The sequence below is a fragment of the Serratia silvae genome, assembly GCF_023282985.1.
Taxonomy (GTDB): Bacteria; Pseudomonadota; Gammaproteobacteria; order Enterobacterales; family Enterobacteriaceae; genus Chania; species Chania silvae.
In genome coordinates, this window is the sequence record NZ_JAGQDC010000014.1 from 1 (window position 1) to 57,671 (window position 57,671).

At 53.2% G+C, this 57,671-nt stretch carries 48 protein-coding genes and 6 pseudogenes (1 of these 54 running past the window's edge); 19 read left to right on the plus strand and 35 right to left on the minus strand.

Going from position 1 to position 57,671, the window contains the following annotated elements; genetic code table 11:
- Nucleotides 1-88: 88 nt before the first annotated feature.
- Nucleotides 89-976, minus strand: a complete 888-nt coding sequence (gene blaFONA / locus KAJ71_RS16250; protein ID WP_248946690.1) for an FONA family class A beta-lactamase — start codon at nt 974-976, stop codon at nt 89-91.
- A gap of 132 nt (nt 977-1,108) precedes the next feature.
- Between blaFONA and KAJ71_RS16255 the strand changes: the two genes are divergently transcribed.
- The gene (locus tag KAJ71_RS16255; RefSeq protein WP_248946691.1) at nt 1,109-1,987 is read left to right on the plus strand and encodes a LysR family transcriptional regulator; all 879 of its coding nucleotides are present in this window, start codon (nt 1,109-1,111) and stop codon (nt 1,985-1,987) included.
- A gap of 46 nt (nt 1,988-2,033) precedes the next feature.
- Here the strand turns inward: KAJ71_RS16255 and KAJ71_RS16260 are convergent, their stop codons facing one another.
- Nucleotides 2,034-3,650: an FGGY-family carbohydrate kinase gene (locus KAJ71_RS16260; RefSeq protein ID WP_248946791.1), complete on the minus strand. Its 1,617-nt coding sequence runs from the start codon at nt 3,648-3,650 to the stop codon at nt 2,034-2,036.
- 12 nt (nt 3,651-3,662) lie between these two features.
- Nucleotides 3,663-3,851, minus strand: a pseudogene (locus tag KAJ71_RS16265) (glucose dehydrogenase); the annotation flags it as partial.
- A 111-nt stretch (nt 3,852-3,962) separates the two neighbouring features.
- On the opposite strand from KAJ71_RS16265, the gene KAJ71_RS16270 reads away from it, so the two are divergent.
- Nucleotides 3,963-4,979, plus strand: coding sequence for a LacI family DNA-binding transcriptional regulator (locus tag KAJ71_RS16270; RefSeq protein WP_248946692.1), 1,017 nt, complete (start codon nt 3,963-3,965; stop codon nt 4,977-4,979).
- A gap of 2 nt (nt 4,980-4,981) precedes the next feature.
- Here KAJ71_RS16270 and KAJ71_RS16275 read toward each other — a convergent pair whose 3' ends face one another.
- Nucleotides 4,982-5,953 (minus strand): GGDEF domain-containing protein, encoded by a 972-nt coding sequence (locus KAJ71_RS16275; RefSeq protein WP_248946693.1) that lies wholly within the window; start codon nt 5,951-5,953, stop codon nt 4,982-4,984.
- Between the two features lie 234 nt (nt 5,954-6,187).
- On the opposite strand from KAJ71_RS16275, the gene KAJ71_RS16280 reads away from it, so the two are divergent.
- From KAJ71_RS16280 to KAJ71_RS16290, 3 genes are read left to right on the plus strand one after another with little or no spacing between them, the layout of a single operon-like run.
- Entirely contained in the window at nt 6,188-7,378 is a 1,191-nt protein-coding gene (locus KAJ71_RS16280; protein WP_248946694.1) for an SrfA family protein, read from the plus strand.
- Nucleotides 7,378-10,308: a virulence factor SrfB gene (locus KAJ71_RS16285; RefSeq protein ID WP_248946695.1), complete on the plus strand. Its 2,931-nt coding sequence runs from the start codon at nt 7,378-7,380 to the stop codon at nt 10,306-10,308. Before KAJ71_RS16280 ends, KAJ71_RS16285 begins: the two co-directional genes overlap by 1 nt.
- Nucleotides 10,305-12,545 carry a virulence factor SrfC family protein gene (locus KAJ71_RS16290; protein ID WP_248946696.1) on the plus strand — a complete coding sequence of 747 codons (2,241 nt, stop codon included), beginning with the start codon at nt 10,305-10,307 and terminating at the stop codon, nt 12,543-12,545. Before KAJ71_RS16285 ends, KAJ71_RS16290 begins: the two co-directional genes overlap by 4 nt.
- Nucleotides 12,546-12,598: 53 nt before the next feature.
- Here the strand turns inward: KAJ71_RS16290 and KAJ71_RS16295 are convergent, their stop codons facing one another.
- The 20 genes from KAJ71_RS16295 to acpS form a co-directional block, all read right to left on the minus strand.
- On the minus strand, nt 12,599-13,204 hold the full coding sequence (locus tag KAJ71_RS16295; RefSeq protein ID WP_248946697.1) for a nitroreductase family protein: 606 nt from the start codon (nt 13,202-13,204) through the stop codon (nt 12,599-12,601).
- A 287-nt stretch (nt 13,205-13,491) separates the two neighbouring features.
- Nucleotides 13,492-13,893: a DUF1240 domain-containing protein gene (locus KAJ71_RS16300; protein WP_248946698.1), complete on the minus strand. Its 402-nt coding sequence runs from the start codon at nt 13,891-13,893 to the stop codon at nt 13,492-13,494.
- Nucleotides 13,886-14,743, minus strand: a complete 858-nt coding sequence (locus KAJ71_RS16305; RefSeq protein WP_248946699.1) for a hypothetical protein — start codon at nt 14,741-14,743, stop codon at nt 13,886-13,888. The genes KAJ71_RS16300 and KAJ71_RS16305 overlap by 8 nt, the downstream gene beginning before the upstream one ends.
- Nucleotides 14,744-15,117: 374 nt before the next feature.
- Nucleotides 15,118-16,161: a YcdU family protein gene (locus KAJ71_RS16310; protein WP_248946700.1), complete on the minus strand. Its 1,044-nt coding sequence runs from the start codon at nt 16,159-16,161 to the stop codon at nt 15,118-15,120.
- A gap of 7 nt (nt 16,162-16,168) precedes the next feature.
- A complete protein-coding gene (locus tag KAJ71_RS16315) occupies nt 16,169-17,152 on the minus strand; it encodes an ACP S-malonyltransferase (RefSeq protein ID WP_248946701.1) in 984 nt (327 codons plus the stop codon).
- Nucleotides 17,127-18,527 (minus strand): hypothetical protein, encoded by a 1,401-nt coding sequence (locus KAJ71_RS16320; RefSeq protein ID WP_248946702.1) that lies wholly within the window; start codon nt 18,525-18,527, stop codon nt 17,127-17,129. Before KAJ71_RS16320 ends, KAJ71_RS16315 begins: the two co-directional genes overlap by 26 nt.
- Entirely contained in the window at nt 18,524-19,354 is an 831-nt protein-coding gene (locus tag KAJ71_RS16325; protein ID WP_248946703.1) for an outer membrane lipoprotein-sorting protein, read from the minus strand. The genes KAJ71_RS16320 and KAJ71_RS16325 overlap by 4 nt, the downstream gene beginning before the upstream one ends.
- A gap of 22 nt (nt 19,355-19,376) precedes the next feature.
- Complete coding sequence (locus KAJ71_RS16330; protein ID WP_248946704.1) at nt 19,377-20,129, minus strand: SDR family oxidoreductase; 753 nt, start codon at nt 20,127-20,129, stop codon at nt 19,377-19,379.
- 19 nt (nt 20,130-20,148) lie between these two features.
- Nucleotides 20,149-21,474 carry an ABC transporter permease gene (locus KAJ71_RS16335; RefSeq protein ID WP_248946705.1) on the minus strand — a complete coding sequence of 442 codons (1,326 nt, stop codon included), beginning with the start codon at nt 21,472-21,474 and terminating at the stop codon, nt 20,149-20,151.
- Nucleotides 21,471-22,151, minus strand: a complete 681-nt coding sequence (locus KAJ71_RS16340; RefSeq protein WP_248946706.1) for a hypothetical protein — start codon at nt 22,149-22,151, stop codon at nt 21,471-21,473. The genes KAJ71_RS16335 and KAJ71_RS16340 overlap by 4 nt, the downstream gene beginning before the upstream one ends.
- Nucleotides 22,132-22,842 (minus strand): ABC transporter ATP-binding protein, encoded by a 711-nt coding sequence (locus KAJ71_RS16345; protein ID WP_248946707.1) that lies wholly within the window; start codon nt 22,840-22,842, stop codon nt 22,132-22,134. Before KAJ71_RS16345 ends, KAJ71_RS16340 begins: the two co-directional genes overlap by 20 nt.
- Nucleotides 22,839-23,579, minus strand: coding sequence for a hypothetical protein (locus KAJ71_RS16350; protein ID WP_248946708.1), 741 nt, complete (start codon nt 23,577-23,579; stop codon nt 22,839-22,841). The genes KAJ71_RS16345 and KAJ71_RS16350 overlap by 4 nt, the downstream gene beginning before the upstream one ends.
- Nucleotides 23,576-24,628: a hypothetical protein gene (locus KAJ71_RS16355; protein ID WP_248946709.1), complete on the minus strand. Its 1,053-nt coding sequence runs from the start codon at nt 24,626-24,628 to the stop codon at nt 23,576-23,578. Before KAJ71_RS16355 ends, KAJ71_RS16350 begins: the two co-directional genes overlap by 4 nt.
- Complete coding sequence (locus KAJ71_RS16360; protein ID WP_248946710.1) at nt 24,615-25,850, minus strand: beta-ketoacyl synthase N-terminal-like domain-containing protein; 1,236 nt, start codon at nt 25,848-25,850, stop codon at nt 24,615-24,617. Before KAJ71_RS16360 ends, KAJ71_RS16355 begins: the two co-directional genes overlap by 14 nt.
- Entirely contained in the window at nt 25,847-28,405 is a 2,559-nt protein-coding gene (locus KAJ71_RS16365) for a beta-ketoacyl-[acyl-carrier-protein] synthase family protein (protein ID WP_248946711.1), read from the minus strand. The genes KAJ71_RS16360 and KAJ71_RS16365 overlap by 4 nt, the downstream gene beginning before the upstream one ends.
- A gap of 69 nt (nt 28,406-28,474) precedes the next feature.
- A complete protein-coding gene (locus tag KAJ71_RS16370) occupies nt 28,475-29,722 on the minus strand; it encodes an aminomethyl transferase family protein (protein ID WP_248946712.1) in 1,248 nt (415 codons plus the stop codon).
- Complete coding sequence (locus KAJ71_RS16375) at nt 29,719-30,045, minus strand: acyl carrier protein (RefSeq protein ID WP_248946713.1); 327 nt, start codon at nt 30,043-30,045, stop codon at nt 29,719-29,721. The genes KAJ71_RS16370 and KAJ71_RS16375 overlap by 4 nt, the downstream gene beginning before the upstream one ends.
- Before the next feature lie 17 nt (nt 30,046-30,062).
- Nucleotides 30,063-30,653, minus strand: coding sequence for a 3-hydroxyacyl-ACP dehydratase FabZ family protein (locus KAJ71_RS16380; protein ID WP_248946714.1), 591 nt, complete (start codon nt 30,651-30,653; stop codon nt 30,063-30,065).
- A gap of 16 nt (nt 30,654-30,669) precedes the next feature.
- Entirely contained in the window at nt 30,670-31,425 is a 756-nt protein-coding gene (locus KAJ71_RS16385) for an SDR family oxidoreductase (protein WP_248946715.1), read from the minus strand.
- A 21-nt stretch (nt 31,426-31,446) separates the two neighbouring features.
- Complete coding sequence (acpS, locus tag KAJ71_RS16390) at nt 31,447-31,815, minus strand: holo-ACP synthase (RefSeq protein ID WP_248946716.1); 369 nt, start codon at nt 31,813-31,815, stop codon at nt 31,447-31,449.
- An 804-nt stretch (nt 31,816-32,619) separates the two neighbouring features.
- Between acpS and KAJ71_RS16395 the strand changes: the two genes are divergently transcribed.
- Nucleotides 32,620-33,741, plus strand: a complete 1,122-nt coding sequence (locus KAJ71_RS16395; RefSeq protein ID WP_248946717.1) for an OmpA family protein — start codon at nt 32,620-32,622, stop codon at nt 33,739-33,741.
- Between the two features lie 72 nt (nt 33,742-33,813).
- Here KAJ71_RS16395 and KAJ71_RS16400 read toward each other — a convergent pair.
- Nucleotides 33,814-33,987, minus strand: a pseudogene (locus KAJ71_RS16400) (NAD(P)-dependent alcohol dehydrogenase); the annotation flags it as partial.
- A 74-nt stretch (nt 33,988-34,061) separates the two neighbouring features.
- Nucleotides 34,062-34,211: pseudogene (locus KAJ71_RS16405) on the minus strand (NAD(P)-dependent alcohol dehydrogenase); the annotation flags it as partial.
- Here KAJ71_RS16405 and KAJ71_RS23540 point away from each other — a divergent pair.
- Complete coding sequence (locus KAJ71_RS23540; RefSeq protein WP_248946797.1) at nt 34,140-34,526, plus strand: type 2 periplasmic-binding domain-containing protein; 387 nt, start codon at nt 34,140-34,142, stop codon at nt 34,524-34,526. The pseudogene KAJ71_RS16405 and the gene KAJ71_RS23540 sit on opposite strands and share 72 nt — an antisense overlap.
- 57 nt (nt 34,527-34,583) lie before the next feature.
- Here the strand turns inward: KAJ71_RS23540 and KAJ71_RS16415 are convergent, their stop codons facing one another.
- The 3 genes from KAJ71_RS16415 to KAJ71_RS16425 form a co-directional block, all read right to left on the minus strand.
- Nucleotides 34,584-36,302, minus strand: a complete 1,719-nt coding sequence (locus KAJ71_RS16415) for a penicillin-binding transpeptidase domain-containing protein (protein ID WP_248946718.1) — start codon at nt 36,300-36,302, stop codon at nt 34,584-34,586.
- Between the two features lie 127 nt (nt 36,303-36,429).
- The gene (locus KAJ71_RS16420; protein ID WP_248946719.1) at nt 36,430-36,873 is read right to left on the minus strand and encodes a VOC family protein; all 444 of its coding nucleotides are present in this window, start codon (nt 36,871-36,873) and stop codon (nt 36,430-36,432) included.
- A 23-nt stretch (nt 36,874-36,896) separates the two neighbouring features.
- Nucleotides 36,897-37,766 (minus strand): helix-turn-helix domain-containing protein, encoded by an 870-nt coding sequence (locus KAJ71_RS16425; protein WP_248946720.1) that lies wholly within the window; start codon nt 37,764-37,766, stop codon nt 36,897-36,899.
- Nucleotides 37,767-37,944: 178 nt separating this feature from the next.
- Here KAJ71_RS16425 and KAJ71_RS16430 point away from each other — a divergent pair, with 178 nt between their 5' ends.
- The 3 genes and pseudogenes from KAJ71_RS16430 (at nt 37,945) to KAJ71_RS16440 (ending at nt 40,743) form a co-directional block, all read left to right on the plus strand.
- Entirely contained in the window at nt 37,945-38,847 is a 903-nt protein-coding gene (locus KAJ71_RS16430; protein WP_248946721.1) for a DMT family transporter, read from the plus strand.
- Nucleotides 38,848-38,952: 105 nt separating this feature from the next.
- A pseudogene (locus tag KAJ71_RS16435) lies at nt 38,953-39,611 on the plus strand (LysR substrate-binding domain-containing protein); the annotation flags it as partial.
- Nucleotides 39,612-39,903: 292 nt separating this feature from the next.
- Nucleotides 39,904-40,743, plus strand: coding sequence for a PfkB family carbohydrate kinase (locus KAJ71_RS16440; RefSeq protein WP_248946722.1), 840 nt, complete (start codon nt 39,904-39,906; stop codon nt 40,741-40,743).
- Between the two features lie 32 nt (nt 40,744-40,775).
- On the opposite strand, the gene KAJ71_RS16445 is transcribed toward KAJ71_RS16440, so the two are convergent.
- From KAJ71_RS16445 to KAJ71_RS16460, 4 genes are all read right to left on the minus strand, one after another.
- Nucleotides 40,776-41,486: a flagellar brake protein gene (locus tag KAJ71_RS16445; RefSeq protein ID WP_248946723.1), complete on the minus strand. Its 711-nt coding sequence runs from the start codon at nt 41,484-41,486 to the stop codon at nt 40,776-40,778.
- 72 nt (nt 41,487-41,558) lie between these two features.
- Nucleotides 41,559-42,341, minus strand: a complete 783-nt coding sequence (locus KAJ71_RS16450; protein WP_248946724.1) for an N-formylglutamate amidohydrolase — start codon at nt 42,339-42,341, stop codon at nt 41,559-41,561.
- 175 nt (nt 42,342-42,516) lie between these two features.
- A complete protein-coding gene (gene olsF / locus KAJ71_RS16455) occupies nt 42,517-44,217 on the minus strand; it encodes a bifunctional ornithine lipid synthase OlsF (protein ID WP_248946725.1) in 1,701 nt (566 codons plus the stop codon).
- A gap of 136 nt (nt 44,218-44,353) precedes the next feature.
- A complete protein-coding gene (locus tag KAJ71_RS16460) occupies nt 44,354-44,626 on the minus strand; it encodes a hypothetical protein (protein WP_248946726.1) in 273 nt (90 codons plus the stop codon).
- Between the two features lie 348 nt (nt 44,627-44,974).
- Here KAJ71_RS16460 and KAJ71_RS16465 point away from each other — a divergent pair.
- From KAJ71_RS16465 to ogt, 5 genes and pseudogenes are all read left to right on the plus strand, one after another.
- Nucleotides 44,975-45,127: pseudogene (locus KAJ71_RS16465) on the plus strand (transcriptional repressor AgaR); the annotation flags it as partial.
- 77 nt (nt 45,128-45,204) lie between these two features.
- A complete protein-coding gene (locus tag KAJ71_RS16470; protein ID WP_248946727.1) occupies nt 45,205-46,368 on the plus strand; it encodes an SIS domain-containing protein in 1,164 nt (387 codons plus the stop codon).
- Nucleotides 46,369-46,377: 9 nt separating this feature from the next.
- Nucleotides 46,378-47,232 carry a tagatose bisphosphate family class II aldolase gene (locus KAJ71_RS16475; RefSeq protein WP_248946728.1) on the plus strand — a complete coding sequence of 285 codons (855 nt, stop codon included), beginning with the start codon at nt 46,378-46,380 and terminating at the stop codon, nt 47,230-47,232.
- 337 nt (nt 47,233-47,569) lie between these two features.
- The gene (locus KAJ71_RS16480) at nt 47,570-47,881 is read left to right on the plus strand and encodes a hypothetical protein (RefSeq protein ID WP_248946729.1); all 312 of its coding nucleotides are present in this window, start codon (nt 47,570-47,572) and stop codon (nt 47,879-47,881) included.
- 215 nt (nt 47,882-48,096) lie between these two features.
- Nucleotides 48,097-48,621 carry a methylated-DNA--[protein]-cysteine S-methyltransferase gene (ogt, locus tag KAJ71_RS16485; RefSeq protein ID WP_248946730.1) on the plus strand — a complete coding sequence of 175 codons (525 nt, stop codon included), beginning with the start codon at nt 48,097-48,099 and terminating at the stop codon, nt 48,619-48,621.
- On the opposite strand, the pseudogene KAJ71_RS16490 reads toward ogt, so the two are convergent.
- Nucleotides 48,618-49,361, minus strand: a pseudogene (locus KAJ71_RS16490) (sugar-binding transcriptional regulator); the annotation flags it as partial. The gene ogt and the pseudogene KAJ71_RS16490 overlap by 4 nt on opposite strands.
- 1 nt (nt 49,362) lies before the next feature.
- On the opposite strand from KAJ71_RS16490, the gene KAJ71_RS16495 reads away from it, so the two are divergent.
- The 3 genes from KAJ71_RS16495 to uspE all read left to right on the plus strand — a co-directional run bounded on the left by KAJ71_RS16495 (nt 49,363) and on the right by uspE (nt 51,758).
- The gene (locus tag KAJ71_RS16495; protein ID WP_248946798.1) at nt 49,363-49,518 is read left to right on the plus strand and encodes a hypothetical protein; all 156 of its coding nucleotides are present in this window, start codon (nt 49,363-49,365) and stop codon (nt 49,516-49,518) included.
- Nucleotides 49,519-49,904: 386 nt separating this feature from the next.
- The gene (fnr, locus tag KAJ71_RS16500; protein WP_248946731.1) at nt 49,905-50,669 is read left to right on the plus strand and encodes a fumarate/nitrate reduction transcriptional regulator Fnr; all 765 of its coding nucleotides are present in this window, start codon (nt 49,905-49,907) and stop codon (nt 50,667-50,669) included.
- A 126-nt stretch (nt 50,670-50,795) separates the two neighbouring features.
- Nucleotides 50,796-51,758, plus strand: coding sequence for a universal stress protein UspE (uspE, locus tag KAJ71_RS16505; RefSeq protein ID WP_248946732.1), 963 nt, complete (start codon nt 50,796-50,798; stop codon nt 51,756-51,758).
- A gap of 63 nt (nt 51,759-51,821) precedes the next feature.
- Here uspE and fabV read toward each other — a convergent pair whose 3' ends face one another.
- Nucleotides 51,822-53,015: an enoyl-ACP reductase FabV gene (gene fabV / locus KAJ71_RS16510; RefSeq protein ID WP_248946733.1), complete on the minus strand. Its 1,194-nt coding sequence runs from the start codon at nt 53,013-53,015 to the stop codon at nt 51,822-51,824.
- A gap of 757 nt (nt 53,016-53,772) precedes the next feature.
- Between fabV and KAJ71_RS16515 the strand changes: the two genes are divergently transcribed.
- Nucleotides 53,773-57,671: the start of a non-ribosomal peptide synthetase gene (locus tag KAJ71_RS16515; protein WP_283106801.1), read on the plus strand. 7,927 nt of this gene lie beyond the right edge of the window; the window shows 3,899 of its 11,826 coding nt (coding positions 1-3,899); its start codon is at nt 53,773-53,775; the stop codon falls past the right edge of the window.

The following is a 57,671-nucleotide window of genomic DNA, read 5'->3' on the forward strand; positions in this document are numbered from 1 at the left end:
ACCCTACGGGTTCGAGCTTAGTACGCCCCTCTGGGGCGCCAAAGCAATGCCGCCTTCTATGAAGGCGGATTTTTACTCTGTGGGGAAATTACAGGCCTTCGGTGACAATCTTGGCGGCCGCAGCCAACACGTCTTTGCGGGCTTCGGCATTCTGCTGTGGCTGCGTGAAATAGGTTACTAATACCAACGGTGCGTGGTTCGTTGGCCAAATCACGGCGATATCGTTAGTGGTACCGTAATCACCGCTGCCGGTTTTATCACCGACCACCCACGTGGTTGGCAGACCTGCGCGAATGCTGGCTCCGCCGGTAGTATTCCCCTTCATCCATTCAACCAGTTGAGCACGCTGTGGTTCACCCAGCGCCTTGCCCAAGGTCAGGTTTTGCAGGCTTTTTGCCATCGCCAGCGGCGAACTCGTGTCACGTTCATCACCCGGAATGGCGGTATTCAAGGTGGGCTCGGTACGATCAAGACGGAAGGTTTTATCGCCGATGGTACGGGCAAATTCTGTTACTTTTGCCGGGCCGCCAAGATGATCAAGGATCTTGTTCATCGCCGTGTTGTCACTGTACTGGATGGTGGCGGCACTGAACTCGGCCAGGGTCATCCCGGTATCCAGGTGTTTTTCGGCGATCGGGTTGTAGTTGACCAGATCGGATTGCTTGATCTCCATCCGCTTAGCCAAAAGATTTTTATCCGTCTCGCTCTGTTTTAACAACGCCGACACCGCCATCACCTTGCTGGTGCTGCACATGGCAAAACGTTCATCCGCGCGATACAGGATCTGCGAATTATCGGCGGTATCGATCAGCGCCACACCCAGGCGGCCACCGGAACTTTTCTCCAGTTCAGACAGTTGCTGCTGAATATTCGCCTTGGCATTAGCGGGTTGCGCCCATAACGGTGCGCTACCGAACAGCAACGGCATAACCGTAGCGACCATCAGGGTGGTTTGACGTAGTGTATGTTTAACCATGTTTTGCCTCACATAAAATGGATTAACGCAGCGGAGTTCTCTTCAGATGGCGGGAAATATCCTCTGTTGGGCCGTTATTGACAAGCGACAAGAATTTTCTCTAGCATAAAGAAAATCTTTTGGATAATACCTATGCGCTCTAATCTTCCTCTTAACGCGCTGCGCGCTTTTGAAGCCTCTGCCAGACATTTGAGTTTCACACGGGCAGCGCTGGAACTCTACGTTACCCAGGCCGCCGTTAGCCAACAGGTTCGGCTACTTGAAGAGCGCCTGGGTATGGTGCTGTTTAAACGCTTACCCCGTGGTTTAGAAATGACAGAGGAATCGCGGGCGCTATTTGCCGTGCTAACCGACGCCTTTGGCCATATTGAGAAAGCCTTCCGGCAGTTTGAAGGAGGGCAGTTCCAGGAGGTGCTCACCGTCGCCGCCGTTGGCACCTTTGCCGTGGGTTGGCTGTTGCCGCGTCTTGATCGGTTCAGGCAAGAGCATCCCTTTATCGAACTGCGGCTGCGTACCAACAATAACGTTGTCAATCTGGCCGCCGAAGGGCTGGATTTCGCCATCCGTTTTGGCACGGGTTTGTGGCCATCCACCCATAACGAAATGCTGTTTGATGCTCCATTGACCGTATTGTGTACGCCCGCTACGGCTAAGCGGCTCGTTACCCCTACCGATCTGCTGCATGAGGATCTGCTGCGTTCTTATCGTGCTGAAGAGTGGGAAAACTGGTTTGCTGCCGCCGGCCTGCAGGCGGTGAGAGTGAATGGCGCCATCTTTGATTCATCCCGTCTGATGATCGAGAGCGCCATCCATTCCGGTGGTGTGGCTTTAGCCCCGCCGAGCATGTTTGCCCGAGAGCTCGCCGCCGCGCATCTGGTGCGCCCGTTTGCTACCGAAATCAACATGGGAAGCTACTGGTTAACCCATTTAAAATCGAAGACAATGACCCCGGCGATGGAAATATTTAGCCAATGGCTGCTGAAGGAAGCGGGAACAGAAGATATTACGTAGGGGCGCTGTATGCGCCCGTTTAACGCTTGTTGCTTTGGCAGTGCCTTTAATACAGCTCTTCGCGGATCCGTTTAGCCGCGCTTTGCAGCAACTTATAGGCCTCATAGCGATTGGCGTGCAGCTGGCTGAAATCCGCATTCGGATGGTATTGGCTATCCAACTCGGAAAACTGCGCCATCGCCTGCTCCACTGAAACCGCAACCTTGCCAGCCACGGCCCCCAGGATCGCCGAACCCAGCAATACCGGCTCCTCCGCCTTGGTTGTCAGCACGGCACAGCCACAGCTATCCGCCAGCAACTGCCGCACCAAGGGATGGCGGCCCGCCCCGCCGCTGATCACGATCTGTTCAACGGTGACGCCCATCTGGGACTGGGCATCAAGGATTTGCCTGAGCCCATAGCCAATCCCGCAAATACCGGCAATATACAGGGCCACCAAGTTATCGAGGTTGCTCTCCATACCCAACCCGGCAACCACGGCACGGGAATGGGGATCGGCAAAGGGGGCGCGGTTGCCAAGGAACTCGGGAACCACATGCAGGCCATTGGCGAGTTTTGCCGCTTCCGACGCAGATATCATTTTGGCCAGCGCCAAATCGGCCAGCAAGGCTGGCAGTGAAATACCCAATACCTTAGCCTGCTCCGCAGCCTCTGGTGCCGCGGGGTGGAACGAGACCAGCTGCTTGATCGCCGCCCCCGCCGCGCTCTGCCCACCTTCATTAAGCCAGAACCCAGGCACCATCGCAGAGTAATATGGCCCCCAAACGCCTGGAACAAAGGCTGGGTTTTGCGTGGTGGTCATCGTGCAGGACGACGTGCCAAACACGTAAGCCAGGTTATTGGTGACGCCACCGCCAACACCGACAGTACCAATACCGCCAGCATGGGCATCAATCAAGCCCACGGCGACAGGCGTGCCCGCTACTAATCCCATTTCTTTGGCCGCTTCTGCCGTCAGGCCGTTGCCACAAGGCGTACCAGGTTCTTTGATATGTTCCCCAATGCGGCGGAACGCTTCGTCTGCCAACTCTTCAAGGCCGATGGTGCGGAAATAGTCCGGATCCCAACGTTTCTCATGTGCCAGATAGGTCCATTTACAGGTCACGGTACAGACGGAACGTGCCAGATCCCCGGTGGCCCGCCAGGTCAGGAAATCGGCCAGATCGAAGAACTGCCAGGCACTATCGTAGATCACACGCCGGTTCTCCTTCAGCCAAAGCAGCTTGGGCGTTTCCATTTCTGGGGAGATCTTTCCGCCAACATAGTTAAGTACCGGATGCCCGGTGGCGTTGATCCGCTCGGCCTGCTCCGTTGCCCGATGATCCATCCACACAATAATGTTGCGGTCTGGATCTTCGGATGGCCCTACCGCCAGGGGGTTGCCGTCTGCATCAAGTACCACCAGGGAGCAAGTGGCATCAAAGCCGATGCCTGCCACATTACTTGGGGAAATGCCGGATGCGGCAACCGCCTGTTTGATACTGGCGCACACCGCTTGCCATATCTCACGGCTGGATTGTTCAACATAATTTTCCGGGCCGCGGAACAAGGTGATCTCTTGGCTGGCATGCGCCAACATGGTACCGGAGAGATCAAACACCCCTGCCCGTGCGCTGCCTGAACCCACATCGACACCGATAACGACCTGCTGTTGATTGTTCATCATTTTCACCTATCAAAGATCGACACTGTTTGGCAGGATTACCAGGTCACGCACGGTGACATGCTTCGAGCGCGTTACCATAAATAACACCGCTTCGGCCACTTCCCTTGGCTGCATCAGGCTGCCGTTGGCCAGAGCCTCTTCCATCTTGGCTTTTGGCCAATCGTCCAGCAGCGCGGTAACCACCGCACCTGCCAACAGCTGCGTACCAACGCCTTCCCACACCCTTTGCTCACAGCGCTCAATCGATTGAGCATAATTGCTACTTTTTATTTTTACTGTCAAGATATAGAAAATTGGGGAGCGAAATTTGTGACTGGGTTCAAAGCAAAAAAAACGACGATTTATGATTTGGCCGAACTGGCCGGAGCCTCCTCAAGCGCGGTAAGCGCCGTGCTCAATGGCAGTTGGAAAAAGCGCCGCATCGGCGCTCAGCTGGCAGAGAAAATCCTGCGCCTCGCCGAAGAACAAGGCTATACCGTCAATCAACAGGCCAGCCTGCTGCGCCGCCGAAAATCGACGATGATCGGCATGATTGTCCCCAAATATGACAACCGTTATTTCGGGTCGATCGTCGAGCGGTTCGAGTCGATGGCCCGTGAACGCGGCCTATTCCCGGTGATCACCTGTACCAGCCGCGATCCTGAATTGGAAATCGAAGCGGCACGCACCATGCTTTCCTATCAGGTTGACTGGATCATCTCTACCGGTGCCACTGCCCCCGACAATATCACCGAGATCTGCGCCGCCTCCGGTATTTCAACGCTGAATCTCGATCTGCCTGGCACTCTCGCCCCTTCGGTGATCACCGATAACTATGCCGGGGCCAAAGAGTTGACGTTACGTATCCTGGCCAACTGTGAAAAACGGCTGGGCTACCTCAAACCACTGATCTTCGTGGGGGGGCGTGGGGTTGACCATAACACCACAGAACGCCAGCGCGGCTTCAGAGATGCCCACCGTCAGTTAGGCGTTGAGGTCATCGAAGAGAACCTGCTGGCCTGCGGTTATTCCCCAGACAAGGCCGAGTTGGCGCTGAAAACGTTTATTGCTCAAGGCGGCGATCTGCAAACCGGGCTGTTCGTCAACTCGACGATCTCGCTTGAAGGCGTAATGAGCTGGTTGGTGGCATCTGGCTATCGCGGTGATAAACAGCCCGTGATGGGCTGTTTTGACTGGGATCCTTTCGTACTGCTGTTAGGTCATGACATTGTGATGGTGAGGCAGGATGTCAACAAGATGTTGCAGGCCGCGTTTGCGTTGATTGATGCCAACTCACAAGAAAAGCAGCTCATTGAAATACCGCCGATCTTCCCAGAGGTCATTTGAGGTTATCCCTTCATGACCTTGGACTTCTTGATCCGGTACATGGTGGAGTCCCCATCTGCCAGCAAGGTTTCCAGGCTGTGGGGCGCGGTGGGATCAAACTCGACGATGCCATAGGAGAACGCCAGTTGGTAAGGCGTGATCTGTGAGGCATTATGTTCATCCACACAACGTTGCAGGGCTAAAACCCCCTGCTCGGCTTCGCTTTTACTGCGGCTGCCCATCAGCGCGACAAACTCGTCACCGCCCAACCGGGCTATCACGTCGAAGTAGCCAAACACCCGTTTCATCAGCTCGGTAAAGTAGACCAGCGCTCGGTCGCCTTCCCCATGCCCATAGGTGTCATTAATCATCTTGAATTTGTCGAGATCGATAAATACCAGGCTGGCCTTAACCCCTTTCACCTGGCAATGATGCAGCATATGGTCTGCCAAGGAGATAAAACCACGGCGATTAGAAATTTGCGTCAGTTCATCAGAGGTCGATGCCTGAAATGCACGCAGTTCATCTTCCACCATCGAGGCCAGATCGCGTAGCGCCACCGCGTCTTCGGCATCAAACAGCCGGGGTTTATTGTCGATCAGGCACAGGGTCCCCATCTTGAGATTGCCGGAGAAACTCAGTGGACAACCGGCGTAGAATCGGACGTGTGGCGAGTCTTTGACAAACGGGTTATCCGCAAAGCGCGCATCCTGCAACGTATCGGGGATCAGTAGAATATCGTTGCCCAGGATCGCATGGCCGCACAATGAAAGATCCCTTGGTGTTTCGGCAGCCGCCACCAATCCACTGCTGGACTTGAACCATTGGCGGTTTTCATCAATCAGACTTACCAAGGCAATGGGTACTCCGAACAGCCGCCGGGCCATGCGTGTTACCCGATCAAAGCGCTCTTCTGGCAGTGTATCCAACAGACGTAGGGAATGCAGAGCCTTCAATCGCTGTACTTCATTGGCAGGTATCTCAGGCGTTTTCATCTCTGCATCCACTCCAATTAAACCCAAGGTCTTTCTCGGGAAAGCAAAACCGTCTGTTGCAGGATAATCTCGTTCGCCACCGCTAGCAATCCGATGCACAAAACAGATGCCACTTTCCCCCTGTTTTCAGCCGTTTGATTTATCCGTTGCCACCTAAACTAGCCGTTTTACCCGTCGTCTTTCAAGCGGCTGTTTGAAATCCATAGGGTATCGCATAAAAGCAAGGCATCCGGTGTGGCAAAACCCTTTTTACGCAGTGGCAATCTAGATGACGTTCTTACATTGGGCGAAAATGGGCAACCTGTTTATACGTTGGCGTCCCAGTTACGTGAGGCGTTGCGCCTCCAGCAACAGCCTGCCGTAGCGGATTGCCTGGCGATCCCGATCCCCAACGCGCAAGACGATCGTATTGACTGGTATGCGCCCATTGCTGGCCGGGCTATCTCCTGGCATGCCGCCGATGACGACGCACGGGCGGCCGCCTTGCCGCTGTTGGAACATTTCCAGACCACCGCTGAAGCCATCAACCTGCGCGCTCGCCACAGCGGCAAAGCCAGCCTGCAAATGTTTGCGGCACTGCTCAGCAAAGCCATGCAGTTTCCGGATCAGAACGCGGTTTTCCTGGTGGATGGCAAACCGGTGATCACCTTCTGGGGCTGCGTGAAAGCCGATAGCCAGATCCGCCCCGCGCCTTTGGATTGCCTGCGCCCGAAAGATCGCCCTGCGCCACCCATCGCCCCACCACTCGTTGAAATCGTTGCTGAACCTATTGCTGAACTGCCACCGCCCGCACCTCTGCCACCGGTGGTGGATGATAAACCTCACAACGCCTGGTGGTTACTGCTACTGCCAGCAGCGCTCATACTGGCCGCCGCGATCTGGCTGTTGATCCCTAAGCCAACCTCCCAGCCAATAATAGAAATTGCTGAGCCAGCCAAGGTACAACCCAAGCCGGTTATTACTCCCGTCGCATTTCAGTTGCCATTAGGCCACGCGGAGGTGCTGCCCCCGCCGGTCATTACGCCAGTGGTGGTCGATAAACTGGCGCTGACGTTACCTGCCGAGGCGGTAAAAGCCGGTTCTACCGCGTTCCTCAACGGCAAATGGCGCGTCACTTTGGCGATCAAGGATCCGCTGACCGGTAAACCGCCGAGCTTGCTGTATCAGTTTAATCGCGGCAAAGGCACCGCCAGGATCGTTCAGGGTGACAAAGTCACCTGCCGGGTTGAAGTCAACGCTGGCCTGATGCAGTCCGGCAATCTGGTGATCAATAGCCGTACCAAGGCCCGTTGCAGCGACGGTTCCCGCTATCAGATGCCGGAGCTGGTGTGTAAGCAAGGTGACACCGCAGCCGCAGAATGCACCGGTCGTTACGGCAACAACGAAACGGTATTCCCTATGACGATCAAGCGCGAGAGTAAATAATGTTGGCGACCCCCATCGCATATCCGCAGCGCGTTACGCTGATACCCAACAGCGGGATCCAATTTCTGGACTTCTCCCTTACGCCGATGTTGGATGCCGAGCGCCCAGGCAAATTTGTCCGACAGACCGCCAACGGCCCATTGCTGCGGCTGAACTACCATCAGGCCAAGGATCGCTATTTTCTGCCGGTGGCCCCCGGCGAACCCGCCGAAATGGTGCGCCCCGAATTCAGTTTCCCTTTGGAGCAGTCATTGCAGCTGCTCGATCATGTCTGGTTACCGCTGCCGTTCATGCGCTTCAACCCGCCCAACAGTTTTCTCAGCGGCCCGGACAACTGGGCGCGTATACAAATCAGAAGATTGGAACAGCCGGATCGGCAAGGTCATACGCTGCGCATCACGCTGGCATTTGATACCCAAGTCTATCCAGCAGGGCATGAAAACCAACCGTTGGCCCCTAATCAGCAGGACATCGCCACCGGGCTGAGCTTTGCGCTGGTGCACCATAGCCAGGATCTGGGTGATTTCCTGGATGCCACCTGGGTTGACGGCTGGTTGCGCGAGGTCTTTACCCAACAGGCCATCGCCCTGGAACAGCGCCCGGAGCGCAATATCAATGCTTCGCTGCGTGAATTTGAATACCAGGCGCATTACCTGAACCTGCTGGAACTGCTGGCCAGCCAGCTAAACGTGCCGACTATCACGCTAGGCAGTGATGTGCAGCAACCTGCAGTGAATGTGGATCTGATCCTCGATGTTGGCAACTCCCATACCTGCGGCATCCTGGTAGAAGATCACCCGGCGGAACGCAACGGCTTGAAACACAGCTATGAGCTGCAACTACGCGATCTCAGCGAACCACATTATCTGCACCAAGGCCTGTTTTCCAGCCGCACGGAGTTTGCCCCCGCCAATTTTGGCAAAGCTAATTACTCGTTTGAAAGTGGCCGCGATGATGCATTTCTCTGGCCCTCCCTGACCCGAGTGGGCCATGAAGCTTGCCGATTGGCGCAGCAGCGGCAGGGCGATACGGCATCTACCGGCCTTTCCAGTCCACGACGCTATCTCTGGGATGAAGAGAGTTACACCCCCGGCTGGCGCTTCAACCGCACGGCAGAGAATAGCCTACAGGAACCACCTGCTTTCGCGACACCGCTGGCTCAGTTGATCAATGACCAGGGCCAGCCGTTAGCCAACCTGCCACTGGAAGAGCGTCTGCCGGTTTTCACCCCAAGCTACAGCCGCAGTTCTCTGATGGCCCTGATGCTTAGCGAGTTGTTGGCTCAGGCGCTAATGCAAATCAACAGCGTGGCCCAGCGCCTCACCTTACGTGACGGCGCGGCACCTCGCCGTTTACGTAATATCATTCTGACCCTGCCTTCCGCTATGCCAGTGCCGGAGCGTGAAATCTTCCGCCAGCGGATGCATGAGGCGATCGCGCTAGTGTGGCAGGCAATGGGTTGGCATTCGGCGAATGAAGACTTTATCGGCATCGCCAGCTCGGTGCCGGTCCCCGCCGTACAGATGGAGTGGGATGAAGCCACCTGCGGCCAGATGGTCTATCTGTATAACGAAATCCAGGTCAACTTTGCGGGCCAGGCCGAGGCGTTCTTTAGTGCCATGGCACGCCCTGACTCCGCTGAGCCGGGGAAAACGCTGCGTATTGCCTCGGTGGATATCGGCGGCGGCACCACCGATCTGGCGATCACCCAGTACCGCCTGGAAGAGACAGCTGGCAACAACGTCAAGGTGACCCCGCATCTGTTATTCCGCGAAGGGTTCAAGGTCGCGGGCGATGACATTCTGCTGGACGTGATCCGCCTGTATCTGCTGCCCGCCCTGCAGGCCGAATTCAAACGCGTCGGCGTGGCAGAACCGGCAGCGCTGATGGCCGAACTGTTTGGCCAGGAAGAGGGTTCGGCGTTACAGCAACAAGTGACACTGCAACTTTTCATCCCGCTCGCGCAGGCGATCCTGGAACGCTATGAAAGCTTCACTCCGGTGCAGACCCGCAGCGAAATCGACGTCGTGTTGGGCGAACTGTTGACGCAAAAGCCTACCGATAACGTGTTGAAATATATCAATGCAGCGGTGCAACGCGGTTTACCGGCAGAGGCGGAACTGTTCGATGTTTTGCGGACGCCGCTAATTCTGCGGCTGAACCAATTGCATGCCGAATTCCTTGCACCACGCATGGCGCTTACCCGTAATCTGCGGTTGTTAACCGAGGTGATCGCGCTGCACAACTGCGACGTACTGTTGCTCACTGGCCGCCCTTCTCGTTTCCCCGGCATTCAGGCCCTGTTCCGGCAGCTACAGCCGGTGCCGATCAACCGCATCGTTTCGCTGGATGGTTATCACACCAGCGGCTGGTATCCTTTCAACCAGCAAGGGCGGATCGAAAATCCCAAATCTACCGCGGCGGTGGGTGCCATGCTGTGCCTGTTAGCGCTGGAGTTACGTTTACCAGGCGTTTACTTCAAAGCGGCGGATTTCCGCCCTTATTCAACGGTGCGTTATCTGGGGCGCCTGGATGGGGACAATCGCCTGCCTGCCAATCAGGTTTTCTATGCCGACCTCGATCTGGATACCCCGGATGGCGGCTTGGACAACAGCGTCAGCTTTGCCCTCAACGGCGCATTGTGTCTGGGATTCCGCCAGTTGGATAACGAGCACTGGCCCGCCGCCCCGCTGTTTACCCTGACGATTATCGATCCGCAGCTGGCGCGTAACCTGGCTGGCGATAACCTGTTACGGGTTAAAATTGCCCCGCAGCCGAATTCCCCCGCTCGCTGGAGCATCACTAGCGCCGAACTGGAAGACGGTAGCCCGGTGCCAACCGAACATCTGCAACTCAAATTGAATACGCTGATCGACAGTGCAACCGGGGCGACCCACTATTGGATCGACAGCGGGAGCGTTTTTGCATGAAGTCAGCTATTCCCCCAACGTCCCCACTTACCCAGCGCTGGCCGCTATTAAATCAAGGTATCGCTCAGGCGCTGGTCTGGGCGGAAAATACCCGCCTACAGACACCCCGTTTTGCGCTGGAAGCACCAACCTTAATGCTTAACCTGCGCCGTAGCCGCATCCAACTTCAGCGGCTGGCGGTTGCTGCCAGTCAACGGGGAGCATTGGGCTTTTATGGCCGTTCGCAAGCGGCAAAAAATCATCTGATCGCCTCGCTGGCTACGGCAGAAGCGAACTGTCTGGCTACCACCTTCGCGGGTAAAACGCTGGATTACCTGAAGCATATCCGCCCAGGGGACTCCGCCGTCGGAGTGGCGATCCGTTTTAGCCACGCCATAGCTCAACAAGATCCTGATTATCCGGTGCAGCTTCAACTGCTGACGGCGGCGGAGCTGGTGTGCATGGTGGCGCGTTGCAGTCATACACAGCAGGCAATAGAAAAAACAGAGATCGAAGAACTCATCGCCTCTTTGACAAAACGTTGCCAACCTCAGGCTGTGCCAGGTCTCGGTGCCGAGGATATCGTCACACTCTGGGATAGCCTGCGCACAGACGCCCCGCAGTTACAACAGCGCTGGGACAGTGAATACTGGCCAAACGCCTTGGCTATCGCTCCCTATCTTTCCATTGATGACCGGGCGGATCTGTTTGCACCGCTGTGGGGGAAAGAACCGGCATTAACCGCATGTTATCGCCGTCTGGCTTACCGGCGGGATCAGTTGGGGGGCGCAGCAAGCGTGCTGGCTCCGCTCAGCCTGCTGACGAATGAAAATCAGCAGCCCAGCGATGGCATCCTGACGCCAGCAAACCTGGAAGAGAGCGATGACAAGGTTCAGCTCAAACTCGATAACGGCGTGATGACGATGCCCGTGGCAGAGCTGAGGTTATTGGCCGCAGAGTTGCTGATCCCATTACAGAGCCATCCAGCCCATAGCGGCTTTGCGTCGACAGATTATCTAGACCTTCCTGCTTACAGGGCAGATGACGAGAGCCTTTCCCCTGCCAATCGGCGTCTGCAGCAGGCCAAGAGCCTCACGCTACTGCAACGTTATAGCGACCAACAGGCCATGCAAGCCTTGATCGTCTGCCATGCGGCGGCCAGCCGTGAAGAAGTCACGATGGTCGGCCAAGCGCTGGATCATTGGGTACAACAACATCAGGAAGCAGGCAGCCGTGGCCATCCCGAGTTGATCTGGGCATTTACCCCGTATGATCGGCGATCGTCGACCCATTTTGACCAAGCCGTACAACGCTACGTTGGCCATCCTGGCGAGGTTTGGGGAACGCTGCTGGCGATGAATGAAGATGAAGTCCGGCGTATGACCGACTATCTGCTCACTTCGGTGAATGTCGTCGCCCGCCATAACCGCCTGCAACAGCGTTTTGATCGGCTCGAGCAAGAGTTACGGCACAACCTACTTGGCCGCTGGATCAACGCGGAAACCGAGGATAAAGCGCACATCGCCAAGGCCACGGTAAAAGCGTTGCAAGACCGCACGACGCTGCATGGCGAACTGCTGGAGCACTTATTGCCAGACCGTAATGCCCTACAGCCACTCTTTTGCCAACAACAAGATCGCCCGCATAACGACGACCCTTTAGCGGTCGTGCTAGATCTGTTTGACGAGCAACCTACAGCGGCATCTCCGCTGGAGTCTGACGCTAACGCGGTGCTAAAGGTGCAACAAGTCTGGATCACCCAATTGCGCAATCTGGCTGACAATCGTGCATTAGTCAGCCTACTGGCGGTTGATACAGCCACATTGACCACGCTGGCCGATGAGTTGATCACCGCCAGTTTCCGGCTGGAAATCTGGCAACGGTTAGGGAATGCCCTGGCCGAACCGGGACATGCGGGCCACAGCCAGGATAATCACGTCGAGCGGCAAATCGCCTGTACCTTGACGGTGCTGGGGGATTTTGTCGCCTGGCTTGGCTTCCCGCTTCGCCCACAGGCTCAACGGCCAGAAAGCCGCATTAATCGTGGTCATAAGATCTTTACCAAACCCAGCCAGAGCGCCGAGCTACGTATGACCGCATTACCAGCAGAACCGATCAATAACACGGCGCTGTATATCTACGATTGGCTGGTGGGGTTATATCAATTAATCGCTGAAAATGCGGGCCACGGCGGCGCGCAGGCGCTCAGTGGATCGCAGCGTGAAAAGTTGGGCCAGATTATGCGTGAAATGGGTTAATCATTAACGTAACACCGTTAACTCTCTCTTGAGAGAGTTAACGGCTAACTCAATTAAAAGCGATCGATCTGCACAATCTCATCAACCGGCAGTTTACCAATGCGTGGATAAGGCTGACCGATGCCCTTGCCAATCGCCACCATCAGCGCGATCTGATAGTGTTCGGGTTTATTGATGATCTTGCCGACGGCGTCAAAATCAAAGCCGTCCATTGGGCAGGAGTCATAACCTTGGGCTTTGGCCGCCAGCATCAACGTCTGAGCAAACAGGCCGCTGCTGCGCATGACTTCATCACGCTGCACCTGGGCCTTACCGCGGTAATATTGGTCGACAGCGGGCAGCATAAACTGTTGCACCGGTTCTGCCGCTTCACGCCAGATGTTTTTCACCTGGGATTCCCAACTAGACAGATCGCCACACAGCACAACCAGCATCGAGGCATCGGTTACCTGCGCCTGGCCCCAAGCCACCTCGCGGATATGTTCACGTTGGGTACGATCTTCGATCAGCAGCGGGCGCCAATGTTGCAGGTTGAAAGCACTAGGGGTGTTTTGCAGGGCAATATTGAGCAGCGCCTTCTTCTCATCCAGCGTCATCACATGCTGGGTATCGAACTGCTTGGTCGCGCGGCGTTGTTGGATAGCATCAAGAGTGTTCATGTTTCATGTCCTTTGATTAAGTTAACCCGCTTATTGTCGCTTTTTCACGGCCTCTGTCCACCGGGATTTGTGAGCCACTCGGCTCAGGCCTCCCGCACCGCCGCCAGGTAAATAGTAAGGCACAAATAAAACCGGCAATAACATATATTTTTATAATGAGATAACGGAATGACATTTGAAATTCAAATAACAGAAATTGCTACACATTCGCTTTTATAGACAAGGCCTGTTATTTATAGGTAATCTGTACTACAGATAATTCATTAACTGAAGAACTAACAATTTCACTATGGACAGAGCTTTAGATCTCTTACATATTCATTAGGCGCTACCCAAGACGCTTTTGAACATACTTTATACCCACTACCCTTAAGATTATGCCCAATATATATGGAGGAAAACAAACTTATTATCGCGCCAAACATGGCTAATAGAGTTAATGAGTTAGCGAGTTTATTATTCATCACTGGAACCTTGTTTTTTATTACGCACAAAAATGCCAAATATGAAAAGTAGAACAGTAAAGGAGTCCCGAATATGAATAGACCTACTTTCCAAGAGAAGATGATGACATCATTTAATTTAAAAAAAGACAAATATCCACTTAGAGAAACCCAGCTAAGCCAACATGATAGTAGGAAGACAAAGACTCCAAACAACCCAACTATCGGTCTATTTATTTTAACCACGGCTATATCTCCCCCAAGTGTTAAAGAATTGATTTGGATGATACGGGGCGTTATGCTCTTTATATGACTTCAGATGCTTAATGATTTTTTCACTTATTTTTAATTCGCTATCCAACCAGTATAAACCATAACTAATACCAAGCCCAAGTAAAAATATACCACCAGCTATAGCAATAACACTGCCTCCAGTAATCATAAGACTGGTAGCTACCATTTTTGCATACCATGCAGCCCCAACAGATACCGCCAACTTAGCCATATCCATAGTTAAATTTACAAAGAAATCGGTCAAACCATACTCATCTTTTAGCAACAACTCAACGGCACGATAAGCTGCGGAAAATACAATACAGAATCTTGCCCCACCAATAATGCCATTCTCAATACCTCTGGTCCCGATGCCTATATCTAATATTCTCTGGTTATCAATCAGGTAGCGGGTAGCATTTAAATATCGTCTGATGCCAGGGTATCCCGACAACCGGATGTAGCGATTGCCATTTCTCCCCACGTATTCGGTTGCCGTGACGCCATACCCTCTCAGCTCCATCGCAATCCTGCCCACGGACAGTGACTCGGCGATATTGCCAGCAAAAGACGACATCGGATCGGTGCAGGAAAACATCGCATCCTTCCACGACTGATTGGCATTGGGATCGCACAAGGTTTTTAAGAAATACTGCGCCTCCTCTACCGTGAGCAAGGCATACATATTCTCATCTTTCATTTCATTGAGCTGAGCGTGCAGCTTTTGATAGTTGATATCCGCGTGTTGCCGCTTAAAATCAAGGTGATCTTGCAGGCGGTAGTCATCTTCAACAAAAGTTTGCGAAACCGGATCGTATCTCATAAGCCTTCAGTCCCTCGATTTAGCCTAAGTCAACACAGTATATGAGTTTGTTTGTCACAATCCCATAAATTTCTCTCACCAATGCGAGAGCCATCAGGTTTTTTAATCATGGAGGAAATTACGCTGTGTGAATGGTTAGAACGTGACAGGACGGGAAATAACGCTCAGCGATCTCTTCTATTATCGCCTAATTATATTCTCATGATGAATGCATTAAGCTGGGTTAAATTAGAAAATTTCATTCAGTGTCTGAACCTTTAGATCGGTACGGGATGAACATCATGGTAACTAACGCTAACTGATTCTGCTTATAATGTATTGGATAGTTTCTGCCGGGATACGTGGAGGCGCGGTATACGCCCCCACGATGGCACCTACCTCATCGTTTTAGCAAAATTATTGGCGTGCACCAGGTGGCGCTGACGCATTTCCAGCGCCTCGTTGAAGTTACTGTACAAAGTCTGATAGCGCTCCAGGCAATAAACTATTATCAGCGGTAACAGCGCGCAGAGATACAGCGGGATAAACTGCGGGGTGATCTGTAATGCTGCAAAAATCAGGCAGATTGCGATACTCCACAACTGCGAGACCAGTAACCAGATCAGACCACGGAGCCAAGGCGTAAGCCTGCCGGTGAATGACCAGGGAGCACAAGGCGTAGAGTGGGCATCCAAGGTGCCATTGAGCAACTCGCCAAACACCACGTAGCGCCGTGTGCGGTTGGCAAACGCCAGCATAAACAGCATCACCACGCCCATCAGGATCATAAACGCGATAATAAATGCCGGATGCGCATAGCCAGCGGCCAGGCTGAACGCGGGCTTACGGGCGATTGGCAATACCAGCGCAAAGTTAATCAACAGGCTTAACAACAGATCCTCCGCCACCAGGCCAGGCAGGCGACGTAACCTTGGACGATTCGCCTCTGGTTCAGTGTGGGATTTAAATGCCAGCAGGATATTAAACGAGATTGATCTGTACAGTTGGGCTAGCATCAATGCAGGCAAGACCAGCACGCCCAGCAGTGCGATCAAGGCATAACGCCACTGCGTGCCGCACAGCCAAATCAGCCCGCTCAGCGCAGTCACCAGGCACAGCGTCACCAGCGAGGCCCAGAATGGCCTGTAGAACAGCTTGGCCCATCCCTGAGTTTTACGCTGCATATAGCCCGCAATCACCTCCGGGCTTTCAAAAACCCGTAGCGTATAAACGCTATATGTCCAATAACCGCGGCCATCGCGCATCATGCTCCAGACGATGGACAACGCAATCGCGCCCAACCCGGCAATCATCTCCGGCAGGCTGATGTCAATGACGTTACGCATCAGTGATGAAGTCAAAATGCCTGAGATCAGCACTACCGGAACAGCGGCGAGCCGTAGATATTTTTTGCTGAAGGTGGAAAACCTTGGGATCATAACGCCCTTACCCCGCCTGTTGAACACTGCTACCAGCAAGATGGTAGTAGTGCTGAATATGGTAATCCTCAGCATGGCCATAATGCTCCAACAGCAAATGGCTGAGTATCTTCTTGTTGCTGATCTCCAGATAGCGACGGTGCCCCATCTGCGCCCAGCGATCCATGCTTTCACGCCAACGCACGGTGTGAGTCAGATGCAGCGCCAGGTTTTCCTTGATTTGCGCCACGCTATATTCCGCTTTGCCGCTGCTGTTCATGATCACCGGGCAAACTGGCGAGGAGAACGGCAAGCCGGCCAACGCCAGACGCATCTGCTCTACCCCTTCGGCCATCAACGGCGTATGCCAGGCACCGTTGACACCCAGTTTGATGGTATTCAAGCCGGAGCGAGCCAGATGATTGACCAGCGTTTTGACCGCCGCCAGTTCCCCGCCAACCACTTGCTGCTGATACCCGTTATCACAGCACACATTCAGCACCTCACCCAACCCCATATTCTCAATCTGGTCACGCAGGGCATCATGGCTGTACGGTTTGACCACGTACATCGCTCCTTTGCGCTGCTCGGCCAGATTTTGCATGATGGTGGCACGCAGGGTGATCGCGCGGAACAGGGTTTCAAGATCCATGACACCAGCAGCATACAGCGCGGTATATTCCCCTGCACTGTGCCCAGCATAGCCAGTTTCCCGCACGCAACAACGCTCACGCAACGCGGTCAGCATTGCGGCATTAACCGTCGTGACGGCCAACTGCTGAAAAACGGTTTTGGTCAGGCGCGTCATCGGCCCTTTCTGACACAGTTTACGTACGTCCACCCCTGAGACATCGCTGGCGCAGTCCCACACTGTTGTCGTTCCTGGTGAGATATCGCACACATCGCTGCCCATGCCAATGGCCGGGGAGCCTTGCCCTGGGAAAATCATCATCCAGCCATCAGCCACGTGAGCGGCAGTGGGTTTATTACCAATTGATTCGCATACCTGCATAAATATTTCCTTTTTCGCCGAAGGTGCCAAATTCACTCTCTTTACTGCCAAAACTGGCCGCGACGCCGGTATAAACCTCAATGTTATGTTTGAGCGGCGTGCTCAGGTGCAGATTCAACACGTGACTGCCATCCACCAGATTGGCCATGCCAGAGACCGACCAATCAATACTGCCGACCTGTTCTTTGTTGGTGCGCGTATAGAGAGTGAGATAATGTTTGCCGAGCAGGTTGCCGCTCCGCCCGACGTTATCGGTTTCTGCCGCCATCATGCGGGAATATTGTTGGTAGCTGGGACGTAAACCCGCAGCTTGTTGTGGTGACAGTAACTTCCCATAGCCGCCGTTGACGAAGCGGATAGTATCGAAGTTATCTTGCCACTGGCTGCGGCTGTAGCCCTGGCTCTGACCGTAATACTCTGCACCGTATTCGGTTTGATCGGTAGTGGTGTAACGCAGACCCACACCGATATCCCCCTGGACGCCATTAGAACGGATCTTGTATGGCTCCTGCATATAGTCGTATTGACGCATGGCTCGTGCGGCATCGCCATCCAGATGACGCCAGGTCTGCCCGTGAGACAGCGATCCTTCAACGCTAAGGATCAGGCTGTCCGTCAGGTTGCCACTGGTACCCAGCGCCAGCGTCTTCTGATTGCCGGTCAAGATGGAGAATGTCGGATTAAACGCCTTCAAACCGGTTGCCGTGTAGCTGGCGTAATACCGGTCAGTGCTGTTGGTTCGTAGTAACGCATTCCACTCCGAGCCGGCTTCCTGCCGCTGATCGTTACGTTTCAAACGCGGAAACGCCGCCAGCGTGTAGGTGCCCTCATTACGATACAGTGAACTGCTGATACCGTAGGCTCCTTCGTCATAGAAATTGCGCCAGCGATCCCCCAGGCCAAAGACACGCACGCCGCGTATGTTGCCACTGATATTGCTCAGCAGATCGAGTGGCGTGACGGAGAACAGATAACCACTGGTCTTGCGGACCTTACCGGCATCGATATACAGGCTGTCGCTGGCGGCCCAACTGACTACGGCCTCGTTGAGTATACCCAGCCCCTGATGGCGTTTATCTTCAAGGGCGCCCGGTTGATGTGCCTGTATGGCATATTCTCCGCTGGCCTGCGCCTTGATGCTGAGGGTTTCCGTCAACGTGCAGCGTCCAACGCCGGAAAGATACAGATTGGCAATGGTGTTATTACGAAATGAGGGACCGTCGAACTGCCACAGCGAATCGGAGGTATGAGAGGAGATCCCCTCAATACCCGCGTAACCGCGCTGGATCTGACATTCCGCCGCCCAATTGCCACTGCTGTAGCTACCCGCCAATAGCAAAATCCCGCTAAAGGGAAGCCGGGTTGCCCTTCTCATCCGTTCAGCCTCAACAGGTACTCTTTCTGGAAATTACTTTCCGGTAGCGATTCCAGCCTGACGTCGCTGTAGCGCATGGTGGTGTAATTATCCTTGCGCAGCGCATCCTCCACCACGATGGTCGTCGGGCGCATCTGCCCCAGCACTGGCTGATAGTCACGGTAGTACGAGCGCTTGATCAGTACCCCGTCGGCAGACAGGAAATCTGCCCGACGCGGAAAACCGGTGTCTTTCTCTACCCAATAGTTGATGGCCGGATAGGTTACATAAGGCCAGCGGCGTTGTAGCGAAAGCTTGTAGCAGATCTGCTGTTCGCAGGCCTCTTCGCCAACCAAGGTAGAGATGTAGGAGTAATCAAAGTCGGCGGCGACCACATCCCCATTGGAAACCTGGCCCATCAAACGCTGCTGGCGGGATATCGGGATCGGGCGCCGCAGATCCGGTGCGAAATACCACATTTTATCCAGATCGGAGAGCAAGGCTTTACCTTTGTCACGCGCCGGGGCAACAAAGCGCACGAGCGCTCGTGCGTCCCCTTTTTCCACCTGTTCAGAAGGTTTGTAGAAGCGCATGGAGATATCCAGCACCTGCTGATTCTCCGTTACGTCACGCCCGCCTTTATGCTCAAGCAACGTCAGTGTGTAGCGGAAAGGTTGATCAGGAGCACGCACTCGGTCGGCGCGGCGGATGATCTCGCGCGCCCGCTGATCTTCCTGTGCCAGGTTACTTAGCCGATCACGATCCAGTGAGAGCGGCGGATTATCCACCGCTTGGGCCAGGCCAGACAGACCCAGCAATATCAAACATCCGGTTATTTGACGTTTCATCGTACAGTCCTTGTAGGCGTGTTTAAGGTTGGAGCGTCATGCCAAGATCGGCGATAAGCGTGGTGCCGCATATCGCGCTCGACTGCTCGGAAACCAGAAACGCGGCAATGTTGGCCACCTCTTCCGGTTCCACCATCCAGCGGCGCGCCCCTTTTCCGTAACGCTGGAACATTTCAGGCCACAGTTCTTGCAAGAACGGCGCCATATCGGTATTCACCACCCCGGCGCAGATACCGTTGACGCGGATATTGCGGCCATACAGCTCGACTTCCAGATAGCTCACCAGATTCTCGAGCGCCGATTTGGCGATACCGAGCGGGTATTTCGGTAACACGCGCTGGCTGCCGAGGCTGGAGATCACACAGATCGTGCCCCCCTGAGTCATCATCGGTACCACCTCCTGTACGCAGGCGTTATTGCCGATCAGGTTGGTGTTGAGCAGCAGTTTCCAGTCGTTGCGCGTCATCTCCATAAAGGATTTGAACGGCGCGGCGGCCGCATTCAGCACCAGATGGTCGATACGTTCGATCCCCTCCTGGCGCAGCTTTTTCACCATTTCACTGATATCACGGGGTTCAGCGATATCGGCCTTGGCCAACGTGACCTTCACTCTGCTTTCCGCCGCCATAAAACGTTGCAGATTGGCGGCACTTTTGCCCTGATCCTTGCGATAGTTAAGGATCAGGTCATAACCCTCTTGCGCCAGCTTTTCGGCAATCGCCATCCCGATCCCACGGCCTGCGCCAGTAATAAGTACCGTTTGTCCTTTTGACATGAATTTTCTCCCTGAGGGTTTAAACAAAGCGGAAAGCTTCCGCGATTACCAGTTTCGACGCCCGGCGTGCCGGGATAATTGACGCGATCAATGCCGTGACCAAGGGCAACGCACAGGAGAACCAGAACAGGTTGATATCCTGATCCCACATCACAAAGGCCAGATAGCCCTGGGTATACCCTGGTGAGGGCGGCATCGGTATGCCATTGATATTGATGAGCGAGGCGATGAGAATGCCGAAACTGACGCTCAGCAGTGAGCCGATAATGCCGATGATGATCCCTTCAAGCACAAACAGGCGGCCGATGTAGGATTGGTTAAGGCCCAGCGCGCGCAGCGTAGCAATTTCCCGCGTACGCTCAATGACGTTCATCATCAAGGTGTTACCGATCATAAACACCACAATGACGCTGACGATAGATTTGATAAACAGGAAGATCCCTTCAAACAGATTGACCACCTGATGATAGAAAATCGCCAGCTCATCCCAGGAGCGTGCCTCCAGATTGAGTTTACGTTCAGCAATTAGCTGGTTTATGCGTGCCAGCACCGCCTCGGTTTGCTCCGTGTTCTGCAACATGATGATGATTTTGCTGACATCGTTGGTCTGTAACAGCCGTTGGGCAGTTTGCAGGGGCATTTTGATCGCCGTATCGTCATATTCTTTGATCCCGGACTGGAAAACACCGCGTACCTGAGAAGACATGGCGTTCTGTCCCCCTTCCGGGTTGACCACCAACATATCGACCCAGTCGCCATAGCCTGCCGATAAGGCACTGGCGATACCCGATCCGATGGTGATGTCCTGCTGCTCCACCCGCGATAGATCGCTGCCGGAGATGATTTTGTCGAGCGATCCCAGCACCAGTGAGGTTTGGGGTTCAATCCCTACGCCGCTAAAGAAGGTGGAAGCCCCCTTGTCGTACTGGGAGATAATGCCGGTAAACGCCAGCTGGCCGGTAATAGTGGCGATGTTCGGCGCGATGATCCTGTCGGCCTGCAGGAGATTTTTCACCTCATCGTAGTTGCTGATGGTGTATTGCAACGAGTTGTTGGCCCCACTGTCGAGATAGCCTTTCTCATACAGCTGGATATGCCCGAGGTTGGTGCGGATGGTCTGCTCCCGCAGCGCCCAGAACGAGTAATCGACAAAGCCACCGAAGATAAACACCGCCACGCCCCCCAGCGTGATCGCCAGTAATGTGACCCCGGAGCGGCGACGCTGGCGGAACAGGTTCAGGAAGGTATAACGGATATCGGTGGGCTTACGGATTATGGTCACGATCACTACCACCAATGCATAGGCGATAATGACGTTGGAAATCCAGAACAGGGCATTCATCATAGCGTCACCTCCGCCAGCGGCTGGATAATGGCGCTCAGTTCGGCAGGCGTCCATTCAGGTGCGCCGCGGCCTTTCAACTCAGACAGCCGTTTGCCCTCTTCGCCCTGCTGTGCCAATGCCGCCCAGGCCGCTTTGGCATCGGCCTCTCGGTGGCAACTGCCCAGCGCGTGTGCCGACATCAGCGTCATCATCGGCTTCAGCTCTGCGGGCACTGCCGTGTTTTGGTGCAGATAGGTCAGATCTTTCAAGGCAACGACGCAGCGGCCATTACTGGTCGGCACAAAGGCATCCATCCGGGCGCGCAGGAAGCGCATCTGCCAGTCGTGTTCATCGCTTTCCGCCGCTTCGTCAATATAAAAGAAACCCAGCTTTGAGGATTCCGCCGCACGCAGGTAGTTCTTCTTGGCCAGAAACTCCGTCGCCATAAACAGCTGCCCGTAACCATAAAACATCTTGGCAATGCGGTAGTCCGGGTGCTGTTGATACAACGCCTGCAACTGGCTGGTCGCGCCGGCTAACTGGCCCATCGCCGCCTGGGAATTTATCGCCAAGATGGCCTGTAGCCGCGGGTTGCTCTGCGCTTCCTGCTGCATCTGGGCTTGACTGGTCGCCTGCGCCAGGCTGCAGGTTAATAGCAAAAAAGTGACAGCGTAACGTTTAAGCCGTAACATAATCATTTTCCAACTCCCCATCTCTGATTTCCAACACCCGTTTGGCCCGATCGCGCAATTGCAATGAGTGGGTGGAAATAACAAACGTGGTTTTCAATTCCTGATTCATGGTGAGCAGCAGATCGACGATCTCTTGCCCGGTGCGGGTATCCAGATTGCCGGTGGGTTCGTCGGCCACGATCAGCCTTGGGCGTTTCACAAGCGCACGAGCGATTGCCACCCGCTGCTGTTGCCCGCCGGAAAGCTCACCCGGCGGACGTTTGTAGTGCGCCGCCAGCCCAACCTTCTCGATCATGTCCATGACCTGATCCTGCGCCACGCGGCGGCTGAAACCGTTTAGCATCAGCGGGTAGTAAACGTTGTCGAACACGCTCAGTACCGGCAACAGATTGAAGAACTGGAACACGAAGCCGATCGCATCGGCACGCAAACGAGCGGTTTGCTTATCATTGAGCGTCGATAAGTCGTTGCCCAACAGATAAACATGGCCGCCAGTGGGATAATCGATCCCGGCCATCAGATTCAGCAACGTGCTTTTGCCACTGCCAGAAGGCCCGCACAAGGCGATGAACTCGCCGTCATGAATGTCAGTGGTGATCGCCCCCAGTGCCACAATGGCACCCGGCCCTTTGCCAAATTGTTTGCTGGCCTGTTGCATCGACACCACAGGCAGCGGTTGCGCGGTATGTATGGTCATGATTTTTCCTGATGGTTTGGCGGTAAGTGAGAGGCTTCCGGCACCAGCAACAGGCGGTAGCTGGCCGACGTCTCGTACACCAGATAGCCGTCGCGATCCACCCACGAACGGCGGTTGCTCTGTTTGCTGCTGCTGGTCGTCTCGATCAAGCACAGATCGTTGAATGGTTCAGTCAGGCCCGGCAGGCGTAGATCGGTCATACCGAGATAACGGCTAAGGCTTGAAGCAATATCCCCGCTGATGGGGGCCAGCGAACGAACCCGGCGTTGGCTGCCCGTTAGTTGTGGGTTACAGGGGGTAGGAAAACGCAGCGCGAACAGAGTGTAATCGAACTGGTTCTTCTCAATGATTATCTGCCTGTTTCCCTGTTGATCATTGATGTTCAGGGTCAGCGCCGCACCCTGCGCGGGTAACTCGCCCTTGACCGTGCGGATCTTGCCATCGTTGTCTTCATGCAGACGGTAGCTCAGGCTGTTGTCTAGCCCATACCACACCTCATCCTGATAGCGATAGTGATGAGTACTCAGCAGTATCCGCCAGGAAAAGGTAATGCTTGCCTGTTGGACATAGTGGTTGCGCTGTGCATCCCAACGTTGGGCAACCCGGTATTCACCGATCGGCGTTTCCCCCTGTAAAGGCAGAATGCGGTAAACCGCCAGGTAGTCATTGAACGGGCGGGCCTGCAGCGGCATAGCGATCAACGCCACCACCAGTGGAAACAGATAGCGCATCATCATGGCTGCGTCTCCGCAACCCAGTTCTCCAATAGCCAGGCTCCCCCTTCACCATCGAGCACGCTCAACAGGCTATGCCCGGTGATATTGCCCTGTAACAGGTATTGCCAGGCGAGCGCCGGGTTCATGCAGCCGCTGTCACCGTATAGCTCAGAGAGCGATACGCAGGACAGACCGGCAGGTAACTGTTCGAATGCCTTCCGCTGCACGGCTCGCAGTGACTGCGCGGGTGGTGTGATCCCCAATACCGCGCGGGTATCCGCGCCGAGATACTGTTTACAACGATCGGCCAGCAACATGGCACGCTGAAGCGCTGAATCGGGCAGGAGCTGATAGTCACTCAACTGCAAGGCTACGCCTTGACCAGGCAGTTTCTTGAGGATCATGCAACCGACGCGCTCAACGCTGAACTGACTGTTGGCAGGCATCTGCCCGTGCTCGGTTGATGCGGGGAATCGCTGTGCTTCAGAAAACACCATCGCCGGAAAACTGCGAAATTGACCGCAGATAATCACATTATCGGCCATATTGCTGTTCAGGCAGTCTTGTGCCACCCGCAGAGCGTTGATTAAGCCGTTGCGCTCCCCCCGCAGTTTGCAGGTGAAATCCTTGATGCCGTAATCCCGCACGATGTTCTTTGGCAGAATGTCGATGCTCAATGAGTCGCGCCAGCTGTTGGCACCTTCAAAGACGGAGGTTTCCCCCCAGGCATCAACGTAAATCAGTGCATTGCGTTCATGGCGTAACCGAAACTCGTCCTTGCTGCCCAGCTGCGCTACCGCCTGGGTGCAGGCAGCACTCAGCCCGTTTAGCCAGTCGCGGTAATTGGCTTTGCGTAGCGCTTCTTCAGGCAAGGTTTCACTGTCAACGCCGAACCGCTTGAATAACCACTGATTGCTGCCCGCCTTGGCATTGGCTTTTTTATGTAGCCAAGCCTCCCACACGTTGTACCAACTGGGGGAAAAACGCTGCATCGACATTCGTGGCTCCAGCAACGAGAAGCCCACCAGATTAATGGCCGTCGCGGGGACGGTTCGTTTAACCATGTTCATCGCTATCCTCCTGACATCGGGAGATCACCATGGCGATGGCCGAGCCATCTAGCCCGATACCAGACTTCAAGATGTGAGCCTGCTCCAGCGCCAACGGCGGGCAGTCGGCATGGACGTGGATTTGCAGGCTTTCGTCGATAGGATAGCGGGAGGTCAGCGCCAGCAACCGGCGTTGTTGTAACGCATCGGCGATCAGCATCAGGTCCAACAGGCCGCAACAGGTGACCATGTACCCAACCTGACCTTTGTAGCTGACCACCGGAATACCTGATTTCCCCCAGATCTTTTGCAACGCCATGGCTTCCGCTTTATCGCTGGCGATCACGCCATTGGCATGGGGGAAAACGCAGGCAATCTCTGGTGCCGTGAGGCCCGCTTCCTGAACCGCGCGTTCCAGCGTCTGGGCGATTGTGCGGAAATCCGCAGTAAAGGAACTGCTGCCCCGGGCACCACCGCTCTGACAAAAAACCGAACTGCGCAGGCGGACGGTGGGAACAACATTACGCTGGCGGGCGTGTTGTTCACTTTCCATAATCAAGGCTACGGCACCGTTGGTAGGCAGAATGCTGCTGTCGTGGTTGCTGAACGGCTGCCCCTTACCTTCCCCTAACATGCCTTGCCCCCCCAGGAAAATAACGTCCTGCATCAGGGTGTCTACCCAGCCGATAACCAGCACCAGATCGGCTTCTCCGGCGGCTACCGTCGCCTGAGCCAGATGCACCGCCGCTAACGAGGAGTTACTGGCACAATACAGCGAAGTCGGTGGCCAGCTAAGCTGATAAGCTTGCGTTAACTGCCGCGCCAGTCGATCCTGATCGTAGCTGGAGGCATGAAGCCGCTTGATTTGCGGGAACAACAGCAGTTCTTCCTGGTCGTTGCGATCCTGATAACCGAGAAAATCGGCGATATTGGCACGCTCACCATGGCCCACCAGATAAACCCGAACCCGTTTCCCTCGTAGTTGCGCCACATCTGATTCAGCTACGCCAAGCGCTTGGACGATCACTGATTGTAAGCGCTCAAAAGGCGTGCCTGATGGCTGAGATTCTGCGGCATAGTGCGGGTTACAGCTCAAGCGTAAGTCCTGCCATTCGCTTTTGGTGGCAAACCAGGGTTGAGTACTGACCAAGCGCTGTTTTGTCAGCCCGTCGATCAGCGCCGGAAAATCCGGCGCATAGGCACTGCTGACGCCCCAACCGCTAAGGACGACGTTCTGGCTCACGCCATACTCCTCAGCAGCACGGCATAGTGGTTACCCCCTTCCGTAGCGCCAAGCATCAGCGCGTTACGGACGGTTTTCTGCAACGGTTGGCTGACAAAGGCGATATCATCCGCGCTGAAGTTTTCGGTATACGGGATTGGCAGGATTTCACCGCGTTTCATGATCTCCGTGACCACCGCGATATTGAGGATGCCGATGCTGGATTCCACCAGGCCAAACCAAGCGTTGTAGTTAACAAAAGGGATATTACAACTGGCCGCACCGAATGCACGGCGTACCGCGCCGATCTCAACAGCATCACGGCTAGGCGTGCCGTCGCTGGTGCCGCAGATCAGATCCACCTCTTCCGGGTTAATCTCAGCTTCCTGCAATGCCTGACAAATTGCCGCCGTCATGGACTCAACCCTGGCAGGCATATCTTCCGGCGCAAAGTAACAACCATCATTAGATTTGCCGTAACCGGCAATCTCGGCGTGAATATGGGCGCCGCGATCCTGTGCATGCTGCAAATCTTCAATTAGCAGCATGCCAGCCCCTTCACCCGGGACATAGCCTTTGGCGTCCTTGCTGTAGATCTTGAAATCGGCCGGATCACACGTTAGTTGCAGATCGCTGTTCAGCGCTTGCAGATAAATAGCAAAGGTGCTCATATTTTCATCTGCACCACCAACAATCATCTGCGGTTGCAGACCCTGGCGGATCAACTCGTAGCCGTAAGTCAGTGCCCCCAGTCCGGCGTTGATACCGGTGGCCAGCGAGGTGTTATAGCCCTTGATCCCTTCAGAAATGGAACAGAAGGTTGAGATCGCGTTCATCAACGAACCTGGGAACTCCGAGGTCCGCACTTTGGTTGGGTCTGGGAACAGGCTTTGCAGATAACGATCCACCGTCGCCTGCGGCCCCTTGGACATGCCGAGGATCATGCCTAGCGTCTGACCGTCACGCTTGACCTTGCGCCCGGCGTCGGTCATTGCCTGGGTGATGGCCAGCAAGGCAAAGGTGCTGATGGTATTGGCTTTACGCGGGTCAAAACGACGCAACATTTTACGCGCATCAAGGCCCTGCACCTGATGCACCCCGGTTGGTTTATTCAACTCGCTTTCCACATCCAGACCGCCGAAATGGCTGTGCATGTAGTCAACCACTTCGCGGTTATTCCGCATGGTGTTGAGTATTCCGCGGAACTCCTCGCGGGTGCTGGCCTCAAGCACCAGTGGATAGAGCTGTGATAACGGCTCCCTGGCCCACATTTTCTCCAGCATACTCTGCAAGGTGTGTCCTACCGACGTCACCGCGCCCATGCCAGTGATAGCCACACGTTTACGTTGGTAGTGACTGGCCGGACTTTGTTCGGGTTTCACGCTGGCAATCACGCAGCAGTTGTTGCCGCCGAAGGCGTAGTTGTTCTTCATGAACATTTTGACTTCGCCTTGCTGGAACTCATTGGGTACATAGTTGAGATCGCAGTTCGGTCGAGGCGTACTAAAGTTGAGGGTAGGCAGGATCTGGTTATCAGGCAACGTCAGGAAGCAGGCAATCAGTTCGATAATCCCGGCGGAGCCGATATTGTGACCGACATAGGCTTTGGTAGAACTGACCGGAATATCCATGATATTCGGGAAGACCTTTTTCATTGCCAATGTTTCGCAACGGTCGTTGGCCTCGGTTCCTGTGCCATGAACATTGATGTAGTCAATATTCTGTGGCCCGATAGCGGCATTTTGCATAGCATGGCGCATCACCTGCACCGCACCATCGCCACGAGGATCCGGTGCCGTTTCGTGATAGGCATCGCAAGAGGTGGCATAAGACACCATTTCGCCATAGATTGTGGCACCACGAGCAACGGCGTGTTCGTACTCTTCCAACAGCAACGCCCCCGCACCTTCACCAATCGACATTCCTGGTGTGCCAGAGAACGGGCTGGACGGCGTACGTTTCATGGCATGTAGCGCATAAAAACCGGCAAATGTCGGCAGATAGATAGGCTCGGTGCCGACCACCAGAACAGTGGCATTCTTGCCATTCTGGATCAGGTCATAGCCAATACCCATCGCGTTGGTACTGGCCGTACAGGCGGTCGCAACCAGTTCAAAACCGCCCTTCAGCCCCAGCAGCGAGGAAACAATAGCGCTACAGGAGGCAAAGCTGCCGGAAACCATGGCCTTTTTCAGCGAAAAACGCTCCATCTGATGCTCGATCAGCGGAATAAACGCCTCAGTACCGGCGGAGGAGACACCGATGATCAGGCCGGTCTTATCACGGAGTTTGCCACGAGGTAATTGCCCCTGATCTAAGGCCTCATGACCGACCTTATAAGCCCACAGTGCGGCATTATCCAACGCAGCGACGGTTTCAGCGGAAAGATCGGGCCAGCTCAACGGCTGTAATACCTCAGAGGCGTTCGCATCCTCGAACCATTCGAGATATTTTTTGCTGGGTTTTATTCCGCAGGTTTTATTCAGCAGCGCCTGTTTGAATTCGGCAACGTTGGAGGCAATGGAAGAGAGGTGACCCATACCGGTGATCACCACTCGTTTGCGCGTGACTGTCATAGTGTCTTCCGTGTCAGCAAACAATGAATCAAAAGTGGATGCGCCATGTTGCCATGGCGCAAGAGAACGTTACGCTTTCGGTGCGTTATCAACGGCTGCGGCAAGCGCGTCTTTTTCAGCTTGAGCTTGCTCTTCCTTCTGCTTTTGCCACTCAAACTGCTGCAACAGGTCGCGCGGACGCGTGCTGTCAACATAGCTGTGTTCAGAGGGATTAATCAGGAAGCTGTAGTTGCGGGCGAAAGGCACCGCTGACGTCATCACCGCGACCGGGCCGCTGGCCGTGACCACCTGATAGGCATCAATATCGGCCCAGGCCCAGGCGTCCGTCAGGAACAGTCGGCCCAGACAGGCTTCCAGATCCGCCGAATAGTCACAGACGATCACTTCACCGATGCAATTACCTTCGAACATCACTTTGTCACCGCGTTGGGGAACGGCTTGCGGCTTACCCGCAATGGTCATTCCCACTACCCGGTGGCTGGCACCCTGCTCTACGCGTCCACTTAAACTTTCCTGACCGGTGAAACCGTCCTTGTCGTAACGCACGGCCCACTGCATCTGCAGCGCGATCGGGCAACTCGTGTAGGCATTGAAAACATCAGGTTCCCAGCAAGGGTTTTCCAACCGTGCCATACGCTGGTAGTTCAACCCACCGGCACGCATATCGTATTTCTCACCAGCGGCCAACATCTGCTTCCAGACGTCGGCCAGCAACTCCTGCGGACCCATCAGCTTGTAGGAGTATTCGCCATGCTTGCCGCTGCGCAGCAGGATCAGATCGTCCTCAACGTGCATATGTTCCTGGAACGGTAGGCCAATAACGTCCATGCCATAGACTTCGGCCAATAGCTCCCAAGCGTAAGGGCCTTCAAAATGCAACATGCCCCACTCAGGCGTCAGCGATTCGATCGACTCAATGTCTTCAAATTCTTCTTCATTTCCTGCCAGCTTGGCACGCAGCATCTCACACAACGTTTCACCGCTGACCCACTCCGACAGCAGCAGAAAACGCTCGTCATCGCAGGCAATATACAGATCGGTGATGATATGGCCCTGCTCGTCGAGCAGCAGGCTGTACATCGCCTGTTCATCGCGGATTGACGAAACATCGCCGGAAACCAACTGATTGAGCAACGACCAGGCACTCTCCCCGCTGATAGCGGCGATGCCGAAATGAGAGTAGTCGGACAGCAGAATATTTTTACGTACAGCCTGGTGCTCCTCATCTGCAGTGCAATAACTAGCAGGAATGGCGACACCGTTGCGTTCCCCCATTACCGCGCCGTGCTGCTGATGAATTTCAGTGAGTCTGCTCATTCCTGGTCCGCTCCTGCTGCTGTTGATTCGTTGGTGGTTTCCCCCTGCTTGGCGATAACAAACGAAGCCAAGGTGTTGATGCTGCGCATGTAGGAAGGATCGTCGCCTTCTTTCACGCGGATGCCGAAGGTCTCGTCAAGGAGTACGATGACTTCGGTGGCATCCACCGAATCCAACTTCAACCCACTACCAAACAGCGGCGTATCATCGTCAATCTGTTTGACGCTCTGGTAGAGGTTCAGGCGCTCTATCAAGCCTGTTTTGATCGTCTCCAGCACAGACTTGCGCTGTTCAATCGTTGCATTAAGCGCGATGCTACTCATTACGGCATTTCTCCCTGTTAGTTAACGTGCATACCTTTGCTTTCAGCCTGACTGCGATCGGTGCGGAAATTGACAATACGCCCAACGCACACCACATTACGGCCAACTCGAGCCTCCACCTCGTAGTGGTGGAAACCGTTGATATCGGCGAAGGCCAGGCGGCTATTCACTTCAATAGTGTCACCCGGCGAAACCATATTCTTGTATTTGACGTCCTGAGAAGCCAGGACGCCGATCACCCGTGCACGCTCGGCAATCACCCGCGCAGCGCCCTCTGATGTATGCAGTGCCCGCGACACCTCATCGAATTTCTTCAATGGCTGCTGGGTTTCTCGTTCATGCAGTTGGCAGAAATCGTTCAGCAGGCTCAGATACTCACTGGACTGGCCAAAGATCTCGGCGATCATCACCCCAGGCATCACCGGGTTATCAGGGAAATGCCCTGGGATATAGGATTCATTAAAGGTGACATGCTTGATCACGGTGATTGATCCCTTTTCACCCGGCGTAAAATCCACGATGCGATCCACCATAAATATCGGTGCACGCCAAGCTCCCATCTTCAGCAACAAAGTGGATGAGACTAAGCTCTTGTTATAATTAGCCATGCAACATTCCTGTCGATTAACGCATCACCAAGCCACCATCAGCCACCAAAGTCTGGCCAACGATATAGCTGGATGCGTCTGAGCTTAAAAATGCCACCACATTGGCGATCTCGTCGACACGACCAAGACGCTTCAACGGGATGGCTGACATTACGGTGCGCACAATCTGACGCGGCACCTTTTTCACCATTCTGGATTCGATCATGCCCGGTGCCACGGCATTAACGCGGATCCCCTTGGCAGCCATCTCATTGGCCAGAGTGCGGGTAAAGCCGATGATGCCGGCCTTGGCAGCGCTGTAATTGGTCTGGCCAAAACTGGAGGTGAGACCGGATACCGAAGATATATTTACCACCGTCGAATTGCGGGCATGGCGCAATAATGGCAGCAACTGTTTGGTCATGGTAAAGGTGCCATACAGGTTGACCTTAATAACCTGATCAAACTCGTCATACGTCAGTGCGGAAAATACGTTGTCTTTGTAGATCCCGGCATTATTAATCAGCACATGCACCGCATGCGCTCGTTTTTCAAGCTCTTCGGCCAGGCTGGACACCTCACTGACATCAGCAACATTGCACTGCAAGATCTGCAGATTGTCACCCTGCGGATGGGAGTCTTTTAATTTTTCCAGACCGCTATTATCATGATGGTAAATAGCAAAAACCTTAGCCTGCTGCTCAAGATATTTCTCACAAATAGCCAAGCCAATATCACCACTGGCGCCAGTGATAACCACATTCTTCCCCCCGATATCGGGATAGTGAGACATAGATATTCCCTTATTTAATAATTAACCCAATGCCGCAGCGGCAATGGCATGCGACTGACAATGAGAAATGCTCAGCGTGGCGTGAGTCAGTTTTTTCTCCTGCATCAATCTGGCAAATTCACCGCTGAAGAAATAATAAGGGCAACCCAAATCATCGTGTCTGATTTCGATGTCATGGAATAGGATCCCCAGGCGGAACCCGGTACCAAGCGCTTTCACCGCAGCTTCTTTGGCTGCCCAGAAACCAGCCAGTCGTTCGACGTTTTCGGCCAAATCCCCCAGAACCTGCTGCTCTGTCTGGGTTAGCAAACGTTGTACCAACCCATTACCACTTCGCGTTAACGCGGTGTTTACCCGTGCGATCTCAATAATATCCACACCAAGATTCATCCGTCCCGACTCCCTTCCTCAAGTCCATTGAAGCAGTTTCGCGTGAAAGCAAAATATATACAGGTGGAATATAGCGACACTCAACAGACTTTCTCTGCGCTAAATTAAGGTTGATATTTTCCCTGCATGTAATTGTCTGGTGTGAATATTATCGTAAAATGTCAAATACAATCAATAAAGCACCATTAAAAAACACCGACAATGAATAAAATGGTATTTTTAACTGATTTTGTAAAAATTTTCAGAATTAAAATTCATTTCATTAGATGAAATTGCTGCATGTGCCTTTTTTTTATTAACTAAGCGAGACTTTACCTTCTTGAGAATAATCCATGCAAACAGGATTATTCGCGAAAAATAAGAATCAATCAAGATAAACAATAGAATTAACCCATTTAATCATGGCTTATATTCCACTTGAATAAAATAACATTGTAATCATTAATTCTCATCATGAAGATTTTAATCATAACTCTTGTTACAGCCAGTTGTTACTCCCCCATGGAATTGATGATTAGCAATTGAAATAAGATGAACTCCCTAACCTGGTAGCGATGATCAAGCGATCCTGGTAGCCAACTCTTTCTGCTTGTTAGTCAATTTTTAAGCAGTAATCTCTTCGGCATTTCGGGCCAATCTGTTACTCTGCCAGTCTAGGCTCAGCAGCAGAATCGGCCGCACTAAGAAAATCCCCATAATCACGCTGAAACATCAGATATATCCAATGATAATTTCAGAATTTAATAAGTTGAACTGACCATACTCTGCGGTGCAGAATGCGCGCAGATTAAATGGAGGTTCCAGATGTACCAGATGGGAAATGTCATTAACCAGCAGACGGCGGCGTTCTCGCCCCAGGTGCTGACGGTGTTGGAACAAAAGCTGGCAACGGCTCAGGAAAAGATCGCGCTATGCCTAAACGGCATGGGGGCCTTGATCCTGCAAAAAACCCGCGACTACCTGCATCGCAATGACAACTCTCTCCGTTTCCGCCAGCAAGTCGGACACACTCCTCACTTCGAATTACGCTTTCTGGATGAAGCATTGGGCAAATTCAGCCCAGCATTGCTGACGATGGTACTTGGCCACAAATTGAAGCACCTCACCCAGCTGTTTGTGAGCTTTTATGTGCTGGAGAAACAGGTCGCCGAACGGCTGTTTTCCGTGGCCTCTGCTGTGGTATTTGGCCTGCTGGGCCAATATCTCCGCCAACGTTCTCTACAATCACCGTCATTGAAAGGCTGGCTCGAGTGGCAGTTGCCACGGATTGCCGCAGCCCAGCCAACGGCAGTGCTCAACCAGCTACCTGCTCTTATCCCAGCCGATCCGGCGGTTTCCCGCACCGGATCGCTACCGCCCCCCAAAGGCCGTATCTGGCCGTGGCTAACGTTGGTGCTGCTATTGCTGGTATCGCTGCTGTTTTCGCTGCGGGGCTTTAGCGTGTTACAACCCATGCAGGCCAGCGGTCAGAGCGATGTGACCTACCGCCGGTTGGCCGATGGCAAGCAGCTCTTATTGTCGCAGCGTAGCGTCGAGAACCTGCTGATCACCTACATTGAAAGCAATGCTCCCACTAGCGAAAAGCGTTGGTTTACACTGGATCGCCTGCGGTTCGATATCAGCCGCACCGAGTTAACTCCTGCGTCACAGGAACAACTGAGGAATATTGTCGATATTCTGCGCGCCTACCCAAATGTGGAGATCCAGTTGGGGGGATATACCGATAAGTCGGCTAATGAACAGATGGATCTGCGTTTATCGCAGGATCGTGCCGATACGGTACGAATGGCATTGGTAAAAATGGGGATTGGGGCAAGCCGTATCAGCGCCGAAGGTTACGGCTCTGCTTACCCCTTGGTGCCAAACGATAGCGAGGCCAATCGCGCCAAAAACCGCAGAATCGATCTGCGGGTGATTGAGAAGTAATGCGCGGCCAACCGGATAGCCCGGTGTCAGCATGACTTATGACTTGGCAGTGTCTCAGCCTGGTATCGCTCGTCAGACGTTCTTAAGCGTGGACATGTCGATGGCAAAACGGTATTTGACGTTCCCTTTCTCCAGACGCTCATAGGCGTCGTTGATCTCCTGGATGCTGATAACTTCCACGTCTGAAGTAATGTTGTGCTGCCCACAAAAATCAAGCATTTCCTGCGTTTGCGCAATTCCACCGATCCCAGATTGTCCAGCACCTGCAGTACAAAGTGCTCGTCAACCACAATACTTTGCGCATAGCCACCGTATGTGACTGGTGCGGTACCATATTTATCCGGTGAGTTGTAGGTCAGTACCTTGCTTGGTGAATACTGCTCACGGTTCGCACAACAGTGCGGGCAGGCTGGATCGGCATCAACCAGACACCCCACCGCGACAATATCGCCAACCTTATGCCGGGCCACACCGGCACCGACCGCAGCCACGCGTCCTACAATCTCAGTCGCCATGGCGTCCCTCGCTCTCTTGACGAACTTGCGCTGCATCGGTGCAGCGTATTTCGACACCCGAGTTCTGGGCAGATATTCCCGTGGTATGTCGATATTGGTGGTGAGATCCAGACACGAGAATTTTCGCCTACAGTGGCGACAAATAATATCGACCTAGAGGTTCAGCCCCTGCGGGTGAGAAAGTTTATTGAACTTGCTGTTGAGCGGCTTAGGGACAACCAGGATTTGACGCTTTCTACCGAGGAACTGGCGATGTATGCTGCTGTTTGATGAAGGGAGCGTTCTGAAGACCGCTCCTCCCCATCCGGGATCAAGAGTAAAGCACACTTAACTTTTTGCTTCTGCTACCACCTTCAACGGCTGGGCATCTGGCAGGATGTTCATATGCTCCAGCACCTGGGCCATAATTTTGCCAAATACCGGCCCTGCCACCGAGCCACCAAAGTGTTTGCCTGCCTTGGGGTTATTGACCATCACCACCAGCGCCACCTGCGGATCGCTGGCCGGTGCCACGCCTGCGGTGTAGTTGATATAGCCACCATCATACTTGCCGTTTTGCCCCATCTTCTCAGCGGTCCCCGTCTTGATCGCCAAGCGATAACCCGGCACGGCGGCACTGAGGCCGCTCCCCCCAGGCAACGCATCGCTCTCCATCATATGCACCACGGTTTTGACCACCTCGGGGGACATGATTTGCTGCCCTATCACCGGCGGTGTCACTTTAGTGATGGAAAGCGGACGATAAACGCCGAATGAACCGATAGTGGCATATTCACGCACCATCTGCAGCGGCGTGACACGTAAGCCGTAGCCAAAGGAGAAGGTAGCTCGTTCAATATCGGCCCAGCGGGCGCGGTGAGTGGGTAAATAGCCGCTGCTTTCGTTGCCAATCCCCAGATCGGTTGGCCGCCCAAGCCCAAAGCTACGATAAACGGTGGGCAACACCGTGGCAGGCAACGCCAATGCAATATGCGAAACCGCAATATCGCTGGATTTTTGCAGCACGCCGGTAATGGTCAGTTTCGACCAATGGCCCACGTCTTTGATCAGATGGCCGTTCACCGTATAAGGCGTGGTGTCCAGTACGGTATCTGGCCGGATCAGTTTGTGATCCAACCCCACCATCACCACCACCGGTTTGACCGTCGAGCCAGGCTCAAAGCTATCGCTGCTACAGACGTTATGAATGTCTTTCACCGGCGTATTGGCGTAGTTATTGGGGTTGAAAGAGGGATAGCTGGCCATACCGAGGATCTCACCGGTATTCACCTTCACCAGCACCGCACAGCCGGAGTCGGCCTGGTTGGCAATCACCCCATCGCGGATCTGGGAAAACAGCACGTACTGAATAAATTTGTCGATACTTAACGTCACATTCGGTGGCGGCACCGGGTCAACGCTTTTGATCACGCCGACGACCGCACCGCTGCCGTCTTTCTGATAGACACGCAGGCCGTTTTTACCCTGTAACAGCGGGTTGAAACCCAGTTCAATCCCTTCCAACCCCTGATTATCCTGCCCCACAATACCAATCAGCCCGGCGGCGTCTTGCCCCATGGGATAGAAACGGCTGAAGTCTTGCTCGGTGCTAACGCCGGTCAGGTGCAGTTTGCTGATATAGGCCGCGTTGTCATCCTCCACCTTGCGCGCCAGATAGACAAAGCGCTTACGGCCGTTGGCCTGGATCAGGTGCTGAATATCAGCGAGCGGCATTTTCAACACGTTAGCCAAACTCTGCCAGCGCTCGGTGCCGGTATCGGTTTGGGTATCGAGAATATGTTTGGGATCTAACACGATATCTTTGGAAGAAACGCTGACCGCCAGCGCCGTATCGTTACGATCGGTGATCATCGCACGGTTGGTGGGCACCACCTGGGTACGGATTGAACGCTGGTCAGCCTGATAGGCCAACTGTTGGTGTTCCAGCAACTGTAAATAGCCGACCCGGAACATCAAGAGAAAGAAGCAGACCAGGATGCCTGCACAAATCCAGCCAAAACGCGCTGTCGAGTAATTTTTACCGTTTTTCTTGGTTGGAGGAGCCACTGTTAAGCCTGCGATTTAACTTATTATTTATCAGTTAAGTCTAACCTGAGACAGATTGCCAGAAGGTTGCAGTTTGTAAGAAAGTAAAAACAAACGCGTTGAATAATGATTTGGCATAAATAGTAGGTTAAGCCTTAGCTCGCATCCAGGGTGTTAAGGTCACACCGACCAGCAAGCCTTCCGGACTTAGCAGACGGGTGACGCTCTGGCCCCACGGCTCCAAACGGTTGGCTACCAGCAGTTGATAGCCCTGATCCAGCAGCGTTTGGGTGGCTTTCTCCATATCCGCAACGTCAAACTCCATCCACGCCTGCGGTACTGGCAGGTCTTGTGGCCATTGATCCTGGCCAAAGCAAGATTGTGCCGCCTGTGCCAAAGGCCACAACGCAAAGTGTTTCACGCCGGCCAAGGCATCGTGTTCGGTCAGCAGATAATCCTCATTCCCTTCCATTGGCTTCAGGGGCAAACCCAGCGCTTGCTGATAGAACGCGACACTTTGGCTGCTGTTCTGGGTGATCGGGCCAAAACCCGCGACAAAAAGTACCTCAACACCACAAAAGGGTTGTTCCATATCCTGTCTCCTTACTGTCAATATTAGCGGTTTTGTTGCCGCAGCCGTATCGGCGTATAGCCATAGTTCGCTTTGAAACGGTGGCTGAAATGGCTGGCCGAGCTAAAACCGCAGTCCAGCGCAATCTGGGTTAGCGGCATTAGCGTGTTGCGCAGTAGTTTCTCCGCCTGTTGCAAACGCACCTGCATCACATATTGATGCGGTGCCTGCCCGGTGCTGTGTTTAAACATGCGGGCAAAATGAAACTCGCTCAATTCTGCTTGAGCGGCCAAGTCTGCCAGCACCAACGACTGATCGAGATGGTGATTGATAAACGCCTGCACCCGCTTGAGTACGGCCGGAGCCAGCCCCCCACGCACGCTGGGCAGCCGCCATTGCAACTGCGTGTAGCGCTGGAGCATATGGGACATCAACAGCGTGGAGGCGCTGCTCAGTGCCAGCTGGTTGGCGCGGTCTTGCCAGTCGTGATTAAGTAAAAACTGGCGATACAGCAGCGTGATCTGCGGATCTTCCGCAAACGACAGCGGCTCTACGTTAATGGCCGCGGGGCTGCGATCCCAGGTCTGCTCCACCAAATGGCGCAAATGCTGGTCGGTACAATACAGATGAACAAAGGAGAGATTGCTACGTACATCCCAGGTGGATTCGTAATGACGCGGCATGATGCAAAAACGATCCGGGCCGCCGCCGTTCTGCCAGCCCCCTGGCACCTTCTGATAGCACTCGTAACCATCCGCCACGTACAGGCTGAGGGTGTGGTGATCGGCACTTTCCTGGGTGATACGGTCGTTACAGTTGGACCAGGCCGCCAGTTGCACGCCAGATCCCAGCTGCACGCTGTTATGCAACCGGGCTTTATGTTGGTGCAGTGTTTCAAATGCCAGGTATGCCATAGCCGCCCTATTCCTGTTATCCAAGCTGATTCAGTTTAAATAGTGGCGGCACAGGATGCTAGCTATCGCCAGGCGCTTTTAACAAAATAAGCGCAAGAATATGCAATTGGCCGCAAAAGGCTGAAAGCCTTATGGCGCTAAAAGATGAATACTCCCTGCATCATTAACAGGAGAACTCATGAATACGCTGTTGTATCTTGCCGTAGTGCTGATTTGGGGCACCACCTGGATTGCGATTACTCTGCAACAAGGCACGGTGGCGATCCCCGTGTCGATCGGTTACCGCTTTCTGCTGTCTGCCGCCATGATGTGGCTGGCTATGTTGGCATTACGCCGCCTGCGGGCCATCAGCCTGCGGGACCACCTGTTCTGCATGTTGCAGGGCTGCTGTGTGTTTGGCTTTAACTTTTACTGTTTCTACCTGGCGGCGGCCTATATCAGCAGCGGGCTGGAATCGGTGATTTTTTCAATGGCCGTGTTGTTCAACGCAGTTAATAGCATGATTTTCTTCCGCCAACGCCCCAGCCCTAACCTGCTGCCCGCGGCACTGTTGGGGATGACCGGCATCGTTGCGCTGTTTTGGCAGGATCTGATGGCGACCCAAATGGCGCCAGAACTGCTCAAAGGGATCGGGTTGAGCGCTCTGGGCACCTACGGCTTTTCGTTGGGGAACATGCTCAGCACGCGCCATCAACGCCGTGGATTGGATATGCTTTCCACCAATACCTACGCCATGAGCTACGGCGCACTGCTGATGTTTGCCATCGCACTGGCACAGGGAGCTTCGCTTCAGCTCGAATTCACCACTCGCTATCTGGGTTCACTGTTCTATCTGGCGATCTTTGGCTCGGTGATCGCCTTTGCCGCCTATTTCACCCTGCTTGGCCGTATCGGCTCAGGGGCCGCCGCCTACAGCACCTTGCTGTTTCCGCTGGTCGCGCTGACGATCTCCACGCTGTATGAGGATTATCAGTGGCATCTGAACGCGGTGATCGGCCTGTGCCTGATCCTGTTGGGCAACCTGGTGATGTTTTCCAAACCGGGGATGTTTACTTCGCCTTGGCGGCGGCGCGTAGTTTGAATAATGTAGGATTTGCCCTTAAGTGCCGGTCAGAACGCCACCCGGATAAAGCTGCGTGCTTTTGCTGTTGCCACCGGCCATGGTCCCGATTAGTGAATTTTTTGGGTCCATCGCGCGGCACGCGGTGAACAAGGGCATTTGGCGATTGGTTTTACCAGTTCGGCGGCGTTGCATCCGTTTGTGCCCAATCTGTTACGCCGCTATCGCGATATTCTGCCCGGTATTACCACGTTGCTGGACGAGGCTGGCAGCGGAGAACTGATGGAAGCCCTGGTGGAAGAACGTCTGGACGTGGCTTTTGTACGCTCGCCGGTCAGCGGTATCCCAGGACTGACCATCGAGCCTGTGTTGCTAGAACCCATGCTGATCGCCCTACCGGTCGGCCATCGTCTGGCGCAGGACAGTAGCGAGAAACTGCCCTTAAGCGAATTGATCCACGAACCACTGATCCTTTATCGTCGCCCAGCGGGCCAAGGATTATATGATGCCATTCTGGCCGCTTGCCACCGTGCCGGTTTTAGCCCACGCATTGTGCAGGAGGCTCCGCGCCTGCCCGCAACGCTTAGCCTGGTCGGTGCCGATCTGGGGCTGTCGATCGTTCCGGCTTCCATGCGGCGCCTCGTGGCGATGGGATCGTGTTTCGCAGCATCACCGAAGAGGCGCAACTCAGCGCCCCACTGTACCTGGCACTGCGTGAAAACCGGCAATCGCCGCTGATTAGCCGATTCCGCCAGTTGGTAACAGAAACGGCGAACGCGCTGTAGACCGAGCTTAATTGATCTTGCCTGCTTGCGCAGTAACAAAATGATTAGTAGCTGATTAGGCTACGGCGCAAGTAATAGCGCGGACGCGAGCGCCAGGCAACCGGTAACGGTAAGCTTTGTGACTAGCAACACGAACAGTTACCAGGGCCCCCGCAAGGCGTATGGGTAAAATTTATCAAACTCCCCCGCGACATACTTTAGCCATGCCCTTCAATAGGTTAAACTTCCCTGCCTCGGCGAGTTATCACTGCCGACCGTTATGCTTGAATAACAATGAACCAAGGATGTCCACATGCAACAAGGCTCTAAACTGCGGCCGCCGCCAATTGATGTGATCACCATTCAGTCGCAGGTGGTCTACGGTAGCGTGGGGAATGGCATTGCCTACCGCACGTTGTTGAAGAAGAACCTGGAGGTGTTGCAGGTACCGAGCGTGTTGTTTGGTTGCCCGCCCTATTACGGCGCGCCGCACGGGGGAGCCATCTCCAGCGAATGGTTCAGCGGTTTTCTGGAAGATCTGATTGCCCGTGAAGTTGTCTGTCGCGCACGTGCCATCATTATCGGTTACCTGGGTGACGTGGCGCAGTGCCATATTCTGGCCGACTGGCTACCGCGCGTAATTGCCCTCAATCCGGGCATCAAGATCTATATCGATCCGGTGATGGGAGACTACGGCGAAGGGGTTTACGTTGATAAACGTCTGGTTGAGCGTTATCGCTCGCCGTACCTCAATTTGGCCCATGGCCTGACGCCGAATGGTTTCGAACTTGAACAACTGTGCGGCATGGCGCTGAGCACGCGTGAGCAAACCGAACAGGCTGCACGGGCGCTACTCAAAGGCAATACGCAGTGGATACTGGTCACCAGCGCACCTGGCGTGGCAAACGGCGATAAAGAAGTTGGCCTGTTGCTGGTCACCGCCGAAGAGGCGCAAAGCTTCACCCATGCCAAAATCGATTCGCCGGTGAAAGGCACTGGTGATATGTTCACCGCACTGTTAATTGCCCATTTGCTACAGGGGGAATCGTTCAGCAAGGCAGTGCCGACGGCGATCCATGAAGTGTGCGCGGTATTGGAAGATGCAGCGCGTCACGGCTGGCAGGAGATCGGCCACCTGCGGGCGCTGAAGTAGCTATGTGGCCCTTCACCCTTTGGGTGAGGGGCTCAGCGTTTTTTCTTCTTGTTGAAATCCAACTCAAAAGCAAACACCGCGCTTTGAATTTTGCGTTCGGTCAGCATCCCCATCTTGAGAAAACGACAGGATAGTCGCGAAAAATGATGCATTTCGTCTTCATCAATAACATGATCTTCATTCACGGCGATCAGTTCCATATTGACCTTAAACTTACCGTAATCCCCCAAATCCAGATGCGCCTTATTGAACACCAGCCCCGGCTGCATATAGTCAGGCACCGGGCCGTCGATACGCAGGCCAACGCCGCCCGGCGAAAGATCGTGAATACGCAGTTGATACGGGGTGCCATCGCTGTGTTCCCCGTTACAGAAAAATTCACGCCAATAAGGCGTGGTGATGCGTAACTGGCGGCGGCGTTGAATATAAACCAGCTGCTTCGGCAGACGCGCCTCATAAACCGGCGTATCGTTATGCTCGATCAGTTGCGCCTGTTCGACGGAAAATTCGATTTTTGCATCGTGGCTTTCAATCACAATGTTGAATTTCCCTACAGGGATCTGCTCTGGGGCATCGCAATCAAAGACGATGTTATCAGCGCCCACGCTTAATAGCTGGCCATTAAATTCATGCTGCTGATTAGCGATACGCAGCGGCGTTCTTTGCTTATAGATGTCGCGCAAAATTGCCAGCACCTCAAAACGCTCCTGCTTGATAAACCGACCGTTATCAATATGTTCCACCCGCCACTCCCAGCATTGTCCATCGACGCTAACGCTTTCCTTATCCAATCATCACCGCCATCAATACTAAAGTCAAATTTCCCAGCGTTGCCATAATAATGGCAATAACCGGGCAAAACGAGCAGCCCATGCTGCCTGGCCTGCACTATCCCCGATTAAATCCTGGCGGATCTCGATGCCAACATAGGGTAATTCATGGCGTTCCGCATGCACCGGCAGCGTGTAGTCGGTCGCATCGGTCATCGCATAGGGTTCGTTGATGCCGACCTGTAGATCCCCTTCTGCACGCAACAGATCTGCCAACAGCAAGGCAAATTGTGGATGGCGATTAAACAGCAGCCCAACCTGCCACGGCCGCGCATCGCCTTTAAACACCGGAGTAAAGCTGTGCAGGGCGATCACCGCGCAGGGTTGGTTATTGACGCGGCGAGCAGCCAGCGTGTGATTAATGGCTTGGTGATAAGGCTGAAAAATTTCCTGCTCACGGGCCACCGCTTCCGCCGCGCTAATCCCCTGATTACCGGGTATCGGCGTGAACTCAGATACCAGTGGGATCGAACTGGCAATACCCGGCGTTCGGTTACAATCGATCACCAAACGCGAGTAGTGCTGATGAATTAATGTCGCATTCAGCCGTTGAGCCAACAGGCGTGAAACCGCCAGCGCACCGATATCCCAGCCGATATGCCTATCGATATCGCCGCTGGCCAGACCAAGATCGCCCAGTCGTTTTGGAATGGCCTGCCCCGCATGATCGCACAGCAGCAAGAAAGGAGAAGTCGCCTGTGGCAGCTCAACGCTGACGGCCGCAGGCTCATCCGCAAACAACAAAGTTGGGGTATAGGGGGGATACATAGGGCACTCCGGCGCGAGAAAGCGCTAATTCTAGGCGATCCTCTCACCAGCTACCAATATCCTAATGGGAGAATTTGGCGCGGCCGCACTTTCGGTCAAAACGGAGCCGGTGTGTCATGACCCATTGATTGTCTGAATGGGCGCAACATGTGCCACCCTTACGTTGTTAATCGATCTAAAGATGAGCGGCAATATAGCGCTGATAGCGGGCAGGCTTCAGCCGCGTCAGATCGACCAACACTAAACCATCGATACAGTGGTTGAACGCCGGATCGGTACCGAAGTCGATAAACTGCACGCCGCCAGGTTCACACAGCTCGGTGTATTGCTTGTACAACGTCGGGATCGAACAACCGAGGTTGCTCAACAGACTTTTCAGGCGCAGCAAATCTTGCTGATAATCATCACCGGCAAACTGAGCCAATATCTGCGGCAAAGAGGCCGGATAAGGCTGCCGTGACTGGGCTATAGCATGGTCTGGAGAGAAATAGAGGCGATAGAAGGCAATCAACAAATCGCGAGCGGCAACCGGCATACCTCCTGAAATGGATACCGGGCCGAACAGGTAGCGATACTGCGGATATTTGGCCAGATAGGCACCAATGCCGAGCCACAGATAATCCAGACCGCGCTTCCCCCAATAGGCCGGTTGAATAAAGCTGCGCCCCAACTCAATCCCTTGTTCAAGGATCGGTGCCATATCACGATCGTAATGGAACAGGCTGTTGCTATAGATGCCTTCCAGCCCTTTGCTGGCCAATTGCGGCGCAGTGGGGATAAAGCGATAGGCACCGACAATCTCCAGTTCCTCCTCATCCCACAGCACCAGGTGATAATAGTCGTCGTCATAGCTGTCTAAATCACGCCGCCGCCCCGAGCCTTCGCCCACGGCACGGAAAGCGATCTCACGCAGGCGGCCAAGCTCCCGCAGGATCGGTGCTCTGGCCTCCCCCTGGCGGCGATAAAGGAAAATGGTTTTGCCATCCGGCGTAACACCCAGTCTCTCACAGGCGGCCAACGCTTTTTTCAGCTCGAGACGATCTTCCGCCAAGGCGATGGCCGATTCACTGGTAAACAGCCCAGGCTTCCCCTGACCAAGCCGATAGACATGACGGCGGAAACGCTCGGCAAGATCGCGTGCTTGAGTATGGCCATCGTGCCAATGGGCAAATGGAATGCGCCCGCCGACGCGGATTTTGATCCGTCCTCCCTGCTGTTTGAACATCTCACGCACCAACAACAAGGTGGATAACGGGCGATAAATCAGCGAGGTTAAATAGAACAGGCCGCTGTTACGGGCGCTGATATGGATGGGTACGATCGGCGCCCGCGCCTTGGCGGCCAGCCGCAAAAATCCGGTATGCCAGTGGCCATCGCGTATCCCTTTCGGACTCATGCGGGATACTTCCCCCGCCGGGAACAGGATCAGCACACCCTGATTATCCAGCTGGGCCTGCATGGCCTCTATCTGTTGGCGGTTAGTACGGTTGCCCAGGTTATCAACCGGTACAAACAGATTGCGTAAGGGTTCGATACAGCTCAGTAGCTGGTTTGCCACCACCTTGACGTCTGGCCGTACCGCCGCCACCGTCCGCAGCAGCACCAAGCCATCCAGCGAACCAATGGGATGGTTGGCGACCAACACCACCGGGCCCTGGCTGGGGATGTTTTCCAAATCGCCATCGACCAGTTCACAGCTCAAAGCAAAGTAGTCCACCACCTGCTCGATCAGATCCAACCCTTTCAGGTGCGGATATTCGGCAGCAAACTGTTTGAATTCTTTTTCACGCAGTAAGGTTCTTAGCAGGCTACGCTGCCAGGCTGGGGGCGAACGCTGTGGGAAGACATCTTGCAGCAGGCTATCCAAAGTAAACATCGGGTCATCTCCTGGCCTAGTCGCTGCAAACTTATGCCAGCGCCATGACCTGAACATGACCGTTTGATGAAGGAAAGGTGAAATCAGGCACGAAGGGGGAACATCGCCCTACGCAATGAGCCGGTGACGTTTGTCGTTACAGCGCTGCTTCAATACAGGCATTAACCTGTTCCCTCAGTCGCAGTAAGGCAGAAGCCTGGTGAGGGTAACATTTGAAGGTGATGCGCATCCCTAATTCCTTATCGATCAACGGCTCCACCGTGGCGCGATCGGTCAGGCTCTCCAATAACTGCAACGCCCGCAGATCCTGCAGCCCCTGATATGGCGACAGCAGCGGCGTACGCGGTGCGGCACTGTTGCGCCAAAGCTGGCAATAAAAAATTAAGGAAAGCTCACCCGCATTAATCATCGTGGGTGGCTTTCACCCACGGCGGATTTAATCGGCACGGCCAAGAGGATATTAGCCGAATAAATAAGACATTACCGGTTTTCAGTCGGTTTCCATGCTGCTTTCAGTTTATTACCAACCGAAAGGGAAATCGAGAATAAACGGTTGAAATATAAGATTATATTTAAATTTTCCGATTGCGTTGCGCGGTTTCGTTTGCTGTAATTTGCAACGAAAGACTGAAAATACGCCTGTAACGGTTGCTGTGGCTCTCATGCCACGGCTGGAGTTTGCTACGGGTAAATCAGGAGTCAGCTATTCATGATCAATACCGTAAAACGGCGGGAATTAATTATCGACCAGCTATGCCGTGAAGTGATTGCGGTGGTTGACGCCAGCAAGTTTGGCCGCAGCAGTTTCTGCATGATCCGCGGGATCGGCCAGATCCACCGATTGGTTACCGACAGCCGCATTCCGGCCAATTACCTGCATACACTGCAAAATCTGGGGGTCGAGGTGATTAATCGCCGACCAATAAATCTCCGCATCAACAGGCATTTATTAGGCGTTAACCGATTATTTTTTAAGGAGTTACCATCATGACAGGTTATTTTTCTTACGATGCGGACTGGCTGGAGCAACATCATGCGCTGCATACCGCCCGTGAGATTTGGCAGCAGCCGGATCTTTGGGCTGCTTTGCACCAGCAGTTGCTCGCCCAACAGGAGCAATGCTCCGCTTTCCTGACGCCGCTGCTGCAAAACCCGCACCTACACATTGTGCTGTGCGGTGCGGGTAGTTCAGCTTTTGCCGGTCGGGCCTTGGCCCCGTGGCTGAGGGAAAAAACCGGCCGGGATGTTGCGGCCTACGGCACCACCGATATCGTCGCCAACCCGCTGCAATTTCTCGCCCCCTCACGCCCGACGCTGCTGGTGTCCTTCGCCCGTTCCGGCAACAGCCCGGAAAGCGTCGCCTCAGTGGCGCAGGCAGATCAGCTGCTACCTCAGTGCTATCACCTGATGCTGGTGTGCAACCCAGACAGCCAATTGGCAAACTATGCGCATGGCCGTAAGAACGTCTGTGCCCTGGTGATGCCACAGGGATCAAACGACCAGAGCTTTGCCATGACCTCCAGCTTCAGTTGCATGATGCTGAGCACCGCGCTGCTGTTAGGCCCCTATTCCCTTGACGCCGCCCATCAACCGCTGGCGCAGATGATCAAGCGCTGTAGAGAACTGCGTGAAACGTTGCAATCCCAAGTGAAGGCCCTGGCCAGCAGCGGCTTTAGCCGTTACATCGTGCTCGGCAGTAGCTGTTTCACCGGCCTGGCAGAGGAAGCGTCGTTGAAAATGCTGGAACTGACCGCCGGGCAGATCGTCACCCGCTACGACTCGCCGCTGGGCCTGCGTCACGGCCCTAAATTTATGGTCGATCCGCAGACGTTGGTGCTGTTGATGCTTTCCTGTAATCGCTATACCCAGCGTTATGAGCAGGATCTGTGGGACGAACTTCAGCGTGATGGTTTGGCCAAGCAGATGGTTGGCCTTGGCAACTCGCCAACGGAGAAAACGGGCCAGTCCGATTTGCATCATGCCGACGATGATATCTGGCTGTTATTTCCCTATCTGCTGTTCGCCCAGATGCTGGCGTTTGAAACCTCTCTGGCGCACAGTCTGACGCCGGATAACCCTTGCCCAACTGGGGAAGTCAACCGCGTGGTAAAAGGCGTGACCCTTTATCCCTACTCTGCTACCGAGCTGTAAGGAGCCGCTATGTACCTGATATCCAACCGAGAAATGTTGTTGAAAGCGCAAAGACAGGGTTATGCCGTGCCGGCGTTCAACGTACACAATCTTGAAACAGTACAAGTGGTGGCAGAAACCGCCGCCGAACTGCAATCCCCGGTGATCATGGCCGGTACGCCGGGCACCTTCAGCTATGCGGGTACCGACTATCTGGTGGGAATTTGCCGCTCAGCAGCCCAGCGCTACGATCTGCCGCTGGCGCTGCATCTTGACCATCACGAAGAAATCGAGGATATCGCCACCAAGGTCAGAGCCGGGATCCGCTCGGTGATGATCGATGGCTCACACCTGCCTTTTGAGCAGAACATCGCGCTGGTTGCGCAGGCCGTCGCGCTATGCCATCGCTATGGGGCCAGCGTAGAGGCGGAGCTAGGCCGCCTGGGTGGCCAGGAAGACGATCTGATTGTCGATGCCGCAGACGGCTTTTATACCGACCCAAAAGCCGCCCGCGAGTTTGTCGCGGCTACCGGGATAGACTCCCTCGCCGTCGCCATCGGTTCGGCTCATGGGCTGTACCACGGGGAGCCAAAGCTGGATTTTGACCGTCTGGCGCTGATCCGCGAACAGTTGGAGATCCCGCTAGTGCTGCACGGAGCCTCCGGGATCCCTGAAGCGATGGTCAAGCGAGCTATCTCGCTGGGGGTCTGTAAGGTGAACGTAGCCACCGAACTCAAAATCGCCTTTGCCGACGCGGTGAAGAGCTATTTTTCCCAACATCCAGAGGCCAACGACCCGCGTAAATACATCGTCCCGGGCAAATTGGCGATGAAAGAGGTGGTAGCAGAAAAGATCCGTATCTGTGGCAGTGCAGGGATGCTGTAACTCTAAAGAGTAAGGTTAAGGGCCGCAGAATAACGATATGCGGCCTTAACATTAATATCGCCATTTAAAGTCACCCCCGTTATTATAAGCAGCATTAAAAGTAATAATTCTCACATCGCCCCCTAAATCCCCCCACTATGATCTAAATCATGGTTTTACTGCCTGCCCATCCCTACTATTAAATTCAATTAACGAACGATTGCTGTTATTATTATTTACTTAATACATTATAGTAACGTTGGAAATTAAATCATCAGACAATGGAAGTTTATTTTTTAGACAATAATCTACTTTTTTGTTAATGGATGGTTTTACTTTATGCTAATAGGAATAGCTTATGAAATCTATTATTACGGCTTTGGCCATACTGGCAGCCTTACCACTTCCAGCCCATTCAAAACAAGAAGTTAGCCATAAAACCATCTCAGGGAGCATCCAGTTTTCCGGCAAGATCAGCGCCCCAACCTGTGAGATTACGCGCAATGGCGGTCAATATACATCCAGTTGCTATCGTGAAACCGCCGTCAACACCAATGAGTTTATCCAAATGCCATTGGATGATATGGGTTCAGAATTAATGGGCAAACCCGTTCGTGAATCGGTGTTTAATGACCCTTCTCTACAACGAATTACGTTAATTTACAATTAATCCTAATCGACGAAATTCATTGTAATACGATTATTCCCATAAAAATAAATTTGTTGTTTTATAAACATTTTTTAGCGTTTCGCCTCTAGGGGTATACCTACTTGGGTGTACCCTGTTTTTCCTATAACCCCACCTCATCAGCATGTCCGAAATCCGCCATCACATCTGGCTTTTTCATGCAATAATCGCCTTACCAAACACAAGGAGTGAACAACATGCAGACCTTTTTTATTGATCGTATGCCGACGCCGGTCGGTGAACTGGTGTTGATTGGGGATGAGCAAGGACGGATGCGTGCACTGGACTGGACCGATCATGAAGATCGTCTGATGAAGCTGCTCAACAGCCATTATCGAGCCTCTCCCTTCATGATACAGCAGCAAGCCAACCCAGGCGGCCTGACGGAAGTGATACAGCGCTATTTTGCTGGCGAGTTAGCAGCTATCGACACAGTGCCGGTGATGACCGCTGGCACCGAGTTCCAGCGCACCGTCTGGCAGCAACTGCGGCAAATCCCCTGTGGGGAGATCATCACCTACGGGGAGTTGGCCAAGCGCATTGGCAGGCCAACCGCTTCGCGTGCAGTTGGCATGGCTAACGGCACTAACCCAATCAGTATCGTGGTGCCCTGCCACCGAGTGATCGGCTCACAGGGAGCGCTGACCGGTTACGCCGGAGGGGTGCAACGCAAGCAATGGCTGCTGAAACATGAAGGTTTTCTGCCCCAGGATCTGATTTAATCGGCCAACAGCGTCAACGCGCTTTCCTCATCCGTCACCAGGCCGTTGATCCAACGGCCTAGCAAGGCAGCACGAATGGCCTGATGCTTTTCCGCCCCCCCAGCCAGCGCAATCACCGGTTTTTCCGGCCGTTGGCGCAGATTGACGCTGGTCAACCGCCCATCGAGTTCGCTGGCCACCCGCTGGCCTTGCGGATCGATAAAATGGCCCAGCATTTCTGCTACCGCGTTAGATGCGCGAAGGCGATCGACATCTTCCACGGTGATAAATCCATCCTTGTGCAGCGGGCAGTGATATTCGATGGTGCCAATGCCGATAAAGGTCACATCGGCCTGGCTGGCCTTGTCGTTCACTGTGCGGTAAATGCGGTGATTGCACCACAGGGCGCGATCCTGTTCGCTATCGGCAAACAAGGGTGCAGGTAGGATAAAGTAGCGGCCCTGGGTTTTCTCCGCCATCCACAGCGGTACGTCATAGCGAGTACAGGAGCCGTCGGCCGCGATTGCACCAATCAGCGAGACGCAGCTATGCTGTGGCCGCTCCAATTCCGGCAGCTCGTCAATCGCCGCCTTCAGGCTGCGGCCTGAGCCAACCCCAATATTCAATGGCTGTTCACTGCGCAAAAACTGCGCCATCACTTCAGCCCCGGCTACCGCCACCGCGCGGTTTATCCCGGCACTCTCCATTCCCTGGCTAGGCACAACCTGGCACAGCGTTAAGCCATAGCGTTCACTAAGACGATTGTTCTTTGATATTGAAGGCGTGGTGTGGGTGTATACCGGTCTGTATCTGGTGGCGGCGGTGTTGACGTTGGTCGTCAAGGTCGACCAGCCAGGGCATAACAACGTCCCGCATTATGTCCAGGCCAACGACGGTTTGGTAAAAAATAGCGCCTGATTTTAAAGGCGGGCGCTGCACTTTACCGTCATCACTGCCTAGCCCATTCACCGCACAAATTTGTGTTGAAATATTTACTCGTTAACCTTCGTGATAATCACAGATGAAGGCAATTCCACCCTTAATACCCCTATATAAACTAAGACTAATCATAAAAACCCGATGATACTGTGGGATTTATTCGTTTTTTATATATCTTTAGCCGACAGCAACTTGGTTTTTCCGAAATAGATAAATCACTAAACATCAGTATGCTACGGAATAATGAGCAATAGGCCTGTTTAAATATCACACAAAATGTCGCCGTTCTTGTTCTTGCTGTACTTATCACCTGCCGTAAAAGATGTTAAAATTGACTCATATCAATTATTGCGTGAGCTTAATCTATGATCCCGGAAAAACGCGTGATTCGTCGTATCCAGTCAGGTGGTTGTGCGATCCATTGCCAAGACTGCAGCATCAGCCAATTATGTATTCCTTTTACGCTGAATACGCATGAGCTCGACCAACTCGACAATATCATCGAGAGGAAAAAGCCGATCCAGAAAGGTCAGACGCTGTTTAAAGCCGGTGACGAACTGAAATCACTGTACGCCATCCGCTCCGGGACCATCAAAAGCTACACCATCACCGAACAGGGCGACGAACAAATCACCGGCTTCCATCTGGCGGGCGATCTGGTGGGCTTTGATGCCATCGGTGGCCTGAAGCACCCAAGCTTCGCGCAAGCGCTGGAAACCTCCATGGTCTGTGAGATCCCGTTTGAAACCTTAGACGATCTCTCTGGCAAAATGCCTAATCTCCGCCAGCAAATCATGCGTTTGATGAGCGGTGAGATCAAAGGCGACCAGGATATGATCCTGCTGCTGTCGAAGAAGAACGCCGAAGAGCGCCTGGCCGCTTTCGTTTATAATCTGTCGCACCGCTTTGCCGAACGGGGTTTCTCACCGCGTGAGTTCCGTTTAACCATGACCCGTGGCGATATCGGCAACTATCTGGGCCTGACGGTGGAAACCATCAGCCGCCTGCTGGGGCGTTTCCAAAAAAGCGAAATCCTCAGCGTGAAAGGCAAATACATCACCATCGAAAACGTAGACGCCCTGTCGCACCTGGCTGGCGCTTCGCGCATCAACGTCTCCGTTAGCGCCTGACCCTCTTCTGGGCCAATGATTCGCTGAAATTGTTGGCCCGGCCCCTTTCTGCCGCTGTTCTGTTTTTCAATGTTAGGTTACTCTGTAGTTGAACAGGCTGTTGATCTACAGCTGTAAGGAGGCCCTATGGCGAAGTATCAGAATCTTCTGGTGGCTATTGACCCCAATCAGGACGATCAACCGGCGCTGCGCCGGGCGGTTTATCTGATCAAGCGGAACGGCGGGCGGATTAAAGCTTTCCTTCCTATCTATGATTTCTCCTACGAAATGACCACCCTGCTTTCACCAGACGAAAGGACGGCGATGCGGCAAGGGGTGATCAGTCAACGGGCGGCGTGGATTAAGGAGCAATGCCGATTCTATCTTGAAGACGGTGTCCCCATTGAAATCAAAGTGGTGTGGCACAATCGCCCCTATGAGGCGATCATTCAGGAAGTGCTGAGCGGCAACCACGATTTACTGTTGAAAATGGCCCATCAGCACGACAGGCTGGAATCGGTGATCTTCACCCCGACGGACTGGCATCTGCTGCGCAAGTGCCCTTGCCCGGTATGGATGGTGAAAGACCAACCCTGGCCAGAAGGGGGTAAAGCGCTGGTGGCGGTCAACCTGTCCAGCGAAGAGCCTTATCATGACCCACTTAATATTCGACTGGTGAAAGAAACGCTCGAGTTGGCGCAAAACGTCAATCAAACCGAAGTGCACCTGGTAGGCGCCTACCCGGTCACCCCGATCAATATCGCCATCGAACTGCCCGATTTTGACCCCAGCATCTATAACGATGCGATCCGCGGGCAACACCTGATCGCCATGAAGGCGCTAAGGCAAAAATTCCATATCAACCAAGAATTCACCCACGTGGAGAAAGGCCTGCCGGAGGAAGTGATCCCGGATTTGGCCGAGCATCTGCAAGCGGGCGTGGTGGTGTTAGGTTCTTTGGGCCGCACCGGTATTTCTGCCGCGTTTATCGGCAATACCGCGGAACAGGTGATCGACCATCTGAAATGTGACCTGCTGGTGCTCAAGCCGGATGACTTCGACTGCCCGATCATCATGGATGAAGACGACGAGCACGACGATGAAGATTGATTTCGGTGCGTTATAAAACAAACAGGGCCCAAATGGGCCCTGTTTGACATTCTGGGGTAGAAATTAAAGCTCTACCACGTCGAAACGTACGTCTGGATTAACGTCAGCGTCATAATCCACTTCTTCCAGACCAAAACCGAACAGGCGCAGGAACTCCTGCTTGTAGCCAGTGTAATCGGTCAGTTCGCTCAGGTTTTCTGAAGTGATTGACGGCCACAGATCGCGGCAGGCCTGCTGCACATCATCACGCAGTTCCCAGTCATCCATACGGATACGGGCATGATCGTCCAGCGGCATCTCTTCGCCGTACAGGCGGGTATGCATCAAACGGGAAACCTGTTCCATGCAGCCTTCGTGAATGCCCTTCTCTTTCATGATCTTGAAGGCCATAGAGATATACAGCGGCATCACTGGAATTGCAGAAGAAGCCTGGGTGACCACGGATTTCAGCACGGCAACGTGAGCGGTGCCGCCCTTGGCAGCCAGATCGCCACGGATGGCAGTAGCAGCACGATCCAAATCTTCTTTAGCGCGGCCCAGCGTACCGTGCCAGTAAATTGGCCAGGTCAGATCGGTACCGATATAAGAGTAGGCAACAGACTTGGCACCGTCGGCCAGCACGCCCGCTTCTTCCAGCGCCGACATCCACAGTTCCCAATCCTGGCCACCCATCACGGTGATGGTGTTCTGGATCTCTTCTTCGCTCGCCGGTTCAACCGTGGCGGTGATGATTTGGTCTTTGTTGGTGTCGATAGCGGTGGTGGTGTAAACCTCACCGATTGGCTTCAGTGCAGAGCGCACGACTTCGCCCGTTTCCGGCATTTTACGCACCGGCGAAGCCAGCGAGTAAACCACCAAATCGATCTGGCCCAGGTCGGCTTTGATCAGCTCAATCACTTTGGCCCGGCATTCGTTGGAGAAGGCATCACCATTGACACTTTTCGCGTACAGGCCAGCTTCTTTAGCGGCTTTGTCAAAAGCAGCTGAGTTGTACCAGCCAGCGGTGGCCGTTTTACCTTCGCTGCCCGCTTTCTCGAAGAATACGCCGATGGTGGCGGCGTCGCTGCCAAAGGCAGTGGCAATACGGGAAGCCAGACCATAACCGGTAGATGCACCGATCACCAGCACACGTTTAGGGCCATTGGCAATCTTGCCCTGCGCTTTGGTGTAGGCAATCTGACGACGAACATTGGCTTCACAACCGACCGGATGAGTGGTGGTACAGATAAAGCCGCGAACCTTAGGTTTGATAATCATAATGGGTCTAGGATCCGTTAAAGGGATGAAATCAGGATATAAGATACCTCATTGTGCTCCTTTATGGTGATCTGATGTGTTGAATTGCACATTTTATGAACATATTTTGTTAGATTAAGCACAAACATCACCTTATTTGACTAAAAAACCACCACTTTTTTTGTTTATGCAAGCCCCAAAATGTCGTTAGAGGCCGAACATGTATTGAACGCCCGATCCGAATCAGGGATGCAGTCAGCATAATCCAAGGCTCAAGCTTCGATAATGAATGAGTTGTCCAATCCAGTCGATCACGTAACGCTATTTCTGGCTCAAGTTCTGGGGACAGCTCAAAACAAGGGAGATGGAACTCCCGTAACTCAGAAAATGACTACTATTAATTGCCTATCTGGTCAGGTGTTTTTTAAAATCAAATGACAATTAACCAGGAGTTATCTTAATATAAAAACCGTGTTTTTTTATATAAAAATTAATCAACCCCCATCCCAGTAGCCATAATGCAAGTCACCTTATTAAGGTTACGTTTAATATTTTTAGTGTATTACCTCGATTTTAATGATAAAAAGTCCCACGCAATACAGCCTATATACCGGTATAAAACATACCGCGCAACCTGCGGCTGTATGCTTATAGTTAGCGTTGCATTTCAAGGTTGAATTTGCGCCTCACTTTAACAAGAGATACATCCATAGTATCAACTTAAATCATTCATTAACCAAATGAATAGCATCTGTATTAATCCAAAATGGAAATAAAAATGGACAATATCAAGCAGAATAATGGAAGCTGTATTTACGCCCCGGTAACCTTAGGGCAAAGAGAGGTTTGGCTGATGCAACAACTGTCGCCAGACCTACCCTTTAATATTTCAGAATATGCAGAAATTAATGGGGATTTACATGTCCCTACATTCGAAAAAGCAGTCAGCGATATTGTGGCAGAAACACCCGGGTTGAAAAGTCGCTTTGCCGTTGTCGAAGGCGACTTATACCAGTTTACCGATAGCAACATCACCGGCCAGTTACAGCTCATTGACCTCACCGATGACTCAGAGCAAACGTTTGATTTAGAAGCCTGGGTTCAGGCAGACATCACCACCCTGGTCTCCGTTGAGGATGCCGAGCTGTTCAATTTTTCATTAATTTGCTTAGCGAAAAATAAATTCATTTATTATCATCGTTGTCACCACGTGCTGATGGACGGTCGGAGCATGGTATTAATCTCTCAGCGTATCAGTGAAAGATATGACGAGTTAATCTCCAACAAAGAACCCCAGGAAGTATTATCTTACAGCGCTGACTTACTCGCAAGAAAAGACATTGCATATCTACAATCAAAAAGATTTTCTCTCGATGAAACATTTTGGAGTGGCTACTGCAACGAATCGAACGAATCAAGTCGACTATCCTTCCTAAGTCACACCCCCTATGACAGAAACATATTAAAAGAAGAGCAATGCATCGACGATGGCATTAACGAAGAAATAGCATTCATTGCTAAAACTCACAACATCAGGGCTAATCATCTATATATCTCAGCCATTGCCACTCATTTTTACACTCTTACGGGAATAAAAAAACTCTCATTCAGCCTTCCGGTCGCCGGCATTGAAAGCAAAGCTCGGATGCTTAAAGGCATGACCTCAAACACCTTGCCATTTGAAATTACTATCGAACCAACGTCAAATATTATTGACGTAGCTAAAACTGTCAGTAAAGAAATGACTGGTATATTGAAGCACCAGCGCTATCGCGGCGAAAACATTCAGAGGAAAAATAAACAGGATTTTGGTTTTGGACCATCTATTAACTTGATGCTATTTGACCGCGGCGCCCCCTTCCAGCATTGTGAAACAAAATGGATCAAGGCTAAAGGTTCTCAGACTCACGGTTTTGCTATCGTGCTGGATGATAAGGGCTACGGCAAAGGCTTATCCATCAGTTTTTATGGCAGTGATAAACTACATACCCTTGAAGATATATTCGATCATCATGACAGATTTCGCTCAATTCTTGAGCTGGTGGTCGCCAACCCACAACAGCCGATTGCGGTAATTGACCGCCAGATTTTAGCCTCTCGGGCCACCTGTGTGCGCCGAAATCTGTTTGAGAACATCAGGGCTCCTCTCTCTGCTGCAGTGATTAACTGGGCAGTGCAGGATGCACGGCAAATCGCTCTTCTTTCTCTATCATTAACCAATAAATCAGGCATCACCCCGCCAACAACCCAATTAAAAATACTGATAAACCATCAACTCTACATAGTGAATAAAATCAATGTGTTGGATGAAAAATCGAACTATTCTCCCGGCACACTGGTGCGGCTGGACGACCAGAATGACACCTGGCAGCTTTCCACCCATACCAACGATATTATTCTCAGCGATTTCGCCACCCTGGAAGGTGCGCCCCTTTCTGCGACAATGCTGGCGAAGCAAGGAAATCTGGCTCCAGGGAGCAGGTTGCCTACATTGACCGAGCAGCAGTCAACGGCACTTTCTGCCGAGTTGACCAAACTTGTCGTTCATGAGCCATACTGGCTGGCTAAACTCGAGCGGTTTAATCCCGTTGCTTTCCCTTATTGGATAAGAAAAACCGAGGAACCCACCCACTTGTTAGCCAGTCAATGGCAATCATCCGAAGTGCTCAAGGATGTTGATGACAGTAGCCTGAAAGTGGCGGCTATCTTTGCTGCTTATCTGCATAGCCTGTCCGGCGAGCAGAGTTTCCAACTTGGTTATCAGGTTATTCCTGCACATTCTGAACTTTGCTCACAGCTTGCTTCCTCATGGGTTCCTTTGGATGTGGCTGACATTCACGAGCAGCTCCCCCTTGACGAGATTGAGAATAATCTAGCTACAGAAATTAAACGGTTAGAACAGTCTCATGGTTTTGCTAAAGATATTGTGCTACGTCATGAAAAATTAAGAAAAAATGCCAGACTGCAGGACAAGCCTGCATATGCACTCGCAATGGCTATTACAAATGGTGATAGTGGCATTCATTCAGAGCCGGGGATAAACCCTGACGATTTCCCATTATTGGTATTGCAAATCAACGCTAACAACGGTCATTTCCGTTGGGTTTACAATGCAGCATACTTGTCTGAAGGCCAAATCAAAGCAATAAATGATCATATCTTACAAGGATTAAAAAGCACCATTGAGCTCAGAAATGCCTCCCTTGCTGTTGATAACATTAGCTTTATTCCTAAAGAGGAAGAAACGTTATTACTGGAGACACTGAATCGCACGGAATACGACTATCAGAATAATCTATGTATTCATAGCGTCTTTAAGCAACAGGTTGCAAAAACGCCTGACGCCATCGCCATTTGTCATGGTGAGGAAAAGTTAACCTACTTCGAGTTTGACCAGATCGCTAATCGCATTGCTCATCACCTGATTGGTTTGGGTATTAAAGCGGACATGCGCGTTGCCATGTGTATGGAGCGCAGTTGCTTACAAATCGCCACGCTGTTTGGTATCTTGAAATCTGGCGGGTGTTATGTGCCGCTGGATCCTACCTACCCCAGCGAACGCTTGAACGATGTGCTGCATGACGCTAATCCCTCGGTACTTTTGGTCGATTCTGCGGGCCAGGCCATTCTTGCTGGCAGCACTGAAGCGACGGCTTATAATGTCACCCATTTGTTAGAGAGGGAGCCGCCAGATAGCACCACACCGCCGCTTAACGCGTGTTCCGTCAATCATCTGGCCTATGTGATATTCACTTCCGGCTCGACAGGGCGCCCTAAAGGCGTGATGGTTGAACATGCGCAGGTGATGAACCTGTATTACGCCCTCAAAAGCGACGTCTTCTCCCATTACCCACCGCAATCTAAGGTTTGCCTGAACTCCAGCCTTTCATTTGACGCGTCATTACAAAGCCTGCTCAGCTTGCTTGACGGCCACCAGTTGCATATCGTACCGCACGATGTACGGGTTGATGGCGTTAGGTTGGTACAGTTTATCCAGCAGCATGCTATTGATGTATTTGACTGCACGCCAACCCAGCTGGAAATGCTATTGCTCTCCAACCTGCCTGAACGGATAAACTCACTGATCCTGCTGATTGGTGGTGAGGCGTTGTCATCCCAGACCTGGCAGCGCCTGTGTACAATAAAGCACTTTACTGCCTTTAACCTGTACGGCCCGACGGAGTGCACCGTTGACGCTACAGTGGCTAGAATAACTGAATCACACCCGCTGCCAACCATTGGCCGCCCTATCGCCAATACCGCAATTTACCTGCTGGATAATCGGTTAAAACCGGTGCCTTTCGGTGCAGTTGGCCACATGTACATTAGTGGTGACGGCGTGGCCCGTGGCTATCTCGATCATCCCGAGCTGACCGAAGAACGCTTTAGCGCCGATCCTTTCTGCAATAAAAACCGGCGCATGTACCGCACCGGCGATTTGGCCCGCTATCTGGACGAGGGTTATCTGGAATATTTGGGCCGCGACGATCAGCAGGTCAAAATCAACGGCTACCGCATTGAGCCTGGAGACATCGAGGCGAAACTCCTCAGCCATTCCCAGGTTAATGAAGCCGTGGTTATCGCGTATGAAGCGCCTTCGGGAGAGAAACAGCTTGCCAGTTATCTGGTGATGGCCGAAAGCGCTGAAACGGAAGAGCTACCTCGCCGCCTGCGGGA

Coding starts and splice junctions, on each gene's coding strand:
- blaFONA (WP_248946690.1), bottom strand. CDS start 976: ATGGTTAAACATACACTACGTCAAACCACCCTGATGGTCGCTACGGTT.
- KAJ71_RS16255 (WP_248946691.1), top strand. CDS start 1,109: ATGCGCTCTAATCTTCCTCTTAACGCGCTGCGCGCTTTTGAAGCCTCT.
- KAJ71_RS16260 (WP_248946791.1), bottom strand. CDS start 3,650: ATGAACAATCAACAGCAGGTCGTTATCGGTGTCGATGTGGGTTCAGGC.
- KAJ71_RS16275 (WP_248946693.1), bottom strand. CDS start 5,953: ATGAAAACGCCTGAGATACCTGCCAATGAAGTACAGCGATTGAAGGCT.
- KAJ71_RS16285 (WP_248946695.1), top strand. CDS start 7,378: ATGTTGGCGACCCCCATCGCATATCCGCAGCGCGTTACGCTGATACCC.
- KAJ71_RS16290 (WP_248946696.1), top strand. CDS start 10,305: ATGAAGTCAGCTATTCCCCCAACGTCCCCACTTACCCAGCGCTGGCCG.
- KAJ71_RS16295 (WP_248946697.1), bottom strand. CDS start 13,204: ATGAACACTCTTGATGCTATCCAACAACGCCGCGCGACCAAGCAGTTC.
- KAJ71_RS16305 (WP_248946699.1), bottom strand. CDS start 14,743: ATGAGATACGATCCGGTTTCGCAAACTTTTGTTGAAGATGACTACCGC.
- KAJ71_RS16310 (WP_248946700.1), bottom strand. CDS start 16,161: ATGATCCCAAGGTTTTCCACCTTCAGCAAAAAATATCTACGGCTCGCC.
- KAJ71_RS16315 (WP_248946701.1), bottom strand. CDS start 17,152: ATGCAGGTATGCGAATCAATTGGTAATAAACCCACTGCCGCTCACGTG.
- KAJ71_RS16320 (WP_248946702.1), bottom strand. CDS start 18,527: ATGAGAAGGGCAACCCGGCTTCCCTTTAGCGGGATTTTGCTATTGGCG.
- KAJ71_RS16325 (WP_248946703.1), bottom strand. CDS start 19,354: ATGAAACGTCAAATAACCGGATGTTTGATATTGCTGGGTCTGTCTGGC.
- KAJ71_RS16330 (WP_248946704.1), bottom strand. CDS start 20,129: ATGTCAAAAGGACAAACGGTACTTATTACTGGCGCAGGCCGTGGGATC.
- KAJ71_RS16335 (WP_248946705.1), bottom strand. CDS start 21,474: ATGATGAATGCCCTGTTCTGGATTTCCAACGTCATTATCGCCTATGCA.
- KAJ71_RS16340 (WP_248946706.1), bottom strand. CDS start 22,151: ATGATTATGTTACGGCTTAAACGTTACGCTGTCACTTTTTTGCTATTA.
- KAJ71_RS16345 (WP_248946707.1), bottom strand. CDS start 22,842: ATGACCATACATACCGCGCAACCGCTGCCTGTGGTGTCGATGCAACAG.
- KAJ71_RS16350 (WP_248946708.1), bottom strand. CDS start 23,579: ATGATGATGCGCTATCTGTTTCCACTGGTGGTGGCGTTGATCGCTATG.
- KAJ71_RS16355 (WP_248946709.1), bottom strand. CDS start 24,628: ATGAACATGGTTAAACGAACCGTCCCCGCGACGGCCATTAATCTGGTG.
- KAJ71_RS16365 (WP_248946711.1), bottom strand. CDS start 28,405: ATGACAGTCACGCGCAAACGAGTGGTGATCACCGGTATGGGTCACCTC.
- KAJ71_RS16370 (WP_248946712.1), bottom strand. CDS start 29,722: ATGAGCAGACTCACTGAAATTCATCAGCAGCACGGCGCGGTAATGGGG.
- KAJ71_RS16375 (WP_248946713.1), bottom strand. CDS start 30,045: ATGAGTAGCATCGCGCTTAATGCAACGATTGAACAGCGCAAGTCTGTG.
- KAJ71_RS16380 (WP_248946714.1), bottom strand. CDS start 30,653: ATGGCTAATTATAACAAGAGCTTAGTCTCATCCACTTTGTTGCTGAAG.
- KAJ71_RS16385 (WP_248946715.1), bottom strand. CDS start 31,425: ATGTCTCACTATCCCGATATCGGGGGGAAGAATGTGGTTATCACTGGC.
- acpS (WP_248946716.1), bottom strand. CDS start 31,815: ATGAATCTTGGTGTGGATATTATTGAGATCGCACGGGTAAACACCGCG.
- KAJ71_RS16395 (WP_248946717.1), top strand. CDS start 32,620: ATGTACCAGATGGGAAATGTCATTAACCAGCAGACGGCGGCGTTCTCG.
- KAJ71_RS16420 (WP_248946719.1), bottom strand. CDS start 36,873: ATGGAACAACCCTTTTGTGGTGTTGAGGTACTTTTTGTCGCGGGTTTT.
- KAJ71_RS16425 (WP_248946720.1), bottom strand. CDS start 37,766: ATGGCATACCTGGCATTTGAAACACTGCACCAACATAAAGCCCGGTTG.
- KAJ71_RS16430 (WP_248946721.1), top strand. CDS start 37,945: ATGAATACGCTGTTGTATCTTGCCGTAGTGCTGATTTGGGGCACCACC.
- KAJ71_RS16440 (WP_248946722.1), top strand. CDS start 39,904: ATGCAACAAGGCTCTAAACTGCGGCCGCCGCCAATTGATGTGATCACC.
- KAJ71_RS16450 (WP_248946724.1), bottom strand. CDS start 42,341: ATGTATCCCCCCTATACCCCAACTTTGTTGTTTGCGGATGAGCCTGCG.
- olsF (WP_248946725.1), bottom strand. CDS start 44,217: ATGTTTACTTTGGATAGCCTGCTGCAAGATGTCTTCCCACAGCGTTCG.
- KAJ71_RS16460 (WP_248946726.1), bottom strand. CDS start 44,626: ATGATTAATGCGGGTGAGCTTTCCTTAATTTTTTATTGCCAGCTTTGG.
- KAJ71_RS16470 (WP_248946727.1), top strand. CDS start 45,205: ATGACAGGTTATTTTTCTTACGATGCGGACTGGCTGGAGCAACATCAT.
- KAJ71_RS16475 (WP_248946728.1), top strand. CDS start 46,378: ATGTACCTGATATCCAACCGAGAAATGTTGTTGAAAGCGCAAAGACAG.
- KAJ71_RS16480 (WP_248946729.1), top strand. CDS start 47,570: ATGAAATCTATTATTACGGCTTTGGCCATACTGGCAGCCTTACCACTT.
- ogt (WP_248946730.1), top strand. CDS start 48,097: ATGCAGACCTTTTTTATTGATCGTATGCCGACGCCGGTCGGTGAACTG.
- fnr (WP_248946731.1), top strand. CDS start 49,905: ATGATCCCGGAAAAACGCGTGATTCGTCGTATCCAGTCAGGTGGTTGT.
- uspE (WP_248946732.1), top strand. CDS start 50,796: ATGGCGAAGTATCAGAATCTTCTGGTGGCTATTGACCCCAATCAGGAC.
- fabV (WP_248946733.1), bottom strand. CDS start 53,015: ATGATTATCAAACCTAAGGTTCGCGGCTTTATCTGTACCACCACTCAT.